Here is a 55,749-nt window from a genome sequence, read left to right as displayed (position 1 = left end):
GAGCGGCCGGTCGGCGTGCGGTAGCAGTGGCGACGGAGCGGCATGGCAGACTCAGAGAGTTGAGTCTGCCTCGTCTTCCAGGGAGTCGAGCTACCGGCACAGCCGCCCGACGATCTCGGCGGCGATCTGCCGGCTCAGCCCGTCGTCGGCAGGGTGCTGAGCACCTGTCGGATAACGCAGCTCGGCCAACAGGACCGCGACCCGGCTCTGCGCTTCAGCGACGCTGTCGGCAGCCGTCAGCTCTGCATAGGCCCGCAAGTTCCTCGGCGTCAGTCCGGACGGGTCGAGGTCCGGCAGGAAGTGGGCGACGAAATCCGGTCCGGCGGTCGGGAAACTGTGGGCCGGAGCGAGTGGCAGCATGGCGTCATGGACCTCCTGAAGGTCCACCAGATCGCGCCGGACGGCTTCCTGGAGCGCGCGCCCGAAGTCGTCGTGGTCGGTGAAGCCCCGCATCAGATCCAGGATCGTCCGGAACGGCGTGGTCACCGGAATGCCCTCGACGACGGTGACGTCCGCCGCCGCCAGCCGTTCGACATTCCACCGAGCTGGCGGCGTGCTGGTAGACGCCGTGGTCGAGCTCGGTCAGCAGCCCGGCCTCCCGGAGACGGTCCAGCTCACCGTCGTCGACCCCGAGCCGGGCCAGTTGGGCACGGGTCAGGAAACCCTGCTGCCGCGCCGCCGCGATCGACAACTCGTAGTACCGCTCGTGCGACATGCGCCCTCCCGTGGCGTCCGTTGCCGCCGCGGTATTCAAGGCGTAGTCGACGGGCACACCAGCCTCCGGCTCGAAGTCGAAGTCGATGATGTCCTCGGGAACCGCGAACGGCTGCCGGTCGCCGAACAATCGCCGACGGCGCTCCGCCTCCTGGCGGCGAATCTCCTCGTGGGCTCGCTCGACCACCTCGGGGCTGAAGGTCCGCTGCCTCCAGCGCTGCCTGTCGGTGTCGTCTGCGCCGGGGTCCGCCTGGTCGCTCTTGTCGATCATGTCGTCCTCCTTCCCCAGAGTAGACCTGAACGTCGACCCCGGGGCCTGACGCAGACTGCGGTCGGCGTGATGCGCCAGATGGCGGAGTTGGCAGAACGCGGCGTGGTGCGGCTCCTCAGGGGTTCCGCGCCGAGTCAAGGAATTCGAGCCATCCGTCCCGGCTGGGCGAAGCCCGGCACCAAAGAGAACATTCGAGCGCAGCGGGGCCCTTCGTGGACGGGCGGGCGTGCGGGGTCAAGGGAAGCCCGCGGCAACGGGTGGGTGCGGAGGATATCCAGGGTGTACAGCACCGGGTTCGAACCAGTGAGGCGAGGGGTCACCGGATCCGGCGGACGGATGGGGCCGCGGTGGCGGTGATGGCCAGGAGGAGGAGCCAGGCCGCCAGGGTCAGGGTGGCGGGCTTGGGTCCCCAGGCGGCGATCATGGCGCCGCCCGCCATCGTGCCCGCCGACAGGGCGCCCATGGTGAGCGTCTCCAGGGCGGCCGAGGTGCGGCCGCGCAGGTGGTCGGGGGTGATGGCGAGGCGGTGGCTGGTCATGGCCACCGAGTAGACGGGCGGCAGCACCGATTCAGCGAAGGCGACGAGGCCGAGGAGCAGGGCGTCGGGCGCGGCCGCGTACAGGGGGAAGACGAGGGCCTCCACCCACAGCATGGCCGCGGCGAGGCGGCCGATCGGGAAGCGGGCGGCGAGCCGGGCCGCCAGCAGTGAGCCGAGCAGCGACCCGGCGGCGGCCGCGCTGAAGATCAGCCCGATCTGCTGGGGTGAGGCGCCCACGCCCTGCGCCAGGGTGATGATGACCAGGTAGCCGGCCCCGTACCTGAGCATGTCGCCGGTCTGGAGCAGGCCGAACAGGCGGATCACCGGCTGCCGCCACAGCCAGGTCAGCCCTTCGCGGATCTCCGCGACGAGGCTGCCGGGCCCCGGCGGGCGGGTCTCCTCCTGGAAGGACGCCCGCATGAGCCGCAGGCTGGCGGCCGAGGCGACGAACGAGACGGCGTTCACGGCGAACGGCACGGTCCGGCCCAGCCCGTGGACGGCCGCGGCGAGGGTGGCGCCGCTGACCCGCAGCGTGTTGAGCGTCCCCTGGGTGACGGCGAGGGCGCGGGCGAGCTGGGCGGGGCCGACGATGGTGGGCAGCGCGGCCGTGCTCGCCGACTGGAAGAGCGCGTGCAGCACGCCTCCGAGCGCCGCGACCGCGTACAGGTGGGGCAGGGTGAGCCGGTCCATCCAGAGCGCGGCGGCGACGCTGGCGGCGAGGGCGGCGCGGCCGAGCTCGCACCAGATCATGGTGCGCCGGCGGTCCCAGCGGTCCACGAGCGCGCCGGCGGCCAGCCCGACGAGCAGGTAGGCGGCGGTGTTGACGCCGAGGACGAGCCCGCTCTGCGCGGCCGACCCGGTCATGGCCAGCACGAGGAGGAGGAAGGCGAAGTCCTGGATGTGGTCGCCGGCGTTGGAGACGATCTGGCCGGACAGGAGCAGGGCGAAGTTCTTGTTCCGCCTGAGGGCGGTGTTCATGTGGTGACACTCCGTTAGCACGTACGGACACAGGGCGGCTGAAACCTCGTGCCGGGCGCTATTCGATCGGAGCGGTACGCATGCCGCGGAGGCTAGCAATGACCCGTGGCGGGCCGCACCGGGTTTTCCGGCCGAAGAAGGGACGGAAGGCCCTGCAGCTCGTCCTCCCGCGCCTGATGGAATGGAGGCATGAGGACGAATGCCATGAGGTGGACGGTTCTGACGCTCGCCGGGCTGGCGGCCTTCCGGCTGCTGGTCCGTCCGCGGCTGCTGCGCTGGGGGGCCACCGCCGGAGAGGCGCGCGCCCCGATGCCGGGCGACGCCGTCATCCCGCGCCCGCACGTCATCGCCACCCGGGCCGTCACCATCGCCGCCGCGCCCGAGGACGTCTGGCCCCTGCTGCCGGAGCTGGCCGGGCGGGGCGCCGAGGTCGTGGAGGAGGAGCCCGGCCGGACCCTGGTGATGGCCGTGCACGCCTTCCACGTCACCGTGACCTGGGCCGTGGAGCTGCGGGAACAGGACGGCCACACGCGACTGGTCCTGCGGCAGCGGATCCTGTGCCGTCCGGGGGTGCTCGGGCTGATCTACCTGCTGCTGTCCGATACGTCGGACTTCTTGGCCGTCCGCGGACAGCTCGCCACGGTCAAGGCTCTCGCCGAGGGGAAGCCTCACCGTGCGGCGATCGCCGTACCGTGAGTGGGAGGAGCCACGGCGCATGAGCGTCACCGAGGAGAAGCCGGAGCTGACCGACCGGATCAAGAACGTGATCCACGAGGGCAACGCCCGCATGATCATCGTCAGGGACACGCGCGGTCACACCGTCATGCAGGTGCCGGTGACGGTCGGCGTGGGGGCGCTCGTCCTCGCTCCCGTCGTGACCGCGCTGAGCGCGATGGGCGCGCTCGCCGCCCAGTGGACCATCAAGATCGAACGATCTGACGAGGACGACTGAGCCGGCCCTTCCTCAGTGCGTCCAGCGGTGCCGCATGGAGCGGCGCAGCCTGGTGAGCGACTCCTTCTCCAGCCGGCGCACCCAGTGAGAGGTGAGCCCCATCCGCGCGGCGATCTGCCGGGTGGTGTGCTCCTCGTACCCGTCGAGCCCGTACCGGAGCCTGAGGATCAGCTGCTGGCGGGGCGCGAGCCCGCCGAGGGCGGCGGCGAGCACCCGCTTGAGTTCCGCGCGCTCGACAGCCTGCTCGGCCCGCTCGCTGTCGGGGTCCTCGATCATGTCGCCGAGGGTCATCGCGTGCTGGCCGTCCTGGACGACCAGGTCGAGGCTGACGCAGTCCTGCGGGGTGCGCCGCAGGGCCGCCAGCCTGGCGGTCTCCTCGCCGGCCCTGGCGGCCACCTCGGCCTCGGTGGGCAGGCGGCCCAGCTGGTGGGTGGCCTCGATCTCGGCCCGGGTGACGGCGATCAGGCGGTCCTGCAGGCCGATGGGCAGCCGCACCGTGTGGGCGTGCTCGATGCCCTGCTGGATGGCCTTGCGGATCCACCAGGCGGCGATGGTGGAGAACCGGTAGCCCTTGGTGTGGTCGTACCGTTCGACGGCGCGGATCAGGCCCAGGTTGCCGTCCTGGATGACGTCGGCGAACGACAGCCCGCGGTGGGCGTACCGTTTGGCGATGGCGACGACCAGCCGCAGGTTGGCGCGGATCATGTGGTCGCGGGCGGCCCAGCCGTCGGCGGCCACGGCCGCGAGCTCGGGGTCGGGGCCGCGCTCGGCGACCAGGTGGGCGGCGTAGGCGCCTGCCTCCATCCGTCTGGCCAGCTCGACCTCCTCCGAGGCGGTCAGCAGCGGGGTGCCGCCGATCCCGGCCAGGTAGCCGCTGAGCTGGTCGTGATGGTCCGGCCCGGCCTTCGCCTGCGCTGACACCGCCGCTCCCCCGTCCTCGGAGTCCTGAGATCACCTCCACCTTGACGGGCGGCGGCCTCCGGCGGTGGTGGCCAAGGTCCTCAGGGGCGGGGACCTTGGGCCTCGGTGCGGCACCGGACCACGGCGAGGGGTGCCGGGGAGTGCTGGAGCATCGCCTGGCTGACCGAGCCGAGCACCATGCCGGCGAACGTGCCGTAGCCGTGGGTGCCGACGACGAGCAGTCCGGCGCCGGTCGCGGCCTCCCTGAGCACCTCGACGGGGTGTCCCTGGACGATCTCCTCGATGACGTGCACGCCGGGGTGGTTCTCGCGGTGGCCGGCGAGCGCGTCGCGCAGCACGGCCCGTTCGGGTCCCTCGCCGTCGGACGGCTCGAGGCCGGTCCAGGACCAGGCGTGCACGACGCGCAGGGCGTGGCCGCGCAGCTCCGCCTCGGCGAAGGCGAAACCGAGCACGCGGCTGGAGGCGGGCGAGCCGTCGACGCCGGCCACGACCTCGTCGCGCGGCTGTGCGGGCAGCTCGCGGACGACGACGACGTCGCAGGTGGCCTGGCCGGCCACGCCGTGCGCGACCGAGCCGACCAGCAGGCCGCGCACGGCGCCGAGCCCGTGACTGCCGACGACGAGCAGCTGGGCCTCGCGCGCGGCGTCGATCAGGGCGCCGCGCGGGTCGCCGGGCAGCAGGACGGTCTTCACGGAGATGCCCGGCCGTTCGCGCCGGGCCCGCTCGGCGGCCGTGGCCAGCACGGACTCGCCGCCCTGCCGCATCCACGCCGCGACCTCGGCGTAGCGGCCGCCGGCGCCGGTCTCGACCGCCCAGCCGGCGATGGCGTGCCCGATCGTCAGCGGCACCTCGCGCAGCGCCGCCTCCCTGGCGGCCCACGCCGTGGCTTCCAGCCCGGCCCTCGACCCGTCGACCCCTACGATGATCATGTACGTGTCCTTCCTCTCCCCTGGTCCCGACCTTATCCCCGGCAAGATCCTCAGCCGGGACGCGGGCCCTTGTTTTCATGGTCCGACGGGGTCCGGGGCGACGGACAGGGCCGTACTGCCTGGGTCGAAGGGGACCTAAGCCTCTTCCGGTCCAGGGTGATGGTGCTAACGTCGGAGGCATGATTCGCGTGTTCCTTGTCGATGATCACGAGGTGGTCCGGCGCGGTGTCGCCGCCCTGCTCGATTCGGAGGACGACATCGAGGTCATCGGCGAGGCCGGCACCGCCGAGTCGGCGGTGGGCAGGATCCCGGCGCTCCGGCCGGACGTGGCCGTGCTCGACGTGCGCCTGCCCGACGGCAACGGCGTCGACGTGTGCCGCGAGGTCCGCTCCAAGGTGCCCGGCCTGGCGTGCCTGATGCTGACGTCGTACGCCGACGACGAGGCGCTGTTCAACGCGGTCATGGCGGGAGCCGCCGGTTACGTGCTCAAGCAGATCCACGGCTCCGACCTGGTGGGCGCGGTGCGCACCGTGGCCTCCGGCCAGTCGCTGCTGGACCCGCAGACCACCGCGGCGATGCTGCAGCGGCTGCGCGACCAGGCCGCCAAGCAGGACCCGCTGGCCGCCCTGTCGGAGCAGGAACGCCACATCCTCGACCTGATCGGCGAGGGGATGACCAACCGGCAGATCGGCGAGCGCCTGTTCCTGGCCGAGAAGACGGTCAAGAACTACGTGTCCAACCTGCTGTCCAAGCTCAACATGCAGCGGCGCACCCAGGCCGCGGCGCTGGCGGCACGCCTTCGTGCCGGTCGGGGCGAATGAAGGGACCTTCGCCCCTAATGACGTGCGTTCCCGATGGGGAATGCTGGGTCCCATGCAACTCGATTCGTCCGGCCTGCAGGTGCTCTCCCGGGAGGAGTGCCTGCGTTTGATGTCGTCGCCGCCCATCGGGCGGATCGTCTTCACCGATCGCGCCCTTCCCGCGGTGCAGCCCGTGGCGTTCCTGCTGGACGGCGAGCGGATCGTCATCCGTACCGGCATCGGCTCCAAGCTGGCCGCCGCCACCCGGCAGTCCGTCGTGGCCTTCGAGGTCGACGAGTTCGACCCGGAGCTGCGCACCGGCTGGTCCGTGACCGCCGTCGGGCACGCGCGCGCCGTGACCGATCCCGGCGAGATGTCGCGCCTGGCCTCGCTGCCGCTGACCCCGTGGGCGCCCGGCAGCAAGGACCACTACATCGTGGTCGAGGCCGAGCAGATCAGCGGCCGGCGCATCATAGGGGGACACGCCAGCGCAGCGACGCCCCTCCCTCGTCCGGAGAGCTGATCTCGAACGTGCCGCCCAGCCGGGTGGCGCGCTCTTCCAGGTTGCGCAGGCCGCTGCGGCGGCCCTCGGCGGGGATGCCGACCCCGTTGTCGTGCACGGTCAGCGTCAGCCCGTCGCCCGTGACCTCCACCGCCACGCCTGCCCTGCTGGCCTTGGCGTGCCTGACGATGTTGGAGAGCATCTCGCGCAGCACGGCGAGCACCTGCTCGGCGACCTCCTCCGGCACCTGGTTGTCGATCTGGCCCTCCATCCGCAGGCCGGGCATGAAGCCGAGGTGGCCGCGGGCCGACTCGACCAGGTCGACGATCCGGCCGCGCAGGGTGGGCCCGGTGGTCTCGGGGGTGGCCTGGAGGGCGAAGATGGTGGAGCGGATCTGGCGGATGGTCTCGTCCAGCTCGTTGACGGCCTGCTGGAGCCGGTTGGACGCCTCGGGCCGGTCGACCAGGCGGACGGTGCTCATGAGCGTCATCGCGATCGCGAACAGCCGCTGGATGACGACGTCGTGCAGGTCCTTGGCGATGCGGTCGCGGTCTTCGAGCAGGCCGAGCCGCTCGGCGTGGCGGCGCGTCTCGGCCAGCTCCAGCGCGATGGCGGCCTGGCCGGCGAACGCCTCCAGCATGCGCAGGTCGGCGGCGCTGAAGGGCAGCCGACCGCTCCACTTGGCCAGGGCCAGCACGCCGCGCACCGTCTGGCCGGAGCCGAGCGGGATCAGCAGCTCGGGGCCGTAGCCCAGCTCGCGCAGCTCGGAGTCGCGGTCGTGCAGGTCGTCGGCGGTGGCGGCGTGGCCGGTGCGGAACACCTGGCCGGCCGGGCTGTCGTCGAGGCCGAAGGTGATGCCGGTGGTCTCCTGGCCGCCGTCGCCCTCGGCGTACTCGACGTGCAGCCGTTTCCCGTCGGGACCCGGCAGCAGGACCTGGACGAGGTCGGCGCCGGTCATCTGGTGGGCGCGGGTCGCCATCATGCTGAGCACCTCGTGCGGGGCGGCGCCGGACAGCAGGCGGGTGGTGATCTCGGAGGAGGCCTGCAGCCAGGTCTCGCGCCGCCGCGTCTCCTCGTACAGGCGGGCGTTCTCGACGGCGACGCCGGCGGCGGTGGCCAGCGCGATGACGATGGCCTCGTCCTCCTCGTCGAACTCGCCGCCGCCGCGCTTCTCCGTCAGGTAGAGGTTGCCGAACACCTCGTCGCGCACCCGTACGGGCACGCCCAGGAAGGTGCCCATGGGCGGGTGGCCGGGCGGGAAGCCGTAGGACTCGGGATGGTCGGAGATGCGGCCCATCCGCAGCGGCCTGGCGTCCTTGATGAGCAGGCCGAGCAGGCCGAGCCCGTGGGGCCAGTGCTCGATCTTGGCGATCTCCTCCTCGCTCAGCCCGACCGGGATGAACTGGATGAGAGTGCTCTCCTGGCCGACCACGCCCAGCGCCCCGTAGGTGGCGTCGACGAGCCTGGTGGCGGTCTCCACGATGCGCCGCAGCACGGTCTCCAGGTCGAGGTCGCTGCCCACCGAGACGACCGCTTCCATCAGGGCATGCACCCGGTCGCGGGTGGCCAGCACCGCCTGCAGGCGCACCTGCAGCTCCGCCAGGAGGTCGTCGAGACGCATGCTGGGCAGCAACGGGCTCTGCTCACTCTCCCTCATAAGGGTCAGTCTCGCACCCGCACACGACGGGCGCCCACCCCCGGTGGGGGCGGGCGCGGCGGTGCTGATGACGGTGCTGATGAGGCGGGAGGTCAGCGCAGGTACGGGTTCCGCTGGATGATCGGCAGGTTGCCCAGGCCGAGGGTGGTGCCGGCGTTGGCCAGGGCCAGACCGGCGAGGACGATCGTGTAGATGATGTGGTCGTCCATGAACGGGTTGGTGGTCAGGGGCAGCGCGGCCGCCCACATGAGCATCAGCATCAGGCCACCGGCGACGGCGGCCACCCGCAGGCCCACGCCCAGCATGAGCGCGGCGCCGACGCCGAGCAGTCCGGCCATGAACAGCCAGTCGACCCAGGGCTGACCGGCGAGTGCGGTGAAGAAGCCGCCGAGCGCGTTCTCCTCGGTGCCCTTCAGGAAGCCGGTGGTGGGGCTGCCGCCCGCCAGCCACGCCTTCTCGGCGGTGGTGGCGAAGCCGAGGCCGAAGGTCTTGTCGAGGAACGCCCACAGGAAGGTCCAGCCCAGCGCGATCCTGGCGATGGCCCAGACGTAGTCGACGGGGCGTCTGCCGTCGGCGGTCAGGGTCGTGTGGACGGGCTTGGCGGGGGTGGTGGTGGCCATGACGGGCCCCTTTCAGGTCGGGCTGGTCTTTCCCTCACATCCCCATCACACCGTTTCGAACCCTTTCCCAGGCAGTGCCGGACGGCCTCCCGCGTGGTGACCTTGGTCCCCCGCCCGGCGGGCACTTCAGCCCAGCAGGTCCTCCACCGGGCGCCGTACGGCGTCCTTGTCGTCGAAGGTGATGCCCAGCCGCATGATCATCTGCGGGTACTCACCGGAGCACAGCTCCTCGCGCAGGAACTCGCGCAGATGGCGCATCTCCAGCACCTGCGTGTGGAAGGCGGCGCTGACCCCGTACGCGGAGGCGTGCAGGAGGACGCGCTGCAGCGACTGGCCCGCGGCCAGCCAGTCCTCGCGGGTGTCGCCCGGCGTGGTCAGCAGGGCCACGACGCCGGTGCCGGTGTCGCCGGCGTCGCCGGTCTCACTGCCCCACTGGTGGCGCCAGGAGTAGTCGCGCTGGGCGAAGTGCGGCTGCGTGCGGACCGGATCGCGGGGGTAGGCGCCGGCGGGCACGCCGTCCGTGCGGGTGCTGCCCGGCGGGCGGGCCCAGCGGATCAGCTCCAGGGTGAAGCGCCGGTCCTGCGCCTGCACGCCCTGCGCGGCCTGGGTGAGCGCGGCGACCACGGTGACCGCGTCGGGCGCGACCACGGGGGTGAGCCGGGCGCCCTCCGCGGCGGCGCTCTTGACCAGCGCCTCGACCAGCCGGTCGGGCACCGGCAGGCCGGTGAACCCGGCCCGGTGGGTGCGCCGCCGCTCGATCTCGGCGGCGAGGACCGAGGTGCGCTCGTCGGGGTCGGACTCGGCGCCGACCCGGACGACGGCCAGCAGCGCGGGCCGGTCGGGGTCGGGCATGACCCGCACGTCCGGCTCGTACCCGGCCCGGCGCATCGCGGTCCGCATGGTGAACAGGGCCGCGCCGCAGCTGACGATCATCTCGCGGCCCTCGGCGTCGCCGAAGCGCAGCCGGCGCTCGGCGTCGGCGCGCAGGCTGATCTCCTCACCGGTGACGGCGAAGGTCCACGGCTGGGTGTTGTGCACCGACGGCGCCCAGCGGGCGGCCTCGACCGCGGCTTCCACGGCCGCCTTGGGCGAGCGGCTGGCCGGACGGTTCATGACTCCACCTCCAACTGACGATAACCCAGCGCATCACACCGGGAGGCGGCCGGGCAGGGCCTGAGGTCCCGCCGTTGCGCACCGTCTCACGCCCCGGTCAGCCTGCGGCGGAAGACCCAGTACGTCCAGCCCTGGTAGACGAGCACCACCGGGGTGAAGATGACCGCCACCCAGGTCATCACCGTAAGGGTGTAGGGGCTGGAGGCGGCGTTGGTGATGGTGAGGCTGTTGGCCGGGTCGAGCGCGGGCATCACGTTCGGGAACAGCGCGGTGAACAGGGCCGCCACCAGGGCGGCGATGGCCAGCGCGCTGCCGGTGAACGCCCAGCCGTCCCGGCCGCGCACGGTGGCCAGGAGCGACGCGACGAGCGCGGCGGCGGCCACGCCGGTGATCACCCAGTAGGCCGGCTTGTCGCTGCCGAGCAGCACCAGGAACGCGGCCGCGGCCACGACGGTGAGCGGGCCGAGCACACGGGCGATCCTCCTGGCCCGCTCGCGCAGCTCGCCCGTGGTCCGCAGGGCCAGGAACACGGCGCCGTGCTGGGCGAACAGCAGCAGCGTGGCCAGCCCGCCGAGCAGCGCGAACGGGTTCAGCAGGGTGAACAGGGTGCCGGTGTACTCGTGGTCGGCGTCCAGCGGCACCCCGGCGGCGATGTTGGCGAACGCCACTCCCCACAGCACGGCCGGACCGAGCGAGCCCCAGAAGAAGGCCCGGTCCCACCCTTTCTGGCTGTCGCTCTTGTTCCGGTACTCCAGCGCCACACCGCGCAGGATCAGCGCCAGCAGGATGAGGAACAGCGGCAGGTAGAAACCGGAGAACAGGGTGGCGTACCACTCGGGGAAGGCGGCGAAGGTGGCGCCGCCGGCCACGAGCAGCCACACCTCGTTGCCGTCCCAGACGGGCCCGATGGTCCGCACGACGGTGCGCCGCTGAGCCTCGCCGCGGGCCACGAACGGCATCAGGATGCCGACCCCGAAGTCGAAGCCCTCCAGGACGAAGTAGCCCGTCCACAGAACGGCGATGAGCAGGAACCAGAACGTTTCCATGGGGTGATCCTCAGTAGCTCAGGGCGGGGGCCGCGGGCTCGGCTTCCGGCTGTTCCTCGGCGCCGAGCTTGATGTACTTGACCAGCAGCCGGACCTCGATGACGGCGAGGACCGCGTACACCAGGGTGAAGCCGACCAGGGTGATGGCGACGGAGGTGACGTCGACGCCGGGCGAGACGGCGGCGGCGGTGCGCATGAGGCCGAACACCGTCCACGGCTGGCGGCCCATCTCGGTGAAGATCCAGCCCATGGTGTTGGCCAGGAACGGCAGCCCGATGCCGAGGACGGCCAGCCGGTACAACCACGGCCGTTCGGGCAGCCGTCCCTTCCTGGTCAGCCAGAGCCCGAGCAGGGCGAGCCCGGCGGCCAGCATGCCGAACCCGATCATGAGCCTGAAGGACCAGTACGCGATCCCGACCGCGGGCACGTAGTCGCCGGGCCCGTACATGGCCTCGTAGCGCTTCTGGATGTCGTTGATGCCCTCGACCTCGCCGTCGGGGGTGTTGGTGGCCAGGATGCTCAGCCCGTACGGGATCTGCAGATTGACGTGGTTGCGGCCGTTCTCCACGTCGCCGACGGCGAACAGGGAGAAGCCGGCGGCCTTCTCGTCCTCCCACAGCGCCTCGGCGGCGGCCATCTTCATCGGCTGCTGCTCGGTCATCAGCTGGGCCTGCCAGTGTCCGGTGAAGGACACGCCGGCGGCCGAGACCAGGGCGACGGCCATCCCCAGGCGCATGGCCGGACGGAACAGGGAGGTCTCCCTCTTGCGCAGCAGGAACCAGGCGCTGACGCCGAGCACGAACGCGGCGGCGGTGAGGAACGCGCCGAAGATCACGTGCGGGAAGGTCACCAGCGTGGTCGGGTTGGTGAGCACGGCCCAGATGTCGGTGAGCTCGGCGCGGCCGTTGTTGATCGTGTAGCCGACCGGGTGCTGCATCCAGGAGTTGGCCGCCAGGATGAAGTAGGCGGAGATGTTGGTGCCGATGGCGGCCGTCCAGATCGTGGCCAGGTGGACCTTCGGCGGCAGCTTGTCCCAGCCGAAGATCCACAGCCCGAGGAAGGTCGACTCCAGGAAGAACGCCATGAGCCCTTCCATCGCCAGCGGCGCCCCGAAGACGTCCCCGACAAACCTGGAGTAGTCACTCCAGTTCATGCCGAACTGGAACTCCTGCACGATGCCGGTGACCACGCCCATGGCGAAGTTGATGAGAAAGAGCCGCCCGAAGAACTTGGTGAGGCGCAGGTACTCGGGCTTCTTCGTGCGGTACCACGCGGTCTGCCATCCCGCCACGAGGATCGACAGACCGATGGTGAGCGGCACGAACAGGAAGTGGTAGACGGTCGTGATGCCGAACTGCCACCGGGAGAGATCGAGCACATCCATGCGGGCCAGCATCGCGGCAGGTCAGAGGCGCTGTGTAGGGTCCGCCGGCCTCGCCCGCGAGGACCTTCGGCCAGGCCGGACGGCCCTCGCCGGGGGCAGGGACTTTGGACACCCGCGCGAAGGTCCTCCGGCTCTGCCTGACGGCACGGGGGCTCCGCCAGATTCGGAGGCAGGAGGTGCGTCATGTCCCCTACCCTCGTCAGCGCCGACCTCGGCGTCCGGCGGCTGCTCTTCGCGGCCGGTCAGGCGCCTTCGGTCTACAACACCCAGCCGTGGCGCTTCCACGTCGTGCCCGGCCGGCGCATCGAGCTGCTGGCCGACCCCGACCGCAGGCTGCGGGTCGCCGACCCGCGCGGCCGTTCCATGATGGTGAGCTGCGGGGCCGCGCTGTTCAACCTGCGGCTGGCGGTGCGCTACGTGGGCCGCCGTCCCATCGTGTGGCTGCTGCCGGATCCGGCGGAGCACCCGCTGCTGATGGCCGCCGTGCGCACCGCCGACGCCCGCCCGGTCCGCGGCGAGAACCGCGAGCTGTACGAGCTGATCCCGGTGCGCCGCACCAGCCGCGAGCCGTTCTCGGACCGGCCGGTGCCGCCGTCGGTGCTCGGCGACCTGCGCATCGCCGCCTCACGCGAGGGCGCGAGCCTGGTGCCGCTGGACGCCGAGGGCGTGGCCGAGATGCTGGACCACGTGGCGCTGGCCGAGGACGAGCTGTCCCGCGACCACGACTATCAGGCGGAGCTGGCGGCGTGGACCATGCCGGGGGCCCGCTTCGACGGGGTGCCCGCCTACGCGCACGGCCCGCGCCCGGCCAGGGACCCGGCGCCGGTGCGCGACTTCGGCCGGCACGAGCGGGACGCGCGGTTCGAGGAGCACCCGCAGCTGGTGGTGCTGACCACGCAGGGCGACCGGCCGATCGACTGGCTGCGCGCCGGGCAGGCATTGCAGAGAGTACTGCTGACCGCGACCAGGCACGGGCTGTCCGCCTCGTTCCTGAACCAGCCGCTCGACCTGCGCGACATGCGCCGGCGCAGGGACCCGCACCACCGTCGGGGCCACGCCCAGATGATCATTAGGCTGGGTTACGGACCTCAGGTGCCGGGTAGCCCGCGCCGCCCAGCAAGCGAACTGGAGAGGCAAGATGCTTGACGGATACGACGTCCTGCTCCGCGACGGCGGCATCGCCCACCTGCGCCGGCTACGCCCCGGCGACCGGGAGGCGCTGCACGAGCTGGTGGACCGCTCGTCCGAGCGCTCGGCGTACCTGCGTTTCTTCACCGGGGGCCGGGCCACCGCGCACGCCTACATGGACCGCGTCACCGGCCCGGAATGGGCCGGGCACGCGCTGGTGGCGACCGTCCGGGATCGGCTGGTCGCGGTCGCCGAGTACATCCCGGCCGGTGACGGCAGCGCCGACCTGGCGATCCTGCTGGACGACGCGGTGCACGGCAACGGCCTCGGCACGCTCATGCTGGAGCACCTGGCGGTCAACGCCGCCGCCAACGGGGTGCGCACGCTCGTCGCCGACGTGCTGGCCGAGAACCGCCCGATGATCAACGTGCTGCGCGACCTGGGGCTCGACACCACCCACGAGTTCGCCGGCGGCAGCCTGCACATGGTCGTCGACGCGCGCGTCACGCCGCGGCTGCGGGCCGAGATCGAGGCCCGCGACCACGCGGCGGAGCGCGCCTCGCTGGACCGGGTGCTGCGTCCGCGCTCCGTCGCGGTGATCGGCGCCTCCCGTGACCCGTCGTCCGTCGGGCACACGGCGCTGCGCAACCTCGTCGACGGCGGCTTCGCCGGCCCCGTCTACCCGGTCAACCCGAGCGCCGGCGAGATCGCCGGCCTGACCGCCTACCCGAGCGTCCTGGACGCGCCGGGCCCCGTCGACCTGGCCATCGTGGCGGTGCCCGCCCAGCACGTGCTGCGCGTGACCCGCGACTGCGCCGAGGCGGGGGTGGCCGGGCTCATCGTGCTGACCTCCGGGTTCGCCGAGGCGGGCCGGCCGGGAGCCGAGGTGGAGATCCTGCGCGTGTGCCGGGGGGCCGGCATCCGGCTGATCGGCCCGAACTGCCTGGGCGTGGTCAACAGCCACGCCCGGCTCAACGCCAGCTTCCTGCCCGTCACCCCGACCGAGGGCCGGGTCGGGCTGGTGTCGCAGTCGGGCGCGGTGGCGGCCGCGCTGCTGGAGCGGCTGGACGTGTCCATGTTCGTGTCCGTCGGCAACAAGGCCGACGTGAGCGGCAACGACCTGCTGGAGTACTGGGAGGACGACCCGAACACCGACGTCGTCGCGCTGTACCTGGAGTCGTTCGGCAACCCGCGCAAGTTCGCCCGCATCGCCGGGCGGGTCGGCCGCAAGAAGCCGATCCTGCTGGTCAAGAGCGGCCGCACGGGCGCCGGCGACCGGGCGGTCCGCTCCCACACGGCGGCCGCCGCCACCCCGGACGTGGCCGTGGACGCGCTGGTGCGCGCCTCCGGCGTGATCCGGCTCGACAGCGTGCACGAGCTGATCGACACCGCCCGGCTGCTGTCCACGCAGCCGCTGCCCGCCGGGCGGCGGGTGGCCATCGTCGGCAACTCCGGCGGGCCGGAGGCGATGGCCGCCGACGCGTGCGAGGCGGCCGGGCTGTCGGTGCCGGAGCTGCCGGCCGGGCTGATCGAGGCGCGCGGGAACGCCGCCGTCGGCAACCCCGTCGACCTCACCGCCGACGCGAGCGCGGCGGAGCTCGGCGCGGCCATCGAGGCGGCCGCGGGCTCGGACGCGGTGGACGCGGTCCTCGTGGTCTACACGCCGCCGTTCGGCTCCGGGCTGGAGAAGACGCGCGAGGCCATCGCGGCCGCCGCGGCCGGCTCCGCCAAGCCCGTGCTGGCCTGCGTGGTCGGTCACGACGGCGTCATCGACGGCAGGGTGCCCAGCTACGCCTTCCCCGAGCAGGCCATCAAGGCGCTGACCCAGGCCGCGCGGTACGCCGAGTGGCGCGAGCGCCCCCTGCCCGAGCACGAGGAGCCGCCCGCCGCCGACGTGGAGTCCGCCGAGGAGATCGTACGGGCGCATCTGCACGAGAACCCCGACGGCGGGTGGCTCTCCCCCGCCGCGGCCAACCGGCTGCTCGCCTGCTACGGCGTCGACGTGGCCGAGGCGGTGCCGGTGCACGACGCCGACGCCGCGGCCGAGGCCGCCGGCCGCGTCGGGCTGCCCGCGGTGCTCAAGGTGACGGGGCCGGTGCACAAGAGCGACGTCGGCGGCGTCCGGCTGGACCTGAAGACGGCCGCGGACGTACGCGACGCCTACCAGGACATGTCCGCCCGGATCGGGGCGGAGATGACCGGCGCGATCGTGCAGCGGATGCTCCCCGCCGGGGTGGAGATCATCGTCGGCGGGGTCAACTATCCGACGTTCGGGCCGCTGGTCATGGTCGGGATGGGCGGCGTGACGGCCGACCTGCTGGCCGACCGCGCGTTCCGGGTGCCGCCGGTGGGCGCGGCCGCGGCCAGGGAGCTGATCGGGGAGCTGCGGTGCGCGCCGCTGCTGTACGGCTACCGCGGCTCCCCGCCGGCCGACGTGGAGGCGCTGTCGGGGCAGATCGCCCGGATCAGCCGCCTGCTGGAGGATCTGCCCGAGGTCGCCGAGCTGGACCTGAACCCGGTCATCGTGACGCCGGACGACGCGGCGGCGGTGGACGTGCGGATCCGGGTCGCCCCGGCCCAGGCGCCGCCGTCGCCACTGCTGCGCCGCATGCGCTGACACGCCGGAAGGGGGGCCGCCCGGCCGGGCGGCCCCCCTTCCGCGTTCTCTCTCACATCAGCGGCGGGACGACCATCAGGTCTCCCTTGTCGTGTTCGAGCTCGGAGACGACGTCCACGACGCCCTCCACGGCCCGGACGGCCGCCACGAGCGCGACGGCCTCGGAGGTCCACCGCACCCGGCCGCCGAGGGTGACGACACCCTGCTCGACGCGGACGGTGAAGTCGCCCTCCGGCAGCCGGGCGCGTACGTCGGCCTCGACCTCGGCGGCCGGGCGGGTGAAGACCCGCAGCACGTCGCGCTGGTGCAGGGTGCCGGCGATGCGGCCGGTGACCGGGTCGATCACCGGCACCTGCTTGATGCGCCGGTCGTGCATGACCCGGGCGGCGTCCCTGACGGTCATGCCGGGGGTGACGGTGACGGCCGGGGAGGTCATCAGCTGGCGGGCCCTGACCCCGGCGGCCTTCTGGTGTTCCAGCCGCTGCCGCGGGCCCTCGAAGATGGACACGCTGTGCCGTACCGGGTCGATCTCCTTGAGCAGCAGGTCATCCTCCGACACCACGCCGACGGGGCGGCGGTCGGCGTCGATGACGGTGACGGCGCCCACGGCGTAGCGTTTCATGGCGCCGATGATGTCGCTGAAGGACGCGTCCTCGAGCACCGCGATGGCGACCCGCCCCATGACGTCCCTGACGTGAATGGTCATGATGCCTCTCCTTCCACTTCCACGATCGGTCATGGGGCCGGCCACCGGCAGCGGCGAAGGTCCCATCCCGCCGGGACCTAGGACCGGACCACCGCGACGGGGCAGCGGGCCTGGTGCAGCACGCCCCGGCTGACGGAGCCGAGCAGCGCCGAGGCCACCGCGCCGCGGCCGTGCGATCCGACGACGACCAGGTCCGCGCCGGCGGAGGCGTCGGCGAGCTCCTCGACCGGCCGCCCCGACCGCACGTCCTCGACGACGTCCACCTGCGGGTACTTCTCCCTGAACGCCGCCAGCCGGTCGCTGACGGCCTGCCGCCTGGCCTCGCCGATCTCGTCCAGGTCGTACGAGACCTCGGGCGCGAAGGCGTGCACCGGGAGCTGCCAGGCGTGCAAAGCGCGCAGCCGGGCGCCCCGGAGCCTGGCCTGCTCGAAGGCGTAACCGAGCGCCGCTTCGCACTCGTGCGAGTCGTCCACCCCGACCACGACCTCCCCGCGCGGCGCGAACCGCTCGCCGCGCACGACCACCACGGGCCGGTGCGCGTGCCCGGCGACGTGCGTGCTGACGGAGCCGAGCAGCGCGCCGGACAGGCCGCCCAGCCCGCGGCTGCCGACGACGATCTCGACCGCCGACCCGTCAAGTTCGCGCAGCACCCCGGCCGGCGACCCCTCGACGGTCTCGGCGGTCACCTCGACGGTCGGCTGGCGCTCGTGCACCAGCGCCACCGCCTCGGCCAGCGCCTTCTGCCCGGCCCTCTGCAGCGCGTCGGGCGCGACGCCGGCGGGGAACCTGGTGATCTGGTACGGGGCGCGGTCAACGGCGTACACGAGCCGGAGCGGCTCGCGCATCCGGAACGCGTCGCCGGCCGCCCACTCCACAGCGGCCCGCGAGGTCACGGAGCCGTCGACACCTACAACGATCATGATGTGCCTCCTCGTGTCCCTTTCATGACACCGCGTGCCGGGGCCTCCCCGGCAGGGCCGGAGGTCACATCAGGGCGAGGCGAACGGCCATGGATGTCCTGCCTGCTCGGGGGTAGCGTCTTGCCATGGCCGCGATCGATCTCAACACGCTGCGCGCCGTGGTCTTCGACACCGACGGCGTGGTCACCGACACCGCGAGAGTGCACGCCGCCGCGTGGAAGCACGTCTTCGACCGCTTCCTCCGCGGCCGTTCCGCGCCGTTCGACATCCGCGACGACTACCTGCGCTACGTCGACGGGCGACCACGCCTGGACGGCGTGCGCACCTTCCTGGCCTCGCGCGGCATCACGCTTCCGGAGGGCGGCCCTGAGGACGAGCCGGGCGCCCCGACCGTGCACGGGCTGGGCATGGCCAAGGACGAGCTGTTCGTACGGCAGATCGCCGAGCACGGCGTGGCCGCCTTCCCGTCCACCGTGGCGCTGCTGCACGAGCTGCGCAACCGGGGCTGCCGCACGGCGGTGGTCTCGGCGAGCCGGCACTGCCGGGCGGTCATCTCGTCCTCGGGCCTGCTCCACCTGTTCGACGTGCTGGTCGACGGCAACGACGCGGCCCGGCTGGGCTTTCCCGGCAAGCCGGACCCGGCGCTGTTCCGGGAGGCCGCGCACCGGCTCGGGCTGCCCGCCGCCGAGGTGGCGATCGTGGAGGACGCGCTGCCGGGCGTGGAGGCCGGCCGCAGGGGCGGCTTCGAGCTGGTGGTGGCCGTCGACCGGGCCAAGGCGCAGGCGGAGGCGATGATCCGGGCGGGCGCGGACGTCGTCGTGCACGACCTGGCCGAGGTGACCGTGGCCGGGCGCGTGCCGGTGGGCCGCCGATGACGCCGTGGATCCTGGCCTACGAGGGCTTCGACCCGGACGGTGAAAGACTGCGCGAGGCGCTGTGCACGCTCGGCAACGGGCGGTTCGCCACCCGCGGCGCCACCCCCGACGGCCTGCGCCGCACGCCCGGCACGTACGCGGCCGGCGTCTACAACCGGCTCACCTCCCCCGTCGCCGGGAAGACCGTGACCAACGAGGACCTGGTCAACCTGCCCGACTGGCTGCCGCTGACGTTCGCCACCCCGGGCTGCGACTACTTCCACCCGGAGGACTCCGACCTGCTGGAGTACCACCACGCGCTCGACATGCACGCCGGTGTCCTGACGCGCGACCTGCGCTGGCGCGACCCGCAGGGCCGGATCACCCGGGTGCGGCAGCGGCGCGTCGTGTCGATGGCCGACAGCGCGCTCGCGGCGCTGGAGACCACGTTCACGGCGGAGAACTGGTCGGGCCCGCTGCGTGTCCTGTCCGCCGTCGACGGCGACGTCCGCAACGACGGCGTGGCCCGCTATCGCGACCTGCGCGGCGACCACCTGACCGGGCACGCGACCGGCGTCGAGGACGACCTGGGCTGGCTGACCGTCACCACCCGCGGTTCGGGCATCACGGTCGCGCTGGCCGCCCGGGTGGACGCGCCCGCGAAGCAGGAGCTCACCGCGGAGCCGGCCCGGGTGACCTCCTGCCACGTGCTCGACCTGGTCGAGGGCGAGACGGCCGCCGTGACGAAGGTGGTGGCGCTGCTGACCTCGCGCGACCCCGCCATCCACGACCCCCGCTCGGCCGCGGTCCGGCGGGCCCGGCTGGCGCCCCGCTTCGACGAGCTGCTGGCCCGCCACACCACCGCCTGGGACCGCCTGTGGGACCGCGCCCGCATGGACGTCACCGAGCCGGAGATCGCCCAGGCCATCCACCTGCACGTGTTCCACGTGCTGCAGACGATGTCGCCGCACACCGCCGACCTCGACGCCGGGGTGCCCGCGCGCGGCCTGCACGGCGAGGCGTACCGGGGGCACGTCTTCTGGGACGAGCTGTTCGTCCTGCCGTGGCTCAACCTGCGCTTCCCCGACGTCTCCCGCGGCGCGCTGCGCTACCGGTGGCGGCGGCTGGACGAGGCGCGCGCGGCCGCCCGCGCCGAGGGGTACGACGGCGCGATGTTCCCCTGGCAGAGCGGCAGCGACGGGCGCGAGGAGACCCAGACGCTGCACCTCAACCCCGAGTCGGGCCGCTGGCTGCCCGACGCCTCCCATCTGCAGCGGCACGTCGGCCTGGCCATCGCCTACAACGTGTGGCAGTACCACCTGGTCACCGGCTCGATGCCGGACTGGTGCGCGGAGCTGTTCATCGAGATCGCCCGGTTCTTCGCCTCGCTCGCCGTGCTCGACCCCGCCTCCGGCCGGTACGAGATCCGCGGCGTGATGGGCCCCGACGAGTACCAGACGGGCTATCCGGACGCCGGCTCCCCCGGGCTGGACAACAACGCCTACACCAACGTCATGACGGTGTGGCTGCTCCTGCGGGCGCTGGAGATCGCCCCCTCGGTGCCGGCCGTGGGCTCCCGGGAGCCGGCCCGCTGGGCCGACATCACCCGCCGCATGCGGGTCGACTTCCACGACGGGGTGATCAGCCAGTTCACCGGCTACGCCGACCTGCCCGAGCTCGACTGGGAACGCCACCGCGGGGTGCGCCGCCTGGACCGGGCGCTGGAGGCCGAGGGCGACGACGTCAACCGCTACAAGGCGGCCAAGCAGGCCGACACGCTGATGCTGTTCTACCTGCTGAGCGGTGACGAGCTGCTCGGCATCCTGGACCGGCTCGGCTATCCGGCCGATCCCGGCCTGGTCCGGCGCACGGTCGCCTACTACCTGGAGCGGACCAGCCACGGCTCCACGCTCAGCGCGCTGGTGCACGCGTGGGTGCTGGCCTCGACCGACCGGGCCACGTCGTGGAACCTGCTCGTCGAGGCGCTGATGAGCGACATCAAGGACGTGCAGGGCGGCACGACCGAGGAGGGCATCCACCTCGGCGCGATGGCCGGTACGCTCGATCTGTTGCAGCGGTGCTATCTGGGGCTGGAGGTGCGTGACGACGGGCTGCGTCTCGACCCGCTCCTGCCCGACCGGCTCGGCACGCTGTCCCTGCCCATCCTGGTGCGCGGCACACGGTTCGAGATCGAGGCCCGCGACGGCATGGTGCGGGTCAACGGCGAGACGGCCGGCCGCGGCACCGGCCGCACCTTCACCTTCGACCAAGGGGGAACGATCATGGCAGGCACCGGCGACCTCGGACGCCGCATCGCGCATCACCGCGAGCGCCTCGGGCTGACTCGCGAACAGGTCGCCGAGCGGGCGAAGGTGTCCGCCGGCTACGTGGAGTATCTGGAGGAGACCCCGGCCAGCCCGACGTCCGAGACCGTCCACCGGCTGGCTGAGGCCCTCGGCACCACGGCCGACGACCTGCTGGGCGGCGGCCGGGAGCGGCCTCCCGGCCGTGGCCCGGCGGCGGCGTCCCCCTCGCTGGAGAAGCTGGACCGCGAGGAGTGCCTGCGGCTGATCTCGCCGGGCGGCATCGGCCGGGTGGCGTTCAACGGCTCCCACGGCCCGACGGTCCTGCCCGTCAACTACAAGCTCCACCAGGGCGCGATCATCTTCCGCACCTCCTACGGCGGGGCGATGGACCGCGACCTGCGCACCGGCATGGAAGGCGTGGAGATCGTCGTCGGCTTCGAGATCGACCAGATCGACGAGGCGCAGCGCGAGGGCTGGAGCGTGCTGGTCCAGGGGCCGTTCCACCATGTCCCCGAGGAGGAGGTGGCCGAGGTGATCGGCGCGGACGTGACCCCGTGGGCGGGCGGCGAGCGCCTGCTCTACATCCGCATCATCCCGCAGCAGATCACCGGCCGCCGGATCCACGGCCTGTGAACGACAAGGACGTCCTGCGCCACTACCTGCGGGAGACGCGCGAGGCTGCCCGAGCCGCCGGCCTGGCTGGACCCCGCCCTCGCGCCGGACGCCGAGCCGAACCTCGACCTGTGGGCGGCGCCCGAGGAGAGCCGCGAGGACATCACCGGGTTCTACCGCCGGCGGGCGGGGGCGGCTAACGGTAGACGGCGTCCTCGACGGTGAAGCGGATGAACTCGCCTTCGGCCCGCCGCTCGGTGCCCGGCCACCAGCCGCCGCGCAGCCACACCGGGATGGTGAACCCGTCGAAGGTGGCCTCCCGCCCGCATTCCACCCCGAACGGGTGCCGGCGGTAGCCGCCGCCGTCGGGGTCGCCCCAGCGCGAGACGGTGACGCCGGCCAACCGGCCGTCGTCGTCCACGGCCAGCCTGACGTCGAAGTCCTCGTCGCCGACCGGCATGCTCGCGACGGCCTCGTACCTGTCGACGTGCTTCCAGCGGACGCGCGGGTCCAGGGCGGCGGCGGGGACCAGCACGAACTCGCTCGCCAGCCGCCCCGCGGCGCTGCGGCTGATGTCGTGGTCGGAGCCGGACATCACGGGCAGCGCGTCCAGCATCCGCCAGCGCATCTCCCCCACGCCGCCGTGGTAGCGGTCGAAGCCGTGCACCGGTAGCAGCCCCACCCACGCGGTGGCAGCCCAGACGAAGCCCTCCATCGGCTCCAGCGCCTGGGTGGCGTGGAAGCGCCGCCAGGTGCCGAGCTTGATCTCGCCGCGCGAGCGCAGCACGACCGAGCGCAGCAGCGGGGTGCCCGGGGCGATGGCGTGCAGCACCCAGCGCCGCGCCGCGTCGGGCAGCGGGTCCGCCTGCTCCGGGTCGAACCGCGGCGCCCCGGCGGTCACGGCCTGCAGGGTGTCCCAGTCTCGCCTGGCCTGGGCGCTCAGGTGCGGCGGCGAGACGATGACGGTCATGACCGGGCTTCGCGGGGACGTACCACCGCGACGGGGCAGTGGGCGTGGTGCAGCACCCCGTGGCTGACGGAGCCGAGCATCGTGGAGGTGAACCCGCTCATCCCGCGCGTGCCCACCACGACCAGGTCGGCCGTGCGGGACGCGGCGGCCAGCGCGGGCACCGGGTGTTTGGAGACCACGGTCTGCACGGACCGCACTCTCGGGTACTTGTCCAGCCAGGGCCGCAGCCGCTGCGGGATCTCGTCCTCGATGCCGGGCGGCGGCACCGGCCCGAACCCGGCCGGGTGCGGGTAGGAGACCGGCTGGTGCTTGGCGTGGAGGACGCGCAGCCTCGCCCCGCGCGCCTGGGCCTGTTCCATCGCGTACTCGACCGCGCACTCGGCGTCCACGGAGCCGTCGTAGCCGACCACCACCTCGTCATGGGAGACGCGGTAGTGACCTCTGACGACGACGACGGGACCGTGCGCCTGGTTGGCCAGGCCGAGCCCCGTCGAGCCGAGCACCAGCCCGGCGAACCCGCCGAGTCCGCGGCTGCCGATGACCACGGTGTCGGCGGTCTCGGTCTCGGTCCGCAGCCGCTCCACGACCGCGCCGGTCACCATCGCGGTGGTCACCTCCAGGTCGCGCGCCCGCTCGCGGGCGCGCGCCGCCGAGCGTTCCAGCAGCCGCTCGACCTGCACGGTCAGCGAATCGTACCCCTCGGACGTCACCCACTCGCCGGCCCACGGCTCGCGCACGTACACCACGCGCAGCGCCAGCCCGCGCCGCCCGGCGTCCGCCGCCGCCCAGTCCAGCGCCAGGGCAGCGCTGTCGGATCCGTCCACGCCCGCGACGACGTGTCTGCCCATGTCCAGCCTCCTCGAGTACGGGAGCGCGGGTGAGCACCCGTGCCTCCTCCCGCCCGCTTCCCGCCGGGGTGTCCGCTTCCATGCTCACCCGACGGCAGCTACCCGGGCAGGGCCGCACGTCACCCCGCCGCCAGGACCTTCGACCTTCAACCGGGCAAACGTTTCACCCAGTGCGGGGAACGTACGAGGCCGACGGCGAGCAGCGCGAGCGGCCCGCGACCGCTGCCCATCGGAGGTTGACCGGTTCGTCCTGCGCGTACGCCTGTCGGAGCGGGCGCTGTCGTGCCGGGTTCAGCAGGGGGCCGCCGCGCCCGCCGCCACCGGCTGACGCGCGGTGGGCTGTGGGGTCGTCGGTTGCGGGGTGCCGATGACGGCCACGGGGCAGGGCGGCCAGCGTAGGCAGGAGAGCAGTACCGCGCCCAGCCGGCCGTCGCCCGCGTGGTGCGCGGCCGAGCCGAGCACCAGGAGGGCCGCCGCCCGGGCCTCGTGCCGCAGGACCACCTCCGGGCGGCCCCTGATGGTCCGCCCGGTCACGGCCACGTCCGGATAGGCGGCACGCGCCCGCAGGACGGCCCGCTCCAGGACCGCTTCCGCGTGTTCGCCGGTGCCGTGCCCGCCCGTGCCGTGCCCGCCCGTGGGGCGCGCGTACGGGGCGAACGCGCGGGCTCGTGGCTCCCAGGCGTGCACGACGACCAGCCGCGCCCCCGCCCGCCGGGCCTCGCCCGCGGCCCACATCAGGGCCGCGTCGCCGCCGCCCCTGCCGTCAACGCCCACCACGATCTGTTCCATGCCTCCATGGTCGGCGACCCCGCGGTGGTGCCGGCAGGGCCGTTCCTCCCGACTTCATGGGTCTTTGGTCAGCGGGTGAGCGAAGTCGGTGTTGTCGATCACGACGTCGGCGCGGGCGATCGGGTCGGCCTCGCGCTGGTAGACGCGCTGGGCGACCAGGTAACGGTCACGGTGGATCGCCTCGGCGCCGGAGCCTGCCCAGTCCTGGTCGCGGGCGGCGCCGCGGGCGACCGACAGCTCCTCATCGATGTGCATCCAGACGCGGTAGTCCCAGTACGCGTCGATCTCCGGGCGGAAGGCGAACACGCCGTCCACGATGAGCACGCTGTCCGGGGAGAGCGGCGTGACGACCGCCGAGTGGTCCACCTGGGTGAGGGGGTCGATCGAGCACAGGGCGCAGGCGCCGGCCCACGGGGAGCGGCACGGGTCCAGCAGCAGGCGTCTGGCGGACTCGTAGTCGTAGGCGTTGCGGTAGTAGCCCTCGCCGGACTCCCTGTCGTAGAGGTGGCGGTCCTTCCACGGCTGCTTGAAGTCGTCCAGCGTGGCGCGCAGCGCCGGGCGTCCGGCGGCGGCGACGGAGGCGGCCAGCTCGTGGCCGAAACTGGTCTTGCCCGAGGCGGTCAGGCCGTCGATCCCCACCAGGAGACGGCCGTCGCCCAGGGCCAGCACCCGCCGGGCGATCTCGTCGACCAGGGCGGCCCGTTCGGGGGACGCCGGGCCGGGGCAGGGCTGCTGCCACGTGGAGACGGAGTGATCGATCTGCGACACGGCCCCAACCTATCCAACCGCCTGTCGCGTACACGGGCAGGATGCCCCCGGGACCTCAGGAGGCCGGGACGGGGAAGGAGGCCGCGAGGGTTTCGCCCCACTCGCGGGCCCGGTCCAGCTCGCCGTCCACGAGAGGCCCCTTCGTCCCGATGACGTAGAAGCTGTGGGCGGGCGCGGCGCTCCTGACGCCGAGGCGGCGCAGCCGTCTGGCGGCGCCGCGGGCGGCCGACCCCGGCAGGCGGGGCTTGGCGACGCGGGTGTCGAAGGCGGCCGCGGCCAGCCGGGCGGAGCCGGTACGCAGGCCGGACAGCCATTCGCGGATGCCGTCGCCCCGGGACACCAGCCCGTCCGGGGCGTCCTGGGCGGCGGACTGGCGGGTGGTGGCGCGGGTCATGGCGAAGGCGTGCGTGGGCCCGCCGACCACGAGGAGAGTCACGTCCTCGCCGACGGCGGCGGGCGCGGAGCCGACCTCGACCACGTCGGCCCGCATCCGCCCGGCCAATCCTTCCGCGACGGCCTCGGCGATCCGCCGGGTGTTTCCGTACATCGACTCGTAGACGACGAGCGCGCGCATGCCGCGCCTCCTGATCAGGGAAGGATGGGTTCGAGGTGGAACATGCCGGTGACGAGCTCGCCCGGCTCGCCGGACGGCTTGACGCGCCCGGCGACGGCGGCGAGCACGTCACCGGCGGTGATCAGCCCGACGATCCCGCCGGCGTGGACCACGGGCACCGCGTCGCACCCGGCGTCCAGCATGACGGCGGCGACCCGGTGCAGCGGGTCCCCGGGTTCGACCCGCGGCCGGCGGCGGCCGGTCAGCAGCGAGCCGACCTGGCGGCCGGACTGCTCCTGGGGCCCGCAGGACCAGGTCGCCGCGAGCTCCTCGCGGGTCAGGACGCCGAGCACGTGCCGCCCCTCGACGACCGGCAGGTGGCGGACGCCGGCGCGGCGCATCAGCTCCCACGCCATGAGAGGCGACTCCCCCGGCTCGACGGCGACCAGCACGCGGCTCATCACCTGTTCGGCGGTCAGCTCCGCGACCGGCCTCGTCTGCGCGGCAGGCTCGCCGGCGGGACGCGCGCCTTCCTTCGGCACGGCACGCGGGGCGGTCGTGGTGGCACGGATGGCGGTCGGAGCGGTCATGATGTCTCCTCCGTTCGGGGACGGACGACGGCGACGGGGCAGATGACGTGGTGCAGCACGCCGTGGCTGACGGAGCCGAGGACGGCCGCGGCCAGCCCGCCGCGCCCGCGCGAGCCGACGACGACCAGGTCCGCCTGCTTGGAGGCCTCGATCAGCAGCGAGACGGGGTGCTCGCAGGCGTGCCCGTCGGTGATCCGCACGTCGAGGTTCTTCTCCCGCCACGGAACGACGCGCTCGCGCGCCGCGCGGGCCTCCTCCTGCATGACGTCCTCGATGAGCGAGTTGTAGGCGACCGCGTACGGGGAGTACGCCGGCATGGTCCAGCCGTAGGCGACGTACAGTTCGGCGTCGCGGCGGCGGGCCTGCTCGATGGCGTACTCCATGGCGGCCTCCGCGTGCTCGGAGCCGTCGTAGCCGACGACGATCCGCCCGTGCGTGATCGGGGAGGTGCCGCGGACGACGACCACGGGCCCGGCGGCGTGACCGGCGACGGCGATGCTCACCGAGCCCATGACCAGGCCCTGGAACCCGCCGAGCCCCCGGCTGCCGATGACGACGCTGTCGGCGGAGGCCGACTCCGCGATGAGCGCCGGGGCGACCTCCCCGATGAGCAGCTCGGTCGTCACCTCGACGCCGCCCGCGAGGGCGCGGGCCCGGTCCGCGGCGGCCTCCAGGGTGCCCGCGCAGTATTCGGACTCGCCATGGCCGTGCCGCCACTGCTCGCAGATGTGGACGATGCGTAGGTTCAGCCCTCTGCGCCGGGCGTCGGCGGCGGCCCATTCCACCGCCGCGGTCGCCGGTGCCGATCCGTCGATGCCCACCACGATCTGCCGAGCCATCACGACGCCTCCTTCACCCGTTCTGCCGTTCTCACCTCCAGTTTTTCCGATCGGGGGCGGCGGTGGCCGGGGAGGAGGACCCCGATCGGATGGCCTTTAGTCCCGAATTTGTGCTGCGTTCACCTTCTGGTGGTGGGCGTCCAGCCGGGAGTGCGGGTGACCGGTTCGCGGCTGCGGTAGACGATGTACGGGCGGGTCAGGTAGCCGATGGGCGCGGTGAGCATGTGCACCAGCCGGGTGAACGGCCAGATGGCGAAGAGCACCAGCGCGCTGAAGGCGTGCAGCTGGAACAGCGGGGGCGCCCCGGCCATCAGCTCCGCCCGCGGCTGGAGGGCGAAGACCGAGCGGAACCACGGCGAGACCGTGACCCGGTAGTCGTAGCCGCCGCCCAGCACGTTCGCGGCCACGGTGGCGGCCAGCCCGAGCACGATCACCAGGGCCAGGACGGCGTACATGAGCTTGTCGTTGCGGGTCGTCGCGGTGAACACGGGCCCGACGGTGCGCCGCCGGTAGATGAGGATGGCCAGGCCGGCGAGCGTGCACACCCCGGCGATGGTGCCGAGCACGACCGCGACCACGTGGTACATGCTCTCGGTGACGCCCACCGCCTCGGTCCACGACTTGGGGATCACCAGCCCGCCCACGTGCCCGAGGATGACGACCAGGATGCCGAAGTGGAACATCGGGCTGCCGATGCGCAGCAGCCGCGACTCGTACAGCTGTGAGGAGCGCGTGGTCCAGCCGAACTTGTCGTAGCGGTAGCGCCAGACGTGGCCGAGCACGAAGACGGTCAGCGCCACGTACGGGGCCACGACCCACAGCAGCAGGTCGAGCGCGTTCATCGGGATCCTCCATCGGTCGGGAACGACGGTGTCGGCCCCGCCGCGGGACCGGACCCGTTCACCGGGTACGGCGGCAGGCCGACCTCCTCGGCCAGCGGCCCCTCGGCGGCCAGCTTGGCGGCGGCGGCGCGCTCGCGGGCGGTGGCGGGCGGCAGCGTGGCCAGCACCGCGGCGACCACGTGCGCGTAGGGGGAACGCTCCGACTCCAGCGCCCGCAGCAGCAGGTCCAGGCCCGGCCGGTGCTCGCGCAGCAGCCGGGAGGCCTGGGCGGTGCCGCCGCGCGCGGACAGCTCGCACACCACCGCCAGATGGTCGGGCAGCTCCCCCTCGGCGGGCTCGAACCCGGCCTCGCGGAAGGCATGCTTGAACCGCAGCAGCGCCATCCCGCGCTTCCTGGTGTCGCCGTAGGTGTAGTAGGTCAGATACGGGCAGCAGCGGCGCTTCAGGTCGAAGGTGGCCACGTAGTGCTCGGCCAGGTCCTGCGGCGGTGTGGCGGCGGCGTGGTCGAGGAAGGCGCGCAGCCGCCGCGCCGGCTCGCCCGCGGGCAGCGTCCCGACCGTTTCCGTCAGCAGCGGCAGCGCCTCGGCCAGCCGCTCGTCGGGGTAGCTGAGCAGCACCGACGCGGTGAGGTGGACGGCGCGGTCCATCACTGGTCCTCCTTGTCGCGCCGGGGGAACAGGCCCTCGGGGGTGCCCTTGCCGTCCCAGTTCAGGAGGTTGACCCGGCCGCGCAGGTCCTCGCTCCGCTCCAGCTCGTCCCCGCTCTGCCGCTCGCGCAGCGCGTGGAAGTTCTCGACCGCGATCGGCGCGGGCGTGCCGGACGCCTCGCCGAACGGCCCGCCCATGCCGGGGCCGCCCTCGTAGTCGAGGCTGCACCCGGTGGCGAGCTCCTCCAGGTCGGCGGCCTGCTCGGCGTGCGCCTTGGGGATGACGTACCGCTCGCCGTAGGGGGCCAGGGCCAGCAGCCGGTGCATGGACTCGATCTGGGCGCCGGTCATGCCGACCGCCTCGGCGATGCTCTCGTCGGGCTCCTGGCCGAGGTTGAGCCGGCGCATGTACGAGCGCATCGCCGCCAGGCGGCGCAGCACCAGCCTGACCGGCGCGGGATCGCCCGCCGTGAACAGCTCGGCCAGGTAGCCGATGGGGATGCGCAGCGACTCGATCGCGCCGAACAGGTTGCCAGCCTCCTCGCCGTCGTGCCCCGTCTCGGACAGCACGTCGACGACCGGCGACAGCGGCGGGATGTACCAGACCATCGGCATCGTGCGGTACTCGGGATGCAGCGGCAGCGCGACCCCGTACTCGAAGATGAGCTGGTGGATGGGCGAGCGCCGGGCCGCCTCCAGCCAGTCCTCCGGGATGCCCGAGGCGCGGGCGCCGGCGATCACCTCCGGGTCGTTCGGGTCGAGCAGCACGCTCTTCTGCGCCTCGTACAGGTCCTTCTCGTCCGGCGTCCGAGCCGCCTCGGCGACCCGGTCGGCGTCGTACAGGATGAGCCCGATGTAACGCAGCCGCCCCACGCACGTCTCGGAGCAGACGGTCGGGATGCCGACCTCGACCCGGGGGAAGCAGAACGTGCACTTCTCCGCCTTGCCGGTGCGGTGGTTGAAGTACACCTTCTTGTACGGGCAGCCGGTCACGCACATCCGCCAGCCGCGGCAGCGGTCCTGGTCGACCAGGACGATCCCGTCCTCGGAGCGCTTGTACATCGCGCCCGACGGGCACGAGGCCACGCAGGAAGGGTTCAGGCAGTGCTCGCAGATGCGCGGCAGGTAGAACATGAACGCCCGCTCGAACTCCAGCTTGACCTGGTCCGACACCTTGCGCAGCACCGGGTCGGCCTTGGTCAGCTCGGGGCCGCCGCCCAGGTCGTCGTCCCAGTTCGCGGACCACGTGATCTTGGTGGGCTCGCCGGAGATGAGCGACTTGGGGCGGGCGACCGGGGTGTCCTCCGTCGCGGGGGCGGAGAACAGCCGGTCGTAGTCGTACGTCCAGGGCTCGTAGTAGTCCTGGATGGACGGCATCAGCGGGTTCGCGAAGATCGTCAGAAGCTTGCGCAGCCGCCCGCCGGCCTTCAGCTTGAGCCGGCCGCGCGAGTTCAGCTCCCACCCGCCCTGCCACTTCTTCTGGTCCTGGTAGGTGCGGGGGTAGCCCTGTCCCGGCCGGGTCTCGACGTTGTTGAACCAGACGTACTCGGTGCCGGCCCGGTTCGTCCACGCCTGCTTGCACGTGACCGAACAGGTATGGCAGCCGATGCACTTGTCCAGGTTCATCACCATGGCCAGCTGGCCCATGACCTTCATCAGTAGTCCACCTCCTGGGAGCGCCGCCGGATCACGGTCACCTCGTCGCGCTGGTTGCCGGTGGGGCCGAGGTAGTTGAACGCGAACGACAGCTGGGCGTAGCCGCCGATGAGGTGGGTGGGTTTGACCAGCAGCCGGGTGAGCGAGTTGTGGATGCCGCCGCGCCGGCCAGACGTCTCGCTCTTGGGCACGTCCACCACCCGCTCCTGCGCGTGGTACATGTACACGGTCCCCTCGGGCATCCGGTGGGAGACGACGGCGCGCGCCACGACCACGCCGTTGCGGTTGACCGCCTCGATCCAGTCGTTGTCCGCGATGCCGGCCTTGGCCGCGTCGGCGGGGCTCATCCAGATGTTCGGCCCGCCGCGCGACAGCGTCAGCATGAGCAGGTTGTCCTGATACTCGGAGTGGATGGACCACTTGGAGTGCGGCGTCAGATACCGCACCGTGATCCCCTCCGCCGTCGAGTCGCCGATCCCGGGCTCGCCGAACATGGCCGTCATGTTCAGCGGCGGCCGGTAGACCGGCAGCGCCTCACCCGCCTCCTGCATCCAGTCGTGGTCCAGGTAGAAGTGCTGCCGCCCGGTGAGCGTGTGCCAGGGCTTGCGATGCTCGACGTTGATCGTGAACGCCGAGTAACGACGGCCGCCGCTCTCGCTGCCCGACCACTCCGGCGAGGTGATCACCGGGACGGGGCGCGCCTGCGTGTCGGCGAACGTGATGTGCCGGTGCTCCTCGGCCAGCCCGTCGAAGGAGGTGCCGGTGCGCCGCGACAGCGTGGCGAACCCCTGCGCGGCCAGCCGCCCGTTGGTGGTGCCCGACAAGGCCAGGATGGCCTCGCACAGGTCCACGTCCCGCGCCAGCGACGGCCGGCCGTCCGCGGTGGACCCGTTGATCCGCCGCAGCCGGTCGATCTCGCCGCTCAGGTCGTAGGTGATGCCCTTGGTGGTGGCGCCCAGCCGCTCGGCGAGCGGGCCGAGGGAGGCCATCTTCGCGGCGATGGCCGCGTAGTCCCGCTCCACTTCGACGATCTTCGGGAAGTCCAGGCCCGGCGTCGGCGTCTCGCCGGTCCGCCGCCAGTCGCGCACCCGCCCGTGCGGGGTGGCCAGCTCGTCGGGGGTGTCGTGGATCAGCGGCATCGCCACCAGGTCGGTCCGCGTGCCCAGGTGCTCGGCGGCCAGCGTGCTGAAGGCGCGGGCGATGGTGTGGAAGGCGGTGAAGTCGCTGCGGGTCTGCCACGGCGGGTCGATCGCCGGGTTGAACGAGTGCACGAACGGATGCATGTCCGTCGAGGACAGGTCGTGCTTCTCGTACCAGGTCGCGGCCGGCAGCACGATGTCGGAGAACAGCGTGGTGGAGGTCATCCGGAAGTCGAGCGACAGCAGCAGGTCGAGCTTGCCCCGCGGCGCCTCCTCCCGCCAGGCGACGCCCTCGGGCCGCTGGCGGGGCCCCGCCTCCCGCGCGCGCAGCGAGGCGTCGGTGCCGAGCAGGTGGCGCAGGAAGTACTCGTCGCCCTTCGCCGAGGAGCCCAGCAGGTTGGCCCGCCACACGGTCAGCACCCGCGGCCAGTTCTCCGGCGCGTCCGGGTCCTCGCAGGCGAACCCCAGCTCACCGGAGGCCACCTTCTCCGCGATGTACGGGCCCGGCTCCTGCCCCGCGGCCCGCGCCTCGTCCGCCAGGTCGAGCGGGTTGCGGCCGAACGTCGGGTACGACGGCATCCAGCCCAGCCGCGCCGACTGCGACAGCAGGTCCGCCGTGGTCTTGCCGGCGAACACGCCGTCGCCCAGCGGCGAGGACACCACGTCCGCCTTGTAGGTGTCGTAACGCCACTGGTCGGTGTGCAGATACCAGTAAGCGGTGCCGATCATCTGGCGCGGCGGCCTCGACCAGTCGCCGCCCGAGGCCAGATGCGCCCACCCGGTGACCGGCCGGCACTTCTCCTGGCCGACGTAGTGGGCCCAGCCGCCGCCGTTGACGCCCTGGCAGCCGGTGAGCGTCACCAGCGCCAGGAACGCCCGGTAGATCGTGTCGGAATGGAACCAGTGGTTCGCCCCGGCCCCCATGATGATCATCGACCGGCCGCCGGACTCCTCGGCGTTGCGGGCGAACTCGCGGGCGATCCGCGTCGCCTTCGCCGCCGGCACCGACGTGATCGCCTCCTGCCAGGCCGGCGTGTACGGCTCGCCCGCGTCGTCGTACCCCTGGGGCCAGCGGCCCGGCAGCCCGCCGCGGCGCACCCCGTACTGGGCCAGCAGCAGGTCGAACACCGTGGTCACCAGGTGGTCGCCGACGCGCCGCACCGGCACGCCGCGCTCCAGCACGCCGCTCTCGGCCCCGTCGAAACGGGGCAGGCCCACCGGGACCGACTCGCCCGTGTCGAGCATGGTCAGCGCCGGCGACACCTCGCCCAGGTCCAGGTTCCACCGGCCCTGGCCCTGCTCGGAGAAGCGGAACCCGAGCGAGCCGTTCGGGACGGCGACCTCACCCGCGTCCGCGTCCCACACCGCCGTGCTGAACGCCGCCTCCTTGCCTTCCTGCCCGAGATCGGCGGCCGTGAGGAACTTGTCCGGCACGTACTGGCCGGGCTCGCGCTCGCGCAGCCGCACCAGGAACGGCAGATCCGTGTAGCGGCGCACGTAGTCGGCGAAGTACGGGGTGGCGGAGTCGACGAAGAACTCCTTGAGGATCACGTGCCCCATCGCCATCGCCAGCGCCCCGTCGGTGCCCGGATGCGGGGCCAGCCACTCGTCGGCGAACTTCGCGGCGTCGCTGAAGTCCGGCGACATCACCACGACCTTCTGCCCGCGGTAGCGCGCCTCGGTCATGTAGTGCGCGTCCGGGGTGCGGGTGACGGGCACGTTCGAGCCCCACAACATCAGGTACGAGGCGTCCCACCAGTCGGCCGACTCCGGCACGTCCGTCTGGTCGCCGAACACCTGCGGCGAGGCCACCGGCAGGTCGGCGTACCAGTCGTAGAACGACAGCATCGCCCCGCCGATCAGCGAGACGAACCGGGAACCGACCGCGTGCGAGGCCATCGACATGGCCGGGATCGGGGAGAACCCGGCCACCCGGTCCGGCCCGTACGTCTTGATCGTGTGCACGTGCGCGGCCGCGATCATCTCGGTCGCCTCGTCCCAGGAGACCCGCACCAGCCCGCCCTTGCCGCGCGCCGACTGGTAGCGGTGGCGCTTGCCCGGATCGGTGGTGATCTCCGCCCAGGCCGCGACCGGGTCGCCCAGCCGCGCCTTCGCCTCCCGGTACATCGACACCAGCACGCCGCGCGCGTACGGGAAACGCACCCGGGTCGGCGAGTAGGTGTACCAGGAGAAGGCGGCCCCGCGCGGGCAGCCGCGCGGCTCGTACTCCGGCCGGTCCCCGCCCACGCTCGGGTAGTCGGTCTGCTGCGCCTCCCAGGTGATCACGCCGTCCTTGACGTACACCTTCCACGAGCAGGAACCGGTGCAGTTCACGCCGTGCGTCGACCGCACGACCTTGTCGTGACTCCACCGGTCACGGTAGAACGCGTCGGCCTGACGGCCGCCGATCTGGTGCAGTGTTCGCAGGTCAGGGGACATCGTGCCGGGGTGCAGATAACGTCCCAGCCGGAGCAGGGCATCGGTGAGAGGCCCGTCCATGCCCGACATGTGGCTCTCTTTCTGTTAGGGGTGCGCGCGGGGGCGCAGAATGAACCAGCAGTAAACGAAGGCGCCGAAAGCCATGGCGGCCAGCAGCATCAACCCGATCGAGTACGAACCCGTCGCCTGAAAGATCAGCCCCATCACGATCGGCGGCAGGAACCCGCCGAGGCCGCCGGCCGCGCCCACCACACCGGTGGCGCTGCCGACCATCGCGACCGGGACGGCCCGGCCCAGGATGGCGAACACCGCGCCGTTGCCCAGCCCGAGCGCCGCCGCCATCGCCAGGAAGCCGACCGTGGCCACCGGCATCCCGGGCGCGAACGAGACCACGATCGCGCACGCGAACACCACCGCCAGCACGTACGCCAGCACGGACTCGCCGCCGACCCGGTCCGACAGCCAGCCGCCCACCGGGCGGGCGAGCGTGGCCAGCACCACGAACCCCGCCGCGCGGGCCGCCGCGTCCGCCACCGTCAGCCCGTACACGCTCTGCAGATACAGCGGCAGGTAGACGCCGAACGCGACGAAACCACCGAAGGTGAGCGCGTACATCCCGGCCAGTTCCACCGTGACCCGCATCCGGGCGGCGGCGGTGAACCTCTTGAGGAACGGCTCCGCGGCCGGTTTCACGCCGGGGGCGTCCCGCCCCACCAGCAGGAAGACCACGCCCGTCACGGCGAGCGCCGCCGCGACCACGTAGAAGGGGGCGCGCCGGCCGAACTCGTCGGCCAGCCACGGGGTGGCGAACCCGGAGATGGCGGTGCCGATGTTGCCCATGCCGAAGACGCCCAGCGCCAGGCCACGCCGCTCCGGCGGGAACCAGGCGTTGACGAACGGGACGCCGATCGCGAACGTCGCACCGGTCAGGCCCAGCAGCAACCCGCCCACCAGCAGCAGCGAGTACGTCTCCACGAAGGCGAGGAAGACGACGGGGATCACGCCGATCAACGTCGTCACGCCGAACACCAGCCGGCCGCCGTAACGGTCGGTCAGCGCGCCGAGCACGATGCGGCCCAGCGACCCGACGATCACCGGCACGGCCACCAGCACCGACACCGCGGTGGCGCTCAGCCCGAGGGACCGCTGGTAGACGGGGCCGAGCGGGCTCAGCAGGGCCCAGGCCCAGAAGTTCACCGCGAACGCGATCGTGGCCAGGATCAGCGCGGTCACACGGCTCGCCGTGGACGTGACCGCGGCGGGTGACGGTGCGGCAGGCATGGCGGGGACCACCTCCGGTCGGACGCTAGGGCCACCTCAGTCTTCTGGACTGCACCATGCCCACTTAAGGGTCTTTAGTCCCATCAATAAGGATCAAACAGCGATCATCTTCGTGGCCCGCCCCCGGCGCGCGAGGGATCCGCGGGGCGGGGGCCGAGGGGCGCACGCGGGGCGCCGGCCGACAGTGGGCGTCGTGATTTTTCCTGACATAGTTGAAAACTGTGCTTTTCGCAGTCTGTCAGGACGAATTCCGCACCCACCCCAAGAAACGGCGGACCAGAATCACCAGATAAAGCACCCAACCCGCAGCGATCACCACGAGCGCGGCCACCGGTTCCCACAATGCCCCCGAAGCCAACTCCCCCATCGCCCGGCGAACCACCGCCACCGTGATCGGCACCGTATAAAGGGCGAAAAACGCCAACCCCAGCACCCGCCCCACAACCACGAACCACGCGTACACCCGCACACTCCGACGCGCCCCACCACCCCGCCCACGCAGATACGCCTGCGCGTCCGCCATCAAATTCTTGTTCCCCGTCGCGTTCGCGAAGACGTAGTACACATCCGTACGCATGAAGAAGAGGAACTGCCAGACCACCTGCGCCAGACAGATCACCATCACCAGCCGCGCCGGTGCCGACTCGGTCACGTACAGCACGCACGCCGACCCGCAGATCAGCACCCAGTCCACCCGCATCCCCGCCAGATGAGCGCGATAGCGCGCCCGCCGCGGCACCCCCCACACCCCGGTGATCCGCGTCTGCACCACCAGGAACTGCAACCGCGTACCCAGCGACAACTCCGCCCGCACGCCCAGCGACCGCGCGGCGGCCACATGCCCCAGCTCGTGCAGCAGCACCAGCGCCCACGACCCCGCCGCGAACGCCAGCGTGAACGACAGACTGCCCGGCCACACCAGCGACGACACCCCGGGCCGCGCCCTCGGCTCGGCCACCGCGGCGGCCACCGCACACCCGGTGAGCAGCACCAGCACGACGTCGGCCGGACGGGAGAAGAACCAGGCCACCTGCCGCGGCCGGATCCGGTCCCACACGTTCGGCCGCCGCTCCGGCCGTCTCATCAACCCCGCGTCCGCCAAGCCGCCGACGAAGGCGGCCACGTCCACGTCCACCCCCCGCTCGGCCCGCACCCGCTCACGCGCCTGCGCCACCGTCCGCGTGCCGTCGAGCGCCGACACCACCGCCGCCGCCACCGCCGGCACGTGCACGAACGTCTCCCCGTTGCCGATCACGTAGTCGTCCGGCCCGTCAGCCACCACCGTCAGGAACGACAGATCGGTGTTCACCCGCAGACCCCGCACCGGTCATGCCGGTGGAACTCCCTCGTCGTGGTCGTCAACGTCAGCAGATCGAGCCACACGCTCCGGCCCTCCACCGCCGGCGTGCCCGCACCCGTCAGATAGCGGAGCACCTCCGAGGCCAGCATCCCGGCCACGATCTGGCACAACGGCCCGAACGACGGGATCACCCGCCCCGGGTTGTCCCCGGTGGGCAACTCCGTCCGGCCATAGCGGGCGGCCAGCGAACGCTCCTGACACGACAGGCAACCCGTCTTGCCGGGTACGACGAGCGGCCCCACCAGCCCCACGTGCTGGTTGAACCCGCCCGTCACGAACGGCACCCCCGCCTCCACACACGCCCGGTTCACCCAGCGCGCGATGTGCGGCTGCGGCGTGTCCACCGTGCTGACCACCAGATCGGCGGCCACCACCACGTCCCGCGGCCCGCCGATGCGCCGCTCGACGGTGTCCACCCGCACACCGGGACGGTGCGCCCGCAGCCGCCGCGCCGCCGCCACCGTCTTGAGCTCACCCACGTCCCCGGCCGTGTACAGGTACTGGCGATGCAGGTTGCTCGCCTCCACCCGGTCGTCGTCGACCAGCGTCAACCGCCCCACCCCGCTGGTCGCCAGCTGCAGCGCCACGGCGCCCCCGATCGCCCCCGCGCCGAGCACCGCCACATGCGTACGCCGCAACTCGCCGAGCACGGCCGTCACCTCGGCGGCCGGCCGGAACATCGACAGGAAGAGCGCGAACCGGGAGAGCCCCGCGTCGGCCGCCAGCGCGTCGAGATCGTCGGCGGTGACCAGGATGCGCGCCTCCAGCAGCCGCGCCACGGCCGCGTCGATCTCGGCCGGAGGCACCTCGCCGAGCAGCGCGTACAGATCGGCCCGCTCCACCGGCTCACGGGCGCACAGCCGGATCAGCCGGCGCAACGGCGCCGCCGCCGGGTCGAGGACCAGGCCCGTCGGCGGGAAATCCCCCAGCCGCACCCGCTCACGCAAATCATCAATGAAAAGGGGAAAAGCCGGATTCACCTGAATCCTGGGCATGAAGAAGACTCCCGTAAGCACGAAGGCGGGGCCCTCGCAAAGAGGGCCCCGCGACAGTTCAGCAGCTGTTGCTGTTACCTGTGGTCTCGACTTCTTCGACCTTCCTGATCTCGATCGTCATGCGCGATCCCTTCATAGATCGTGTTGGCCGATGTGATCGTAAGAAGAATCATCGGCACCAGGGAGGCCCAATGACGTTCTGTGCGGCAATTGATGCCCTAAGTCGCGGAAACCTAGAATTCTCAATAACTTCGCGCAGTGGTCGCGGATGGTGTTGTTCTGGCGTTTGTGATATCGGGGTTGCCTCGGCCCACCGCCTTTACAAAGTAGATCACGACAAGGCCGCCGCCCCGGGGCGCGACACGTCACCACTGCTTGGTGTATCAATGTAATGATTGACCAGAACGCCAAGCTCCCCACCAGGAGCCCGTAGGAGCCCCCGTGAAGTTCACCGTCGAGTACCCGATCAGCGCGCCCGGCTACGACCCCGCCCTCGTCCGCCCCGGCGGGATGCGCCGCGTCGTGCGGGCGGCGGAGGAGGCGGGTTTCGCCGCCGTCGGGTTCACCGAGCACCCGGCGCCGTCGAAGAAGTGGCTCGACGCAGGCGGGCACGAGGCCCTCGACCCGATCGCCGCGCTGAGCTACTGCGCCGCCGTGTCGGAGCGGATCCGGCTGATGACCCATCTGCTCGTGCTCCCGTACCACAACCCGTTCCTGCTGGCCAAGAGCCTGACCACGGTCGACCTGCTGTCCGAGGGGCGGCTGACCGTGGTCGCCGGGGCCGGTTACCTGCGCTCGGAGTTCCTGGCGATGGGCGTGGACATGGCCGGGCGCAACGCCCGCTTCGACGAGTCGATCGAGGTGCTGCGGGGCGTGTGGGGGAAGGTGCCGTTCGACCACAGCGGGCCGCTGTTCGAAGGCCGTGACGTGGCCGCCCTGCCGGCTCCGCTCACGCCGGGCGGGCCGCCCATCTGGATCGGCGGCAACAGCGCGCTGGCCCGCCGCCGGGCCGCTCGCAACCAGGGCTGGAGCCCGTTCATGACGGACGGGGAGCTCGCCCGTACCGCCCGCACCGCGGCGATCACCACGGTGGAGCAGCTCGCCCGGCACGTCGAGGAGGTGTGTGAGCTGGCCGGCAGGGCCGTCGAGGTGCAGGTGCGCACGCCGGCGCACCGCTACATGATCGACGGCGGTTCCGCCGAGGAGCACCGCGACCACCTGGGCCGCCTGGCGGAGGCGGGCGTCACCTCGTTCGTGGTGCGGCCGCCTGGCGCGAGCGTGGCGGCCGCGGTCGAGGCGCTGCACGGCTACGCCGAGACGTTCCGGCGGGGCTAGGGTCCGTCAGCCGAGCATCTTCGGCGCGGGTGGCGGGTCGGTCCCGGTGTCGTCGTGGCGGATCACGCTGATCATCCCGTTGGGTTCCAGGTAGGCGCGGCTGACCTGGCCGAGATCCCGGATGCCGTGCAGGCGCAGCTGGCTGAACACCTCCTCCCTGGTCATGAACTCGCGGCGCATCACCCTCGGGTTCAGCCGGCCGTCCTTGATCAGCGGCTGGGGGCGGGCCTTCAGCACCGCCGCGGCCCGCGGCCACCGATAGGCGACGGCGTCGAGGACGACGCTCCACACCAGGATGGTGACCACCAGCACGAACCCGTCGGCGATCGAGTGGGAGTCTCCCGCCAAGCCGCCCGCGGCGGCCTGGGCGACCAGGACGACCAGCAGCACGTCGGTGATGCCGAGCCCGCCCGACTCGCGCTGCCCGGTGACCCGGATCAGCACCAGCAGCATCAGGAAGGTGACCGTCCCGCGCACGACGAGCTCCGCCGGAGGAGTGGTGGGCAGGAAGACCGCTTCCCAGTCAGGCATGCCCGGTAATTACCCAGGGCGACCAGGTGGACACGCACGACCACTGCCCGTGAGGACGGTCCAGCCGTGCGCGGGCACGAGAAGGGGATCGGCGCCGTCGGGGTGCGAGCTCTCGGCGACCGCGAGGCCCGAGATGTCCAGGGGGAACCGGTACGGCTCCGGTCCGGTGTTCAGCAGGGTGAGCAGCCTGCCTTCACCCGTGCTCTCCAGGGCCACGGCCGTGTTGGTCAGATGGGGCACGGCCGTGCGGGCCCGGGTCAGCCACGGGTGGCGGCGTCGCAGCCCGATGAGCCGCTGGTGCAGCCGGTAGACCGGCCACCCCGCCGGATCGAGCTCCGCGGGACCGGCGGGGAAGGCGGGCCTGACGGCGTCGTCGCCGCCCGGCCGGTCCTCCTTCAGCCCGCGGAAGCCCTGCTCGTCGCCGTAGTAGACGCTCGGGACCCCGCCCACGGTGAAGAGCACGGCGAGCGCGTGGCCCAGGTGGCGCTCGTCGGCCAGGCGGGTGGCCGGCCTGGTCACGTCGTGGTTGCCGACGAACGTGAGCGGCTCGAACGACTCCAGCAGGGCGTCGTGCCGGTCCACCGCCCAGGCCAGCTCGTAGAAGTTGCCGTCGTTCAGCGAGCTCCAGATCGCCTTCCACAGCTCGTACTGGGTGACCGAGTCCAGCCCGCTCTCCGCCACGTAGCCCGCGTAGTCGCCGTGGATCACCTCGCCGGCGAACCAGGCGGCGGGGTGGCGCGGGCGCACCCGGGCGAGCGCCTCGCGCCAGAACGCGGCGGGCATCGCGTACGCGGCGTCCAGCCGCCATCCGGACGCGCCGCGGCTCAGCCAGTGGTCCATGACGCGGACCACGTGGTCGAGGACCTCGGGGTGGTCGTGGTTGAGGGTGACGAGCCCGGAGTGGCCCTCGAACGTGGCGTGACCGCCGCCTTCGGGCACGAACCAGTGCGCGAAGCGCGGGTCGCCGAACTTCGGATGGCCCCGGCCCACGTGGTTGAACACCCCGTCCAGGACGATCAGCAGGCCGCGCTCGCGGGCCGCGCGCACCAGCCGGTCGAAGTCCGCCTCGTCGCCGAGCCTCGGGTCCACGCGGAAATGGTCCAGCGTGTCGTACCCGTGCGTCTCGGACGCGAAGATCGGCCCGAGCTGCAGGACCGAGCAGCCCAGCTCGGCGGCGTAGTCGAGCCACCCCTCCAGCCGCCGCAGGCGATGGCGCACCGGCGTGCCGGGCGGCGGAGCCGCGGGCTCCGCGCCGGTGAATCCGAGCGGGTACACGTGCCACCAGACACCGTCTCTCACCATGACGGAACGGTCCTTCCCGCGTCGCCGCCCGCTACTCAGCCGTCGAGCAGCCGCCACGCGGTGAGGGCGAGCCGGGCCCGGGTCAGCCCGGCGGGGTCGCCGAGCTCGATGCCCAGAGTCCTGCCGAGCGCTTCGAGGCGGCGCGCGACGCTGCTGTGGTGCAGGTGGAGAAGGTCGGCGGCCTGGCGCAGGGAGCCGGTGGCGCAGTAGGCGTCGAGCGTCTCCAGGTCCTCGGGACTGCCGGCCAGGAGGGTGATCGCGGCCACGTCAGGGTTGCCGCGCAGGGAGTCCGCGGGGATCTCGGCCAGGAGCGCCAGCGCGCCCAGGTCGTCGTGGTGGACGACCGGCCGGCGCGGCGTGGCGAAGCGCAGGGCGGTGCGGGCGTGCGCCCAGGACCGGTCGGGGCTTTCGGCCGTGCCGACGCCCGCCCGCACGCCCGCCGGGAAGCGGGCCAGGTCGACGGTGGTGGCCAGGATGACGCCCACGTCGGCGAGGGGCGCCGCCTTGACCGGGCGGGCCGGGCAGATCAGGCCGCCGACCTGGTCGAGCGGGAGCCGCGACCGCACGGCGACGGCGCGGACGGGCAGGTCGGCGGCGAAGCCCAGCAGTCGCAGCGCCCGCGCCCTGGCCGCGTCGTCGCTGTCGGAGCTGATCACCAGCTCGACGAGCGCGGGATCGGCCATGGTGGTGCGGGCCGGGCCGTACTTCTCGACGACCGTCGCGGCGGCGATGGCCAGCCGGTCCAGCACCACCTCGTCCAGGGACTTCGGCGGGCCGGGGCGCTCCAGCCAGACCGTGCCGATCTCCTCGTCGTCGAGGGTGATCGGCGCCGAGCTGGACGCCGGGGCGACCGGGCCGCGCGCCGGCATGCCGTCGTCCGCGACGCGGATGACCCGTCCCGTGCCGTGGAGCCGGATGCCCGCCACGCACCCGGCCAGGCCGGCCGAGGCCCGGGCCAGCGCGGGCAGGTCCACCCGGCGGCGCATCAGCGTGTCGTAGAACATGACGACCCGGAGCGCGCCTTCGACCTGCGTGTCCAGCTGCGACAGCCGTTCGGCCAGTGCCTCCATGATTCCCAGGGTATGCGCCGATCGGCGCGCGGGCGGGCGTCGTGCCCGACATCTGGCGGCTCCGCCCGCTGACCGGAGACGATCCGGCGGACAGTACGATCAGCTGGTGACCGAGATAACCGAGACCTCGCCCGGCTGGCTCGCTCCCGAGGAGCTCGAGTCGGTGCGCGGCCGCATGCCGATCCTGTACGTCGACGCGGTGCCGGTGCGGGTGGACGACACGGGCGCCGTGACCCGCGTCGGGCTGCTGCTCCGCATCGCCGCCGACGGGACCGTCAGCAGGGCCCTGGTCTCCGGGCGGGTGCTCTACCACGAGCGCGTCCGCGACGCCCTCCTGCGTCACCTGGAGAAGGACCTCGGCCCGGTCGCGCTGCCCAGCCTGCCCGTGTCGCCGGTGCCGTTCACGGTCGCCGAATACTTCCCGACGCCCGGCGTGACGCCCTACCACGACCCGCGCCAGCACGCCGTCTCGCTGGCCTACATCGTGCCGGTCCGCGGCGACTGCCGCCCCCGGCAGGACGCGCTCGACCTCGTGTGGTTCACGCCGGAGGAGGCGGCCTCGCCGATGGTGCAGCAGGAGATGACGGGCGGCCAGGGTGTGCTGCTCAAGCAGGCGCTCGCGCACGTGGGCCGGCTGACCTGAGTCACTGGTGCCCAGAACGGCCTGACTTCCGCGGCCGGTTGCGCTCGCGAACCAGTGATGTGCGCGCCTCCCCCGCCACGTAGGCGGCACCCGTGTCGCCGGGCAGCACCGGTGACGCCGACGCGGTGCACCCGCCGCAGGTCGTGCGGGCTCGTCGCTCTCCAGCACCTCCCGTACACCCACTCCCCTCCCCCAGCGCGCGGCTTCGGACGGCTCGGCCGTACGAGCCCCCGGCTTGACCTGGAGTGCGCTCCACTCCGTAACGTCGCGGACATGACCACAGCGCAACAGAGCATCGGATCCGGCTTCGGCGCCCGCAGCACCGCGCGCGAGGTGCTGCGCGGCATCGACCTCACCGGGAAGCTGGCGATCGTCACGGGCGGCTACTCGGGGCTCGGCCTGGAGACCACGCGGGCGCTCGCGGAGGCGGGCGCCCGGGTCGTGGTGCCCGCCAGGCGGCCCGAGCACGCCGCGGAGGCGGTCGCCGGGATCGCCGGGATCGCCGGGGTCGAGGTGGACGCGCTCGACCTGGCCGACCTCGGCAGCGTACGCGACTTCGCCGAGCGCTTCCTCGGCTCCGGCCGGGACGTGCACATCATGATCAACAGCGCGGCGGTGATGGCCGCCCCCGAGACGCGGGTCGGTCCCGGCTGGGAGCTGCAGTTCGCCACCAACCACCTGGGCCACTACGCGCTGGTCAACCGGCTCTGGCCGGCGATCCGGCGCGGCGGCGGACGGGTGGTGTCCGTGTCGTCGAACGCCCACCGTATGACCGGCATCCGCTGGGACGACGTCCATCTCACCACCGGTTATGAGAAGTGGCTGGCGTACGGCCAGGCCAAGACCGCCAACGTGCTGTTCGCCGTCCACCTGGACAGGCTCGCGGCTCCGTACGGGGTGCGCGCCTTCGCCCTGCACCCGGGCGGCATCCTCACCCCGCTCCAGCGGCACCTGCCCAAGGCGGAGATGGTGGCGGCGGGCTGGATCGACGAGGACGGCAACCAGGTCGCCGACAGCTTCAAGACGCCGGAGCAGGGGGCGTCCACCCAGGTGTGGGCGGCCACCTCGCCTCGGCTCGACGGCCTGGGCGGCCTCTACCTGGAGGACTGCGACGTCGCCCCCCAGGCGGACGGGACCGCCCCGGGCCCGGGCGTCCGCCCCCACGCGACGGACCCCGACGAGGCCGCCCGCCTGTGGCACCTCTCAGCGGAACTCACCGGCGTGAACGCTTTCTCTCACGGAGAGAAGATCGCGAACGAGTGACTCCCGTCCGGACACTCACCCGCGCCCGCCTCAGGCTCCCGTCCCGGACCCCCGCAAGATCTGGCCAGCCCGCCCTTGGCACCCGCCGCAGGCTATGACCGGCCAGATCCCGGTCGGCACTCGCCGCACGCCCGCCTATTGCTCCGACCAGCCAATTCCGTCCCGGAAGGTTCGTACTGGGTTATGTGAGGGGGTGGTGCGGCGGTAGGCGCCCGGGGCGAGACCGTACTCGCGCTTGAACGCGTGCGCGAGGGCGTGCTCGGAGCCGTAGCCGACCTGGACGGCGATGGCCGCGAGCGGCTCGTCCGTGTCACGGAGCACGCGAGCCGCAGTGGTGAGGCGCCACCAGGTGAGGTAGGCCAGCGGCGGCCGCCCCACCAGCGTGACGAACCTCCTGGCGAACGCAGCCCTGGACAGCCCGCCCTGCCTGCCCAGCGCCTCGACGGTCCACGGCCTGGCCGGTTCGGCGTGGACGGCGCGCAGGGCCGCATCCACGGCGGGATCACGCAGGGCCCCCGCCCAGCCGCCGGACTGCTCGGCCAGCCAGGCCCGCAGGATGTAGAGCAGCAACAGGTCGAGCAGCGCAGGCAGAGCGGCATCACCACCGGGCGCGCCACCCCCGAGGGCAGGCACCCGGCCATCCTCCTGGCCGGACAGCACGGGCAGGCCGTCACCGTCGACGCCCCGCGCCTGGCTGGACAGCAGAGGCAGGGCGTCGCCCTCGGTGGTCGGCGCCCGGTCGAGTTCCTGGGCGAGCAGTTCGACGACCGCTTGCAGCGACGGATCGCGGCCCACCTTCGCGGGCAGGTGGACGATCCCGGGCAGTTCGGTGAGCAGGGGGTGCACCCGGTCCTGGTCCATCGGGTAGCCGCCGCACAGCAGGACGACGGTCCCGCCGGGCGGCGCGGCGGGAGCGGAGGCCAGCCCGTGTGCGGCGGCCGTGGGCAGGAACACCACGTCGCCCACCCCGAGCGGCACCGGGTCCGCCTCGCGGGGCAGCAGCAGGCACGAGCCCTGCAGCACGACGTGGAACCCGGCGCAGCCCTCCCCCGCTGGGAAGTCCTCGGCGAAGGGCGCCTTCCCAACGAGGCGGCTGGAGTGCGGGCGGCCCACCCGCGCGGCCGTGACCGCGTCCGACAGCACATCCATGCCGGGAGCATAACGGGAGACTCTCCCGCAAAAGCGGAGCATCCTGGAGCATCAGCCGTCTTTCCGGCGAATCCCACAGGTTCCAGCGAGCGACCGCCCACGACGTAGACATGAACAGCTCCATGCGGCCGGTGTCGCAAGCGCCCGCCCCCGAGCAAGTCCCGAACACACTCGTCCTAACCTGGAGAACACGGGAGCCGTCAGGGAAGGAACTCGCCTGATACACGTACTTTTCCCTGTTTTCCCAGATCAGAGGGACCGATCCTGATCTCGCGATCGTTCACTGGAGAAAGCGAGACCTGCGATGACCACCGACCTGAGCCTGGACACCGACCGCACCGACCGGCTGGTGGACCGGTTGTTCGAGGGCACCGTCGGCGCCCTGGAGCTCTACTCGGTCTATCTGGGCACCGAACTGGGCCTGTACCGGGTGCTGCACGAGCAGGGCCCGCTCACGCCGGTCGAGCTCGCCCACGGCGCCGGCATCGCGCCCCGGTACGCCCGCGAATGGCTGGAGCAGCAGGCCGTGGCCGGGCTGCTCGACGTGGAGGAGCCGCCCGGCGGCGAGCGCCGTTTCGCCCTGCCGCCCGAGCACGCCCGCGTGCTGGTGCACGCCGACGACCCGGCGTACGTCGCCCCGTTCGGGCATCTGCTGGCCGGCATCGGCGGCGTGCTGGACCTGGTCGCGCACGCGTACCGCACCGGCACGGGCGTCCCCTACTCCTCCTACGGGCGCGCGTTCCGGCACGGGCAGGGCCACATCAACCGGCCCGCGTTCACCCACGACCTGACCGGCGAGTGGCTTCAGGCCATGCCCGACGTGGTCGAGCGGCTGCACGCGGCGCCCCGCCCGCGCATCGCCGACGTCGGCTGCGGCCAGGGCTGGTCCACGCTCGCGCTGGCCCGCGCGTTCCCGAACGCCCGGGTGGACGGCGTGGACCTGGACGACGCCTCCGTCGCCGACGCGCGGGCCAACGCCGCTGAGGCCGGGCTCGACGGCCGGATCAGAGTGCTGCATGCCGACGTGGCCCGGCTGCCCGAGACCGGTCCGTACGACCTGGTCGTCATCCTGGAGGCGCTGCACGACATGGCGCAGCCGGTGGAGGCGCTGCGCGCGACGCGCGACGCGCTCGCCCGCGGCGGCGCGGTCCTGGTCGGCGACGAGCGGGTAGCGGACACGTTCACCGCGCCGGGCGACCAGGTGGAGCGCCTGATGTACGGGTGGAGCGTCACGCACTGCCTGCCCACCCAGCTCGTGGACCGGCCGACGGCCGCGACCGGCACGGTGATCCGCGCGGGCGCGGTGCGGGAGCACGCGGCCGCCGCCGGCTTCGGCCGCTGCACCGTGCTGCCGGTGGAGCACGACTTCTTCCGCTTCTACCGGCTGGACGCCTGACCGTCGCGTCAGGAACTCGGCCTCCACCTCGTCCGCCCGCGCCCGGGCGAGCAGGGTGCCGGAACCCGGTGGGTCAACCGGTTATCGGCCGCTCCAGTGGGCGGGACGGTCGAGGGCGGGCGGCAGCCTGGTGGCGGTGTCGCCCTGGGCGGAGCCGATCTGGGACCGGGTGAGGAAGAGGCTGCCGGTGAGGTCGGCGCCGCTGAGGTCGGCGGCGCGCAGGTCGGCCCCGATCAGGTCGGCCTGCCGCAGGTCGGCGCCCTTGAGCTGGGCGCCGATGAGGTAGGCGCCGCGCAGGTCGGCGCCACGCAGGTCGGCGCCCTTGAGGTTGGCGCCCATGAGGTCGGCGCCCCTGCGCTTCTTGCCGCGCAGCCCGGCCCGGGCCAGCTCGCTGGCGCGCAGCAGCAGCGGGTTGACCCGCTCGCGGCAGGCGGCCACGTCGGCGGCGAGGATCTCCTCCGGGGTGGCGCGGGTGAGCCGCCCGGTCTCGTCCAGGAGCGCGCGCAGATCGGCGTGCAGGGGGCGGGCGGCGGGGAGCGCGAGCGCCTCGGTGAGGTACCACAGCAGCTCGTGGAGCTGCCGCACCACGGGGAAGACGGCGAACATCTCTCGGGCGGACCCGGGCCGGCGCCGCCAGTCGCGACCCGCGTACACGACCTGGGTGACCTTCTGGCCGGCGCCGAAGCAGTCGTAGGCCACGCAGCCGGGGAAGCCCTCGCGGCGCAGGTCGCGGTGGATGCCGCAGCGGAAGTCGTCGCGGAGGTTGCGGCACGGCTCGCCGGCCGCCTTGTCGACGGCGAAGTCGGCGGAGCGGGAGAAGGGCAGCGCCACGCAGCACAGCCCGGAGCAGCTCGCGCAGTCGGCTTTCAGATCGTGCACGCGCGTCGTCGCCCCCGGGTCAGTCGTCCAGATAGCGCAGGATCGCCAGCACCCTCCGGCTGTAGGCGGGGGTGGCCGGCAGCTCCAGCTTGTCGAAGATGGCTTGGATGTGTTTCTCGACCGTGCTCAATGATACGTGCAGGCCTTCGGCGATCGCCCCGTTGGCGTAGCCCTGTGCCAGGCGGTGCAGGACCTCGCGCTCGCGGCCGGTGAGCCGGCGCAGCGGGTCGGCGCGGCTGGTGCGGGCCAGGAGCTGGCGGACCACCTCGGGGTCGATGACGGTGCCGCCGGCGTGCACCCGTTCAAGCGAGCCGAGGAACTCGGCCACCTCCGACACCCGGTCCTTGAGCAGGTAGCCCAGCCGGTCGCCGGACCCGGCGAGCAGCTGGGCGGCGTAGGTCTTGTCGACGTACTGCGACAGCACCAGCACGCCCACCTCGGGCCAGCTCTCGCGGATGCGCAGCGCGGCGCGCAGGCCGTCGTCGGTGTGGGTCGGCGGCATGCGCACGTCGACCACGGCCACGTCGGGCCGGTCGGCGGCGACGGCCTCGACCAGGGCGGGCGCGTCGCCGACCGCGGCCACGACCTCGTGGCCGGCGTCCTGGAGCAGGCGGGCCAGCCCTTCGCGCAGCAGCACGGCGTCGTCAGCCAGGATCAGCCGCACGCCCCCTCCTTGGGCAGAACCGCGGTCACCCGGGTGCCGCCGCCCGCGGGGCTCGCCACCTCGAACGCGCCGTCGAGGGCGAGCACCCGGCGGGCCAGCCCGGACAGGCCGCCGCCGGAGGGGTCGGCCCCGCCCTGGCCGTCGTCGGAGATGTCCACGCGCACCGCCTTCCCGTCCTCGCCGAGCACGACCAGGATGTCACGGGCGCGGGCGTGCTTGACCGCGTTGGTGATCGCCTCCCGGGCGACGAAGTAGAGCGCGGTCTCCACCTGCGGCGCCGGCCGGTCGCCGAGCCCGTAGTGCACGGTCACGGGTACGGGCGAGCGCTCGGCCACACCGGCCAGCGCGGCGCGCAGTCCGAGCTCGTCGAGCGCGGTCGGGTAGACGCGCCAGGCGACGCTGCGCAGCTCGTCGAGCAGCCGGCGGGACTCGGCGTAGGCCTGGTCGACCAGGGCCGGGGCGTCGGCGGGGCTGTGACGGGCGCGGCCGAGCAGCATGGCCAGGGCGACGCCGCGCTGCTGCACGCCGTCGTGCAGGTCGCGCTCGATGCGGCGCCGCTCGTCGTCGACGGCGCGGACGATGCCGGACCGGGTCGTGGTCAGCTCGGCGATGCGCCGCCTCATCTGTTCCTGGACCCCGGGGCCGAGGAAGCGGGCGGCCAGGCGGCGCTCGGCGGCCACCGTCGCCCAGCAGCAGAGCGCGGTCAGGGCCAGCAGGACGGCGGCGCAGACCAGGCCGATGATCAGGCTGTCGGTGGTGAGGTTGATGCCGGGGAAGCGCAGCACCACCGGGGTGGCCGACCCGGTCACCACGGCCCATCCGGCGCCGGCCAGGAACAGCGCGCCGACGAAGCCGAGCGCCAGTGTCAGGTAGCCGCCGGCCAGGCCGGTGACCGCGCGGGCCGCGAGGTAGCCGGTGCCCGCCGCGCCGGCCTCGGCGTCGTACCCGAGCAGGGCCCGCAGCCGGGCGCGTTCCAGCGCCACCAGCCGCGGCGCCCAGCGGGCGCGGGCGGGCCAGGCCAGCGCGAGGAGCAGCAGCCCGGCTCCCCCGGTGACCGCCCCGGCCAGCACCCCGGCGAGCCTGCGCAGCATGACGTCCACGGCTGCGCAGTCTAGGCGTCGCGCCGGCGCAGCACCGCGTAGCCCGCGGCCACGGCCAGCGCCGTCCAGGCGGCGAGCCAGGCCAGGCCCTCGCCCGGCGGGTAAGGGAGCGGCCCGCCGGTGAGGTTGTCGGTGCTTCCCAGGAACGCCATCCCGGCGAACGTCGGCAGCCGCAGCGACACCTCCACCGCGGCGGGGACGCCCGTCATCACCAGCAGCAGCGGCAGCCCGAGCGTCGCCATGAACAGCGCCGCCAGCGACCCCGCCGAGCCGCGCAGCGCCGCGCTCACCCCCACCGCCAGCACCCCGACCAGCGCGTGGAAGACACCGAGCCGCAGCAGGTCGGCCGCGGTCGCGGCGGGCGCGAGCGCGGGCGCCGAGCGGAACACCGGCGCGAGCAGCACCAGGTAGGTGGCCAGCGCGGCGGCCGCCCCGGTCAGCACTCCGGCGGCGAACAGCACCGGCGCCACCACGAGCGCCTTGGCCGCGAGCATCCGCCCGCGCACCGGCACGGCCTGCAAGGTGGGCCTGATGGTGCCGGAGGCGTACTCGGTGGTGACGGCCAGCACGGCCAGCGCGATGGCCGCGTACTGGGAGAACAGGATCACCGACACGACGGGTTCGGTCGCCTGGACGTGCTCGCTCTCCATCGCCGCCGCGCCGCCCAGCGTGATCGCGCCGAGCACGCTGACCACGACGCCCGAGGCCAGGCAGAGCCAGGTGGAGCGGATCGACCGGAGTTTGACCCATTCGGCCGCCATCGCGTCCCTCATCGGGTCACCCCGTACTCGACGCTGCCGGCCGTGAGCTCCTGGAAGGCCTGTTCCAGCGAGGGCTCGCGAGGGCTCAGCCCGTGCAGCCGCACGCCCGCCTCGTGGGCGAGGTCGCCGACCCGTTCCACGGTCGCGCCGGTCACGACCAGCTCGTTCTCGCCGCGCCTGACGGCCGTCAGGCCTGCGGCGGTCAGGCGGTCCGCCAGGTCGCCCGCGTGCGGGCTGCGGACCACCACCTCGGTGGCCGCCAGCAGCCGCGACAGCGGCGCGTCCGCGAGCAGCCGCCCCTTGCCGATCACCACGAGGTGGTCGGCGGTGAGCTGCATCTCGCTCATCAGGTGGCTGGAGACGAACACGGTGCGGCCCTCGGCGGCGAGCGACCGCATCAGCTCGCGTACCCAGCGCACCCCGTCCGGGTCCAGCCCGTTGACGGGCTCGTCGAACATCAGCACCTCGGGGTCGCCGAGCAGCGCCGCCGCGATCCCCAGGCGCTGGCTCATGCCCAGCGAGTACGTGCCGGCCCGCTTGCCGGCCACCGTGGCCAGCCCGACCCGCTCGAGCACCCGCGTGACGCGCGCGGCGGGGATGCCGTTGGCGCGGGCGAGGGCCAGCAGGTGGGCCCTGCCGCTGCGTCCGGGGTGCGCGGCGCGGGCGTCGAGCAGCGCGCCGACCGTGCGCAGCGGCCTGTCCAGCCGGTGGTACGGGGTGCCGCCGACGAGCGCGGTGCCGGAGGAGGGCCGGTCGAGTCCGAGGATCATGCGCATGGTGGTGGACTTGCCCGCGCCGTTCGGGCCGAGGAAGCCGGTGACGGCGCCGGGCTTCACCTGGAGGGTGAGGCCGTCGACGGCGGTGCGCTCGCCGTACCGCTTGGTGAGCCGGTCAAGGGTGATCATGTGTTCTCACGCTAGGCGGGCGCGGGTGCCGCGACCATGGGGCCGCCCGCCGACTCGTATGGCGGATTCCCGTATTGCACAGATCAGTCCAAAACGCTACCGTACGGAACATGGCACGACCGAGGACGTTCGAGGAGGAGCAGGCCGTCGAGGCGGCCATGCGCGCGTTCTGGGAGTCCGGCTACGAGGCGACCTCGACACAGGACCTGTGCGCGGCCACCGGGCTGGGCCGCAGCAGCGTCTACAACGCCTTCGAGAGCAAGCGCGAGCTTTTCCTGAAGGCGCTGCGGCGCTACATGGAGCGCAAGGACGCCGAGCTGGCGGAGCTGCTGGACAGCGAACTGCCGATCAGGGAGAAGGTGCGCACCCTGCTGTGGTACGCGGTCGACAGCCCCGAGGGCGAGCCGCCGGGCTGCATGGTGGTCAACACCCTGGTGGAGCTGGGGCCGCGCGACCCCGAGCTGGCCGAGCCGGCCAGGCGCCACCAGGAGGAGCGGGTGGCCAGGCTGCGTGACGCGTTCGCGGCGGCGCGCGCCGAGGGCGAGCTGGGCCCCGACCGGGATCCCTGCGCGCTCGCGCACTTCCTCATGGCCACGGTCGGCGGCATGCGGGTGGCCGCTCGCGGCGGCGGCGACCGGGCGGCGCTGGAGGCGATCGCCACGACCGCGCTGCGGGCCTTCTGAAGCTTTTCCCACCCTTGTTTTGTACTGATCTATCTAAAATTGGAGTGATCACTGTGCCGCTGGCCGTCTACGTCCTGGGCGTGGCCATCTTCGCCCAGGGGACGTCGGAGCTGATGCTCGCAGGGCTGCTGCCGGAGATGGCCGCCGACCTGGGCGTGTCCGTGCCGGAGGCGGGCCTGCTGATCTCCGGGTTCGCGCTGGGGATGCTGGTGGGCGCCCCGGTGCTGGCCGTGCTGACCCTGCGCTGGCCGCGCCGCGACGCGCTGCTGGCGTTCATGGCGGTGTTCGCCGTCACCCACGTGGTGGGGGCGATGACCTCCTCCTATGGGGTGCTGCTCGCGACCCGCGTGGCGGGGGCTTTCGTGTACGCCGGATTCTGGGCGGTGGCGGCCGTGACCGCGATCGGCCTGGTGCCGGTCAGCGCCCGGGGACGGGCGATGAGCGTGGTGGCGGGCGGGCTCACCGTGGCGACCCTGGTCGGCCTGCCGGCGGGCACCCTCGTGGGGCAGAGCCTGGGCTGGCGTGCCGTCTTCTGGGCCGTGGCCGCGCTGTCGGCGCTCGCCGCGGCCGGCGTGCTCGCCACCGTCCCGGCCGCCCGCCCGGAGCCGCCGGCGGGCGGGGAACTGCCGCTGCGCGCCCAGGTGCGCGCGCTCGCCCGGCCGCAGGTGTGGCTCGCCTGCGCCACCACCGCCGTCTCCACCGCCGCCCTGCTGGTCGTCTTCGCCTACCTGGCCGCGCTGCTCGTCGATACCACGGGCCTGGCGCCGGCCTGGGTCGCGGGCGTCCTCGCCCTGTACGGGCTGGGCTCGCTGATCGGGATCACACTCGGCGGCCGGGTGGCCGACTCCCGGCCGTTCGCCCTGCTGTTCACCGGACTCTCCGGAGTGACGCTGGTGTCGGCCGGGATCGCGCTGGGCGCGGAGGCGGCGTGGGCGGTGGTGCCGCTGGCGTTCCTCCTGGGCGGGTTCGGCTTCGCCGTCAACCCGGCGCTCAACACCCGCGTGTTCGCGCTGGCCGCGGGCGCGCCGGCGCTGGCGGCGGCGGTGAACGTGGCGGCCTTCAACACCGGCATCACTGTGGGCCCCTGGCTGGGCGGGCTGGCGCTGGCGGCGGGGTTCGGGTACGGGTCGATCGGCTGGATCGGCGCGGCCCTCGGCCTCGGTGCCCTGGGCACGGTGGCGCTGGCGCGGGTGACGCGGGCGCCGGAGGTTCAGGCGGCGCCGGTCGAGCCGGTCGGCCGCGCCTGATAGACGCACACCGAGAACGGCCGGTGCGCCGTGCTCTCCACCCGCTCGCTCACCTGGGACAGCGGGCTCGCGTGCACGAACCGGTGCAGCCGCCTCGCCTCCGGCCACGGATGCACCAGCACCAGCACGCCGCCGGGACCGAGCAGCCCGGCCAGCTGCTCGCTGGCCCGCCTCAGCCGGTCGCGTCGGCCCAGGTAGTAGAGCGTCTCCGCGCAGAACACCAGGTCGTAGCGGTGCTCGGAGGTGAAGGTGAGGATGTCGGCGGCCAGCAGCCTGGTCCGGCCGGACGCCTTCTCCACCCGCTCGGCCGCTCTGGACAGCGCCCGCTCCGAGATGTCGAGCCCGGTGATGTCGGCGTCGGGGTAGGCCTCCGTCAGCAGCTTCGTGAAGACGCCCTCGCTGCACCCGACCTCCAGGATCCGCCCGTAGGGGCGGTCGGGGATCTGCGCGAGGGTGGCCGCGTACTTGGCTTGCTCGTACGCGTCCGTGCCCATGTGCCAGGGGTCGGGGTTGCGGTGCCACCAGTCGAAGTAGCGGCGCAGGAGGGCTCCCTGACCGCGGGAGCCCAGCAGGGAGAGCGTCCGGAAGAAGGTCCGGTGCATGAGATCCCCGACGTCCTTGACACCCGCCATGCGGCCCCCTTCGGGTCGGAACTCCGGCCGTTTCATCCTGCATGATGAGATCGCCGCGCGAGCGGCGGCGACGCGGCCCCTCTCGCCGGCTCCGGCGGGAGGGGCCGCCGCGTCCGCTGAGCCGCTGGTCGGAGACACGAAAATGTCAGTGCCGGTTGAGAGGATGAAGCTCATGACCGACACCGCGCCCCACACCGTCCTGGCCGACCGGGCCGCCTACGCCGAGGCCGTGCGGCGGGCCCTCGACGCCAACGCCGCCTATTACGGCACCGGCGAGTCGGAGCTCGACGACGACGACTACGACCGGTTGTTCCGCGGCATCCAGGCCTACGAGGCCGCCCACCCCGGCGAGGTGCTCCCCCACTCCCCCACCGGCAAGGTGGCCGGCGGCGCGGTGACCGGCGACGTGCCCCACACGGTGCCGATGCTCAGCCTCGACAACGTGTTCTCCGCCGAGCAGCTCGCCAAGTGGGTGGCCGGGCTGGAGCGGCGGCTGGGCCGCCCGGTGGCGGCCTTCAGCGTGGAGCCCAAGCTCGACGGCCTGGCCGTGTCGGCGCGCTACCACCGGGGCGGGCTCGTGCAGCTCGTCACCCGCGGCGACGGCGCGGCCGGTGAGGACGTCTCCCACAACATCGGCGCCGTCACCGGGCTGCCGCGGCGGCTGTCCAGGCCGGTCACCGTGGAGATCCGCGGCGAGGTGCTGATGACGGCCGAGCAGTTCGACGCCGCGTGCGCCAAGCGGCAGGCGCACGACGGCACGACCTTCGCCAACCCGCGCAGCGCCGCCGCCGGCACGCTGCGCGCCAAGGACCGGCCCTACGTGTGCGAGCTGACGTTCTTCGGCTACAGCGCGCTGCCGCTGCCGCCCGATGACGACTCCGAGCTGGCGGCGAGCCTGCGCGAGCTGCCGCACAGCGAGATCATGGAGCTGGTGGCCGAGCTGGGCGTGGCCACGACGGCGGCGACCCCGGTGGCAGGCATCGTGGCGACGACGGTGGAGCGCATCCAGGAGCGCATCGGCGAGGTGGCGGCCGCGCGGGCGACGCTGCCGTTCGGCATCGACGGCATCGTGATCAAGGCCGACAGCGCCGCCGACCAGGCGGCGGCCGGTTTCGGCACGCGCGCGCCGCGCTGGGCGACCGCCTACAAGCTGCCCGCCACCGAGAAGATCACCAAGCTGGTCGGGGTCGAGTGGGGCGTCGGCCGCACCGGCGTCATCGCGCCCCGGGGCGTGCTGGAGCCGGTCGAGCTCGACGGCAGCACCGTCACCTACGCCACCCTCCACAACCCCGCCGACATCGCCCGCCGCGGCCTCAGGCTGGGCGACCACGTCATGGTCCACAAGGCGGGCGACGTCATCCCCCGGATCGAGGCGCCGGTGGTCCACCTGCGCACGGGCGAGGAGACGGAGATCGTCTTCCCCGAGTCGTGCCCCAACTGCGCGGGCGAGATCGACCGGTCGCAGGAGCGCTGGCGGTGCGTGCGTGGCCGCGCCTGCCGCGCACTGGCGTCCATCCTCTACGCGGCGGGGCGCGACCAGCTCGACATCGAGACGCTCGCGGAGAACCGCATCGTCCAGCTGCTCGACGCGGGCCTGATCATCGACTTCGCCGACCTGTTCACGCTGACCCGCGACCAGATACTCGGGCTCGACCGGATGGGCGAGACCAGCGCCGACAAGCTGCTGGCCGCCCTCGACCAGGCCCGCGCCAGGCCGCTGAGCAGGGTGTTCTGCGCGCTGGGCGTGCGCGGCACGGGCCGGTCGATGTCTCGCCGCATCGCCCGCCACTTCCGCACGATGGACGCGATCCTCGCCGCCGACGCCGAGGCCGTGCAGCAGGTGGAGGGCATGGGGCCGGAGAAGGCCACGCTCCTGGTCGCCGAGCTGGCCGAGCTTGGCCCGCTGATCGCCAAGCTGGCCGCCGCGGGGGTCAACATGACCGAGCCGGGCCAGGCTCCGGACCCCGCCGGGCCGGCCCCGGCCGGCGACATTGCCGAGCTTCCCCTCACGGGCAAGACCGTGGTGGTCACGGGCGCCATGACGGGCGAGCTGGCGGCCCTGACGCGCAACCAGATGAACGAGCTGATCGAGCGGGCGGGCGGCAAGTCGTCGTCGAGCGTCTCGGCCAGGACCAGCCTGCTGGTGGCGGGCGAGAAGGCGGGCTCCAAGCGGGCCAAGGCGGAGTCCCTCGGCATCACCGTCATCACCCCCGACGACTTCGTCACGCTGGTCGCAGGCCACCTGACTCCGGCGACCTGACCGGATCCCGAAGACGACGTCCTGGGTCCGGTGCCGTCACTCACCGTGCATCGGCGGCGTGGCGTGCTTCAGGCCGCCGAGCGGGGATCTGCCCGGCCTGTAATGAGTTCTCATGGCTGGCGTGGCGTTTCCTCCGAAGCCAACTTGGCTACGTATAGTGACGGATCGATACCACTTCGTGATCAAGGGGAGATCATGAAAACTTCGCTCATCGCCGCGGGTGGCCTGCTGTTCGTTTCGGCTGCCTTCGCTACCGCCATGGCCGTTCCGGCCGCCGCCACTGTCTCGAACCCGCACTGCGGGTTCGACGCTGAGTACGACGGCGCCTGGCTCAGGACGGACGGCGACGACGTCAAGATCGGCACACGCGACGTCGAGGTGTGCAAGCGCTTCTGGGGCTTCCACCACGACCACGGCTACGGACCATTCGGCGAGGACTGATCCGGGCTCCTGATAACGACCGGCGCCGGCACGGATCTTCCGTGCCGGCGCCGGCGCACAGGTCCGTGATCTGGTCGTACAGGCCCGGCCCCGCCGCGCGGGGCAGGAGCACGAACGGCGAGCCCGCGAGCCGCGCCAGCGGGACGGACCGGAGGGACGCCAGCGGATGCGCGGACGGCAGGACGGCGACGAAGGGCTCGGTCAG

Annotated in this window: 53 protein-coding genes; 16 read left to right on the top strand and 37 right to left on the bottom strand. The window is 72.8% G+C overall.

The features are described 5' to 3' along the window. Positions 1-90: 90 nt before the first annotated feature. The 3 genes from KME79_RS20695 to KME79_RS20685 form a co-directional block, all read right to left on the bottom strand. A complete protein-coding gene (locus KME79_RS20695) occupies positions 91-360 on the bottom strand; it encodes a hypothetical protein (protein WP_219545827.1) in 270 nt (89 codons plus the stop codon). A gap of 4 nt (positions 361-364) precedes the next feature. After that, positions 365-985: a type IV toxin-antitoxin system AbiEi family antitoxin domain-containing protein gene (locus tag KME79_RS20690; protein ID WP_219545826.1), complete on the bottom strand. Its 621-nt coding sequence runs from the start codon at positions 983-985 to the stop codon at positions 365-367. A gap of 316 nt (positions 986-1,301) precedes the next feature. Then, entirely contained in the window at positions 1,302-2,501 is a 1,200-nt protein-coding gene (locus KME79_RS20685) for an MFS transporter (RefSeq protein ID WP_219545825.1), read from the bottom strand. Between the two features lie 204 nt (positions 2,502-2,705). Here KME79_RS20685 and KME79_RS20680 point away from each other — a divergent pair, with 204 nt between their 5' ends. Together KME79_RS20680 and KME79_RS20675 are read left to right on the top strand one after the other, a co-directional pair. Further along, complete coding sequence (locus tag KME79_RS20680) at positions 2,706-3,197, top strand: hypothetical protein (protein ID WP_148031860.1); 492 nt, start codon at positions 2,706-2,708, stop codon at positions 3,195-3,197. A gap of 19 nt (positions 3,198-3,216) precedes the next feature. Beyond that, the gene (locus KME79_RS20675) at positions 3,217-3,453 is read left to right on the top strand and encodes a DUF4342 domain-containing protein (protein ID WP_148031861.1); all 237 of its coding nucleotides are present in this window, start codon (positions 3,217-3,219) and stop codon (positions 3,451-3,453) included. A 12-nt stretch (positions 3,454-3,465) separates the two neighbouring features. Here KME79_RS20675 and KME79_RS20670 read toward each other — a convergent pair whose 3' ends face one another. Both KME79_RS20670 and KME79_RS20665 read right to left on the bottom strand, forming a co-directional pair. Beyond that, complete coding sequence (locus KME79_RS20670; protein WP_219545824.1) at positions 3,466-4,374, bottom strand: sigma-70 family RNA polymerase sigma factor; 909 nt, start codon at positions 4,372-4,374, stop codon at positions 3,466-3,468. A gap of 80 nt (positions 4,375-4,454) precedes the next feature. Then, positions 4,455-5,303, bottom strand: coding sequence for a universal stress protein (locus KME79_RS20665; RefSeq protein WP_148031862.1), 849 nt, complete (start codon positions 5,301-5,303; stop codon positions 4,455-4,457). A 179-nt stretch (positions 5,304-5,482) separates the two neighbouring features. Here KME79_RS20665 and KME79_RS20660 point away from each other — a divergent pair, with 179 nt between their 5' ends. Continuing rightward, positions 5,483-6,124, top strand: coding sequence for a response regulator (locus KME79_RS20660; protein WP_219545823.1), 642 nt, complete (start codon positions 5,483-5,485; stop codon positions 6,122-6,124). Between the two features lie 52 nt (positions 6,125-6,176). Then, the gene (locus KME79_RS20655; RefSeq protein WP_219545822.1) at positions 6,177-6,626 is read left to right on the top strand and encodes a pyridoxamine 5'-phosphate oxidase family protein; all 450 of its coding nucleotides are present in this window, start codon (positions 6,177-6,179) and stop codon (positions 6,624-6,626) included. Here the strand turns inward: KME79_RS20655 and KME79_RS20650 are convergent. The 5 genes from KME79_RS20650 to KME79_RS20630 all read right to left on the bottom strand — a co-directional run bounded on the left by KME79_RS20650 (position 6,574) and on the right by KME79_RS20630 (position 12,425). Next, on the bottom strand, positions 6,574-8,262 hold the full coding sequence (locus KME79_RS20650) for a GAF domain-containing sensor histidine kinase (protein WP_219545821.1): 1,689 nt from the start codon (positions 8,260-8,262) through the stop codon (positions 6,574-6,576). The two genes, KME79_RS20655 and KME79_RS20650, sit on opposite strands and share 53 nt — an antisense overlap. A gap of 92 nt (positions 8,263-8,354) precedes the next feature. Beyond that, positions 8,355-8,882, bottom strand: coding sequence for a hypothetical protein (locus KME79_RS20645; protein ID WP_219545820.1), 528 nt, complete (start codon positions 8,880-8,882; stop codon positions 8,355-8,357). A 126-nt stretch (positions 8,883-9,008) separates the two neighbouring features. Continuing rightward, complete coding sequence (locus tag KME79_RS20640; protein ID WP_219545819.1) at positions 9,009-9,995, bottom strand: Acg family FMN-binding oxidoreductase; 987 nt, start codon at positions 9,993-9,995, stop codon at positions 9,009-9,011. Between the two features lie 86 nt (positions 9,996-10,081). Next, a complete protein-coding gene (cydB, locus tag KME79_RS20635; protein ID WP_219545818.1) occupies positions 10,082-11,041 on the bottom strand; it encodes a cytochrome d ubiquinol oxidase subunit II in 960 nt (319 codons plus the stop codon). A 10-nt stretch (positions 11,042-11,051) separates the two neighbouring features. Then, complete coding sequence (locus tag KME79_RS20630; RefSeq protein WP_219545817.1) at positions 11,052-12,425, bottom strand: cytochrome ubiquinol oxidase subunit I; 1,374 nt, start codon at positions 12,423-12,425, stop codon at positions 11,052-11,054. Between the two features lie 183 nt (positions 12,426-12,608). Between KME79_RS20630 and KME79_RS20625 the strand changes: the two genes are divergently transcribed. Together KME79_RS20625 and KME79_RS20620 are read left to right on the top strand one after the other, a co-directional pair. Continuing rightward, positions 12,609-13,571 carry an Acg family FMN-binding oxidoreductase gene (locus tag KME79_RS20625; protein WP_219545816.1) on the top strand — a complete coding sequence of 321 codons (963 nt, stop codon included), beginning with the start codon at positions 12,609-12,611 and terminating at the stop codon, positions 13,569-13,571. Then, on the top strand, positions 13,564-16,170 hold the full coding sequence (locus KME79_RS20620) for a bifunctional acetate--CoA ligase family protein/GNAT family N-acetyltransferase (RefSeq protein WP_219545815.1): 2,607 nt from the start codon (positions 13,564-13,566) through the stop codon (positions 16,168-16,170). Before KME79_RS20625 ends, KME79_RS20620 begins: the two co-directional genes overlap by 8 nt. A gap of 52 nt (positions 16,171-16,222) precedes the next feature. Here KME79_RS20620 and KME79_RS20615 read toward each other — a convergent pair whose 3' ends face one another. Both KME79_RS20615 and KME79_RS20610 read right to left on the bottom strand, forming a co-directional pair. Further along, the gene (locus tag KME79_RS20615; RefSeq protein WP_219545814.1) at positions 16,223-16,876 is read right to left on the bottom strand and encodes a CBS domain-containing protein; all 654 of its coding nucleotides are present in this window, start codon (positions 16,874-16,876) and stop codon (positions 16,223-16,225) included. Between the two features lie 77 nt (positions 16,877-16,953). After that, positions 16,954-17,796, bottom strand: a complete 843-nt coding sequence (locus KME79_RS20610; protein ID WP_219545813.1) for a universal stress protein — start codon at positions 17,794-17,796, stop codon at positions 16,954-16,956. A gap of 125 nt (positions 17,797-17,921) precedes the next feature. On the opposite strand from KME79_RS20610, the gene KME79_RS20605 reads away from it, so the two are divergent. Beyond that, positions 17,922-18,671 carry an HAD family hydrolase gene (locus KME79_RS20605; protein WP_148031874.1) on the top strand — a complete coding sequence of 250 codons (750 nt, stop codon included), beginning with the start codon at positions 17,922-17,924 and terminating at the stop codon, positions 18,669-18,671. Next, positions 18,668-21,589, top strand: a complete 2,922-nt coding sequence (locus KME79_RS20600) for a pyridoxamine 5'-phosphate oxidase family protein (RefSeq protein WP_308248992.1) — start codon at positions 18,668-18,670, stop codon at positions 21,587-21,589. The genes KME79_RS20605 and KME79_RS20600 overlap by 4 nt, the downstream gene beginning before the upstream one ends. A 175-nt stretch (positions 21,590-21,764) precedes the next feature. Here KME79_RS20600 and KME79_RS20590 read toward each other — a convergent pair whose 3' ends face one another. From KME79_RS20590 to KME79_RS20525, 14 genes are all read right to left on the bottom strand, one after another. Further along, positions 21,765-22,538, bottom strand: a complete 774-nt coding sequence (locus KME79_RS20590) for a DUF6544 family protein (RefSeq protein ID WP_148031876.1) — start codon at positions 22,536-22,538, stop codon at positions 21,765-21,767. Continuing rightward, the gene (locus KME79_RS20585) at positions 22,535-23,386 is read right to left on the bottom strand and encodes a universal stress protein (protein WP_219545812.1); all 852 of its coding nucleotides are present in this window, start codon (positions 23,384-23,386) and stop codon (positions 22,535-22,537) included. The genes KME79_RS20590 and KME79_RS20585 overlap by 4 nt, the downstream gene beginning before the upstream one ends. Positions 23,387-23,677: 291 nt before the next feature. Next, positions 23,678-24,175 carry a universal stress protein gene (locus KME79_RS20580; RefSeq protein ID WP_219545811.1) on the bottom strand — a complete coding sequence of 166 codons (498 nt, stop codon included), beginning with the start codon at positions 24,173-24,175 and terminating at the stop codon, positions 23,678-23,680. A 54-nt stretch (positions 24,176-24,229) separates the two neighbouring features. After that, positions 24,230-24,943, bottom strand: a complete 714-nt coding sequence (locus KME79_RS20575; protein ID WP_219545810.1) for a nucleoside/nucleotide kinase family protein — start codon at positions 24,941-24,943, stop codon at positions 24,230-24,232. 55 nt (positions 24,944-24,998) lie between these two features. Then, positions 24,999-25,517: a flavodoxin family protein gene (locus KME79_RS20570; RefSeq protein WP_219545809.1), complete on the bottom strand. Its 519-nt coding sequence runs from the start codon at positions 25,515-25,517 to the stop codon at positions 24,999-25,001. A gap of 14 nt (positions 25,518-25,531) precedes the next feature. After that, complete coding sequence (locus KME79_RS20565; RefSeq protein WP_219545808.1) at positions 25,532-26,086, bottom strand: CBS domain-containing protein; 555 nt, start codon at positions 26,084-26,086, stop codon at positions 25,532-25,534. Further along, entirely contained in the window at positions 26,083-26,925 is an 843-nt protein-coding gene (locus KME79_RS20560) for a universal stress protein (protein WP_219545807.1), read from the bottom strand. The genes KME79_RS20565 and KME79_RS20560 overlap by 4 nt, the downstream gene beginning before the upstream one ends. A gap of 119 nt (positions 26,926-27,044) precedes the next feature. Continuing rightward, positions 27,045-27,767: a respiratory nitrate reductase subunit gamma gene (gene narI / locus KME79_RS20555; RefSeq protein WP_148031883.1), complete on the bottom strand. Its 723-nt coding sequence runs from the start codon at positions 27,765-27,767 to the stop codon at positions 27,045-27,047. Then, complete coding sequence (gene narJ / locus KME79_RS20550; RefSeq protein WP_219545806.1) at positions 27,764-28,414, bottom strand: nitrate reductase molybdenum cofactor assembly chaperone; 651 nt, start codon at positions 28,412-28,414, stop codon at positions 27,764-27,766. Before narJ ends, narI begins: the two co-directional genes overlap by 4 nt. Next, positions 28,414-30,069, bottom strand: coding sequence for a nitrate reductase subunit beta (gene narH / locus KME79_RS20545; protein WP_219545805.1), 1,656 nt, complete (start codon positions 30,067-30,069; stop codon positions 28,414-28,416). Before narH ends, narJ begins: the two co-directional genes overlap by 1 nt. Next, a complete protein-coding gene (locus KME79_RS20540; protein ID WP_219545804.1) occupies positions 30,069-33,716 on the bottom strand; it encodes a nitrate reductase subunit alpha in 3,648 nt (1,215 codons plus the stop codon). The genes narH and KME79_RS20540 overlap by 1 nt, the downstream gene beginning before the upstream one ends. Before the next feature lie 15 nt (positions 33,717-33,731). Then, positions 33,732-34,928 carry an MFS transporter gene (locus tag KME79_RS20535; RefSeq protein ID WP_219545803.1) on the bottom strand — a complete coding sequence of 399 codons (1,197 nt, stop codon included), beginning with the start codon at positions 34,926-34,928 and terminating at the stop codon, positions 33,732-33,734. 238 nt (positions 34,929-35,166) lie between these two features. Then, positions 35,167-36,237, bottom strand: a complete 1,071-nt coding sequence (locus tag KME79_RS20530) for a zinc metalloprotease (RefSeq protein ID WP_219545802.1) — start codon at positions 36,235-36,237, stop codon at positions 35,167-35,169. After that, on the bottom strand, positions 36,234-37,235 hold the full coding sequence (locus KME79_RS20525; protein WP_219545801.1) for a TOMM precursor leader peptide-binding protein: 1,002 nt from the start codon (positions 37,233-37,235) through the stop codon (positions 36,234-36,236). The genes KME79_RS20530 and KME79_RS20525 overlap by 4 nt, the downstream gene beginning before the upstream one ends. Positions 37,236-37,724: 489 nt before the next feature. Here KME79_RS20525 and KME79_RS20520 point away from each other — a divergent pair, with 489 nt between their 5' ends. After that, a complete protein-coding gene (locus KME79_RS20520; RefSeq protein WP_219545800.1) occupies positions 37,725-38,618 on the top strand; it encodes a TIGR03619 family F420-dependent LLM class oxidoreductase in 894 nt (297 codons plus the stop codon). A gap of 6 nt (positions 38,619-38,624) precedes the next feature. Here the strand turns inward: KME79_RS20520 and KME79_RS20515 are convergent, their stop codons facing one another. Genes KME79_RS20515 through KME79_RS20505 form a run of 3 tightly spaced genes read right to left on the bottom strand, consistent with a single transcriptional unit; the run spans position 38,625 to position 41,521 of the window. Further along, a complete protein-coding gene (locus tag KME79_RS20515; RefSeq protein ID WP_219545799.1) occupies positions 38,625-39,149 on the bottom strand; it encodes a DUF421 domain-containing protein in 525 nt (174 codons plus the stop codon). 9 nt (positions 39,150-39,158) lie between these two features. Next, a complete protein-coding gene (locus KME79_RS20510; protein WP_219545798.1) occupies positions 39,159-40,451 on the bottom strand; it encodes an alpha-amylase family protein in 1,293 nt (430 codons plus the stop codon). 35 nt (positions 40,452-40,486) lie between these two features. Beyond that, positions 40,487-41,521, bottom strand: coding sequence for a helix-turn-helix domain-containing protein (locus tag KME79_RS20505; protein ID WP_219545797.1), 1,035 nt, complete (start codon positions 41,519-41,521; stop codon positions 40,487-40,489). Between the two features lie 106 nt (positions 41,522-41,627). Here KME79_RS20505 and KME79_RS20500 point away from each other — a divergent pair, with 106 nt between their 5' ends. Together KME79_RS20500 and KME79_RS20495 are read left to right on the top strand one after the other, a co-directional pair. After that, positions 41,628-42,164, top strand: a complete 537-nt coding sequence (locus tag KME79_RS20500; protein ID WP_219545796.1) for an NUDIX hydrolase family protein — start codon at positions 41,628-41,630, stop codon at positions 42,162-42,164. A gap of 273 nt (positions 42,165-42,437) precedes the next feature. Then, complete coding sequence (locus tag KME79_RS20495) at positions 42,438-43,427, top strand: SDR family NAD(P)-dependent oxidoreductase (protein ID WP_219545795.1); 990 nt, start codon at positions 42,438-42,440, stop codon at positions 43,425-43,427. 135 nt (positions 43,428-43,562) lie between these two features. Here the strand turns inward: KME79_RS20495 and KME79_RS20490 are convergent, their stop codons facing one another. Further along, a complete protein-coding gene (locus KME79_RS20490) occupies positions 43,563-44,576 on the bottom strand; it encodes an AraC family transcriptional regulator (RefSeq protein WP_219545794.1) in 1,014 nt (337 codons plus the stop codon). Positions 44,577-44,880: 304 nt separating this feature from the next. On the opposite strand from KME79_RS20490, the gene KME79_RS20485 reads away from it, so the two are divergent. Further along, a complete protein-coding gene (locus KME79_RS20485; RefSeq protein WP_219545793.1) occupies positions 44,881-45,972 on the top strand; it encodes a class I SAM-dependent methyltransferase in 1,092 nt (363 codons plus the stop codon). 81 nt (positions 45,973-46,053) lie between these two features. On the opposite strand, the gene KME79_RS20480 is transcribed toward KME79_RS20485, so the two are convergent. Genes KME79_RS20480 through KME79_RS20460 form a run of 5 tightly spaced genes read right to left on the bottom strand, consistent with a single transcriptional unit; the run spans position 46,054 to position 50,281 of the window. Further along, positions 46,054-46,851 carry a pentapeptide repeat-containing protein gene (locus tag KME79_RS20480; RefSeq protein WP_308248991.1) on the bottom strand — a complete coding sequence of 266 codons (798 nt, stop codon included), beginning with the start codon at positions 46,849-46,851 and terminating at the stop codon, positions 46,054-46,056. A 19-nt stretch (positions 46,852-46,870) separates the two neighbouring features. Further along, positions 46,871-47,515 (bottom strand): response regulator, encoded by a 645-nt coding sequence (locus KME79_RS20475; RefSeq protein WP_219545792.1) that lies wholly within the window; start codon positions 47,513-47,515, stop codon positions 46,871-46,873. After that, complete coding sequence (locus KME79_RS20470; RefSeq protein ID WP_219545905.1) at positions 47,506-48,606, bottom strand: sensor histidine kinase; 1,101 nt, start codon at positions 48,604-48,606, stop codon at positions 47,506-47,508. Before KME79_RS20470 ends, KME79_RS20475 begins: the two co-directional genes overlap by 10 nt. A 20-nt stretch (positions 48,607-48,626) precedes the next feature. Next, a complete protein-coding gene (locus KME79_RS20465; RefSeq protein ID WP_219545791.1) occupies positions 48,627-49,388 on the bottom strand; it encodes an ABC transporter permease in 762 nt (253 codons plus the stop codon). Next, positions 49,385-50,281 carry an ABC transporter ATP-binding protein gene (locus KME79_RS20460; protein WP_219545790.1) on the bottom strand — a complete coding sequence of 299 codons (897 nt, stop codon included), beginning with the start codon at positions 50,279-50,281 and terminating at the stop codon, positions 49,385-49,387. The genes KME79_RS20465 and KME79_RS20460 overlap by 4 nt, the downstream gene beginning before the upstream one ends. Positions 50,282-50,391: 110 nt before the next feature. Here KME79_RS20460 and KME79_RS20455 point away from each other — a divergent pair, with 110 nt between their 5' ends. After that, a complete protein-coding gene (locus tag KME79_RS20455) occupies positions 50,392-50,964 on the top strand; it encodes a TetR/AcrR family transcriptional regulator (protein WP_148031901.1) in 573 nt (190 codons plus the stop codon). Between the two features lie 44 nt (positions 50,965-51,008). Continuing rightward, positions 51,009-52,211, top strand: a complete 1,203-nt coding sequence (locus KME79_RS20450; RefSeq protein WP_308248990.1) for a Cmx/CmrA family chloramphenicol efflux MFS transporter — start codon at positions 51,009-51,011, stop codon at positions 52,209-52,211. On the opposite strand, the gene KME79_RS20445 is transcribed toward KME79_RS20450, so the two are convergent. Next, positions 52,175-52,843 (bottom strand): class I SAM-dependent methyltransferase, encoded by a 669-nt coding sequence (locus tag KME79_RS20445; RefSeq protein ID WP_219545789.1) that lies wholly within the window; start codon positions 52,841-52,843, stop codon positions 52,175-52,177. The genes KME79_RS20450 and KME79_RS20445 overlap by 37 nt on opposite strands. Before the next feature lie 172 nt (positions 52,844-53,015). Between KME79_RS20445 and ligA the strand changes: the two genes are divergently transcribed. Further along, positions 53,016-55,103, top strand: coding sequence for an NAD-dependent DNA ligase LigA (ligA, locus tag KME79_RS20440; protein ID WP_219545788.1), 2,088 nt, complete (start codon positions 53,016-53,018; stop codon positions 55,101-55,103). A 195-nt stretch (positions 55,104-55,298) separates the two neighbouring features. Then, positions 55,299-55,544: a hypothetical protein gene (locus KME79_RS20435; protein WP_219545912.1), complete on the top strand. Its 246-nt coding sequence runs from the start codon at positions 55,299-55,301 to the stop codon at positions 55,542-55,544. Here KME79_RS20435 and KME79_RS20430 read toward each other — a convergent pair. After that, the gene (locus tag KME79_RS20430; protein ID WP_281429442.1) at positions 55,456-55,749 is read right to left on the bottom strand and encodes a LysR substrate-binding domain-containing protein; all 294 of its coding nucleotides are present in this window, start codon (positions 55,747-55,749) and stop codon (positions 55,456-55,458) included. The two genes, KME79_RS20435 and KME79_RS20430, sit on opposite strands and share 89 nt — an antisense overlap.

Source organism: Nonomuraea harbinensis (genome assembly GCF_019396385.1).
GTDB lineage: Bacteria > Actinomycetota > Actinomycetes > Streptosporangiales > Streptosporangiaceae > Nonomuraea > Nonomuraea ferruginea.
This window is presented reverse-complemented; position numbering and strand designations above follow the sequence as displayed.

What these genes read in the sequence shown, in the direction of transcription:
- KME79_RS20695 (WP_219545827.1), bottom strand. Translation starts at nt 360, where the DNA reads ATGCTGCCACTCGCTCCGGCCCACAGTTTCCCGACCGCCGGACCGGAT.
- KME79_RS20690 (WP_219545826.1), bottom strand. Translation starts at nt 985, where the DNA reads ATGATCGACAAGAGCGACCAGGCGGACCCCGGCGCAGACGACACCGAC.
- KME79_RS20685 (WP_219545825.1), bottom strand. Translation starts at nt 2,501, where the DNA reads ATGAACACCGCCCTCAGGCGGAACAAGAACTTCGCCCTGCTCCTGTCC.
- KME79_RS20680 (WP_148031860.1), top strand. Translation starts at nt 2,706, where the DNA reads ATGAGGTGGACGGTTCTGACGCTCGCCGGGCTGGCGGCCTTCCGGCTG.
- KME79_RS20675 (WP_148031861.1), top strand. Translation starts at nt 3,217, where the DNA reads ATGAGCGTCACCGAGGAGAAGCCGGAGCTGACCGACCGGATCAAGAAC.
- KME79_RS20665 (WP_148031862.1), bottom strand. Translation starts at nt 5,303, where the DNA reads ATGATCATCGTAGGGGTCGACGGGTCGAGGGCCGGGCTGGAAGCCACG.
- KME79_RS20660 (WP_219545823.1), top strand. Translation starts at nt 5,483, where the DNA reads ATGATTCGCGTGTTCCTTGTCGATGATCACGAGGTGGTCCGGCGCGGT.
- KME79_RS20655 (WP_219545822.1), top strand. Translation starts at nt 6,177, where the DNA reads ATGCAACTCGATTCGTCCGGCCTGCAGGTGCTCTCCCGGGAGGAGTGC.
- KME79_RS20650 (WP_219545821.1), bottom strand. Translation starts at nt 8,262, where the DNA reads ATGAGGGAGAGTGAGCAGAGCCCGTTGCTGCCCAGCATGCGTCTCGAC.
- KME79_RS20645 (WP_219545820.1), bottom strand. Translation starts at nt 8,882, where the DNA reads ATGGCCACCACCACCCCCGCCAAGCCCGTCCACACGACCCTGACCGCC.
- KME79_RS20640 (WP_219545819.1), bottom strand. Translation starts at nt 9,995, where the DNA reads ATGAACCGTCCGGCCAGCCGCTCGCCCAAGGCGGCCGTGGAAGCCGCG.
- cydB (WP_219545818.1), bottom strand. Translation starts at nt 11,041, where the DNA reads ATGGAAACGTTCTGGTTCCTGCTCATCGCCGTTCTGTGGACGGGCTAC.
- KME79_RS20630 (WP_219545817.1), bottom strand. Translation starts at nt 12,425, where the DNA reads ATGGATGTGCTCGATCTCTCCCGGTGGCAGTTCGGCATCACGACCGTC.
- KME79_RS20625 (WP_219545816.1), top strand. Translation starts at nt 12,609, where the DNA reads ATGTCCCCTACCCTCGTCAGCGCCGACCTCGGCGTCCGGCGGCTGCTC.
- KME79_RS20620 (WP_219545815.1), top strand. Translation starts at nt 13,564, where the DNA reads ATGCTTGACGGATACGACGTCCTGCTCCGCGACGGCGGCATCGCCCAC.
- KME79_RS20615 (WP_219545814.1), bottom strand. Translation starts at nt 16,876, where the DNA reads ATGACCATTCACGTCAGGGACGTCATGGGGCGGGTCGCCATCGCGGTG.
- KME79_RS20610 (WP_219545813.1), bottom strand. Translation starts at nt 17,796, where the DNA reads ATGATCGTTGTAGGTGTCGACGGCTCCGTGACCTCGCGGGCCGCTGTG.
- KME79_RS20605 (WP_148031874.1), top strand. Translation starts at nt 17,922, where the DNA reads ATGGCCGCGATCGATCTCAACACGCTGCGCGCCGTGGTCTTCGACACC.
- KME79_RS20600 (WP_308248992.1), top strand. Translation starts at nt 18,668, where the DNA reads ATGACGCCGTGGATCCTGGCCTACGAGGGCTTCGACCCGGACGGTGAA.
- KME79_RS20590 (WP_148031876.1), bottom strand. Translation starts at nt 22,538, where the DNA reads ATGACCGTCATCGTCTCGCCGCCGCACCTGAGCGCCCAGGCCAGGCGA.
- KME79_RS20585 (WP_219545812.1), bottom strand. Translation starts at nt 23,386, where the DNA reads ATGGGCAGACACGTCGTCGCGGGCGTGGACGGATCCGACAGCGCTGCC.
- KME79_RS20580 (WP_219545811.1), bottom strand. Translation starts at nt 24,175, where the DNA reads ATGGAACAGATCGTGGTGGGCGTTGACGGCAGGGGCGGCGGCGACGCG.
- KME79_RS20570 (WP_219545809.1), bottom strand. Translation starts at nt 25,517, where the DNA reads ATGCGCGCGCTCGTCGTCTACGAGTCGATGTACGGAAACACCCGGCGG.
- KME79_RS20565 (WP_219545808.1), bottom strand. Translation starts at nt 26,086, where the DNA reads ATGACCGCTCCGACCGCCATCCGTGCCACCACGACCGCCCCGCGTGCC.
- KME79_RS20560 (WP_219545807.1), bottom strand. Translation starts at nt 26,925, where the DNA reads ATGGCTCGGCAGATCGTGGTGGGCATCGACGGATCGGCACCGGCGACC.
- narI (WP_148031883.1), bottom strand. Translation starts at nt 27,767, where the DNA reads ATGAACGCGCTCGACCTGCTGCTGTGGGTCGTGGCCCCGTACGTGGCG.
- narJ (WP_219545806.1), bottom strand. Translation starts at nt 28,414, where the DNA reads ATGGACCGCGCCGTCCACCTCACCGCGTCGGTGCTGCTCAGCTACCCC.
- narH (WP_219545805.1), bottom strand. Translation starts at nt 30,069, where the DNA reads ATGAAGGTCATGGGCCAGCTGGCCATGGTGATGAACCTGGACAAGTGC.
- KME79_RS20540 (WP_219545804.1), bottom strand. Translation starts at nt 33,716, where the DNA reads ATGTCGGGCATGGACGGGCCTCTCACCGATGCCCTGCTCCGGCTGGGA.
- KME79_RS20535 (WP_219545803.1), bottom strand. Translation starts at nt 34,928, where the DNA reads ATGCCTGCCGCACCGTCACCCGCCGCGGTCACGTCCACGGCGAGCCGT.
- KME79_RS20515 (WP_219545799.1), bottom strand. Translation starts at nt 39,149, where the DNA reads ATGCCTGACTGGGAAGCGGTCTTCCTGCCCACCACTCCTCCGGCGGAG.
- KME79_RS20510 (WP_219545798.1), bottom strand. Translation starts at nt 40,451, where the DNA reads ATGGTGAGAGACGGTGTCTGGTGGCACGTGTACCCGCTCGGATTCACC.
- KME79_RS20505 (WP_219545797.1), bottom strand. Translation starts at nt 41,521, where the DNA reads ATGGAGGCACTGGCCGAACGGCTGTCGCAGCTGGACACGCAGGTCGAA.
- KME79_RS20495 (WP_219545795.1), top strand. Translation starts at nt 42,438, where the DNA reads ATGACCACAGCGCAACAGAGCATCGGATCCGGCTTCGGCGCCCGCAGC.
- KME79_RS20490 (WP_219545794.1), bottom strand. Translation starts at nt 44,576, where the DNA reads ATGGATGTGCTGTCGGACGCGGTCACGGCCGCGCGGGTGGGCCGCCCG.
- KME79_RS20485 (WP_219545793.1), top strand. Translation starts at nt 44,881, where the DNA reads ATGACCACCGACCTGAGCCTGGACACCGACCGCACCGACCGGCTGGTG.
- KME79_RS20470 (WP_219545905.1), bottom strand. Translation starts at nt 48,606, where the DNA reads ATGCTGCGCAGGCTCGCCGGGGTGCTGGCCGGGGCGGTCACCGGGGGA.
- KME79_RS20465 (WP_219545791.1), bottom strand. Translation starts at nt 49,388, where the DNA reads ATGAGGGACGCGATGGCGGCCGAATGGGTCAAACTCCGGTCGATCCGC.
- KME79_RS20460 (WP_219545790.1), bottom strand. Translation starts at nt 50,281, where the DNA reads ATGATCACCCTTGACCGGCTCACCAAGCGGTACGGCGAGCGCACCGCC.
- KME79_RS20455 (WP_148031901.1), top strand. Translation starts at nt 50,392, where the DNA reads ATGGCACGACCGAGGACGTTCGAGGAGGAGCAGGCCGTCGAGGCGGCC.
- KME79_RS20445 (WP_219545789.1), bottom strand. Translation starts at nt 52,843, where the DNA reads ATGGCGGGTGTCAAGGACGTCGGGGATCTCATGCACCGGACCTTCTTC.
- ligA (WP_219545788.1), top strand. Translation starts at nt 53,016, where the DNA reads ATGACCGACACCGCGCCCCACACCGTCCTGGCCGACCGGGCCGCCTAC.
- KME79_RS20435 (WP_219545912.1), top strand. Translation starts at nt 55,299, where the DNA reads ATGAAAACTTCGCTCATCGCCGCGGGTGGCCTGCTGTTCGTTTCGGCT.